At 53.5% G+C, this 56577-nt stretch carries 57 protein-coding genes and 1 pseudogene (2 of these 58 running past the window's edge); 41 read left to right on the forward strand and 17 right to left on the reverse strand.

Translation table 11 applies throughout. From position 1 onward, the window contains the following. The 4 genes in view from motA to cheW are tightly spaced (at most 21 nt apart) and all read left to right on the forward strand, a layout consistent with a single transcriptional unit that may run on beyond the window. On the forward strand, nt 1–437 hold the end of the coding sequence (gene motA, locus ACQE32_RS11175) for a flagellar motor stator protein MotA (RefSeq protein ID WP_427021786.1). The gene continues 451 nt to the left of window position 1, outside the view; 437 of the gene's 888 nt are visible here — the last part of the coding sequence; its start codon lies beyond the left edge, outside the window; its stop codon occupies nt 435–437. Continuing rightward, nucleotides 434–1357, forward strand: a complete 924-nt coding sequence (motB, locus tag ACQE32_RS11180; RefSeq protein WP_426981436.1) for a flagellar motor protein MotB — start codon at nt 434–436, stop codon at nt 1355–1357. Before motA ends, motB begins: the two co-directional genes overlap by 4 nt. 21 nt (nt 1358–1378) lie before the next feature. Further along, nucleotides 1379–3349: a chemotaxis protein CheA gene (gene cheA / locus ACQE32_RS11185; protein ID WP_427021892.1), complete on the forward strand. Its 1971-nt coding sequence runs from the start codon at nt 1379–1381 to the stop codon at nt 3347–3349. 11 nt (nt 3350–3360) lie between these two features. After that, nucleotides 3361–3864, forward strand: a complete 504-nt coding sequence (gene cheW / locus ACQE32_RS11190; protein WP_085069041.1) for a chemotaxis protein CheW — start codon at nt 3361–3363, stop codon at nt 3862–3864. Nucleotides 3865–3945: 81 nt separating this feature from the next. Here the strand turns inward: cheW and ACQE32_RS11195 are convergent, their stop codons facing one another. Both ACQE32_RS11195 and ACQE32_RS11200 read right to left on the reverse strand, forming a co-directional pair. Next, complete coding sequence (locus tag ACQE32_RS11195) at nt 3946–4152, reverse strand: hypothetical protein (RefSeq protein ID WP_427021787.1); 207 nt, start codon at nt 4150–4152, stop codon at nt 3946–3948. Between the two features lie 74 nt (nt 4153–4226). Further along, complete coding sequence (locus tag ACQE32_RS11200; RefSeq protein WP_426973831.1) at nt 4227–5330, reverse strand: FliC/FljB family flagellin; 1104 nt, start codon at nt 5328–5330, stop codon at nt 4227–4229. A 441-nt stretch (nt 5331–5771) separates the two neighbouring features. Here ACQE32_RS11200 and fliD point away from each other — a divergent pair, with 441 nt between their 5' ends. Genes fliD through ACQE32_RS11215 form a run of 3 tightly spaced genes read left to right on the forward strand, consistent with a single transcriptional unit; the run spans nt 5772 to nt 8023 of the window. Beyond that, on the forward strand, nt 5772–7226 hold the full coding sequence (gene fliD / locus ACQE32_RS11205; protein WP_426973832.1) for a flagellar filament capping protein FliD: 1455 nt from the start codon (nt 5772–5774) through the stop codon (nt 7224–7226). Between the two features lie 58 nt (nt 7227–7284). Beyond that, on the forward strand, nt 7285–7671 hold the full coding sequence (gene fliS, locus ACQE32_RS11210; protein ID WP_426973833.1) for a flagellar export chaperone FliS: 387 nt from the start codon (nt 7285–7287) through the stop codon (nt 7669–7671). A gap of 13 nt (nt 7672–7684) precedes the next feature. Then, nucleotides 7685–8023: a flagellar protein FliT gene (locus ACQE32_RS11215; protein ID WP_426973834.1), complete on the forward strand. Its 339-nt coding sequence runs from the start codon at nt 7685–7687 to the stop codon at nt 8021–8023. 53 nt (nt 8024–8076) lie between these two features. On the opposite strand, the gene ACQE32_RS11220 is transcribed toward ACQE32_RS11215, so the two are convergent. From ACQE32_RS11220 to fliE, 8 genes are all read right to left on the reverse strand, one after another. Then, nucleotides 8077–8433: a flagellar protein FlhE gene (locus tag ACQE32_RS11220; protein ID WP_427021788.1), complete on the reverse strand. Its 357-nt coding sequence runs from the start codon at nt 8431–8433 to the stop codon at nt 8077–8079. Nucleotides 8434–8489: 56 nt separating this feature from the next. Then, a complete protein-coding gene (gene flhA, locus ACQE32_RS11225) occupies nt 8490–10598 on the reverse strand; it encodes a flagellar biosynthesis protein FlhA (protein WP_427021789.1) in 2109 nt (702 codons plus the stop codon). Beyond that, a complete protein-coding gene (flhB, locus tag ACQE32_RS11230) occupies nt 10598–11743 on the reverse strand; it encodes a flagellar biosynthesis protein FlhB (protein ID WP_426973837.1) in 1146 nt (381 codons plus the stop codon). Before flhB ends, flhA begins: the two co-directional genes overlap by 1 nt. A gap of 2 nt (nt 11744–11745) precedes the next feature. Further along, nucleotides 11746–12393, reverse strand: coding sequence for a protein phosphatase CheZ (gene cheZ, locus ACQE32_RS11235; RefSeq protein WP_426973838.1), 648 nt, complete (start codon nt 12391–12393; stop codon nt 11746–11748). Between the two features lie 5 nt (nt 12394–12398). Further along, entirely contained in the window at nt 12399–12788 is a 390-nt protein-coding gene (cheY, locus tag ACQE32_RS11240; RefSeq protein WP_426973839.1) for a chemotaxis response regulator CheY, read from the reverse strand. Nucleotides 12789–12847: 59 nt separating this feature from the next. After that, nucleotides 12848–13897 (reverse strand): protein-glutamate methylesterase/protein-glutamine glutaminase, encoded by a 1050-nt coding sequence (locus ACQE32_RS11245; protein WP_426973840.1) that lies wholly within the window; start codon nt 13895–13897, stop codon nt 12848–12850. After that, entirely contained in the window at nt 13894–14799 is a 906-nt protein-coding gene (locus ACQE32_RS11250; RefSeq protein WP_426981429.1) for a CheR family methyltransferase, read from the reverse strand. The genes ACQE32_RS11245 and ACQE32_RS11250 overlap by 4 nt, the downstream gene beginning before the upstream one ends. Before the next feature lie 132 nt (nt 14800–14931). After that, nucleotides 14932–15261: a flagellar hook-basal body complex protein FliE gene (fliE, locus tag ACQE32_RS11255; RefSeq protein ID WP_426973841.1), complete on the reverse strand. Its 330-nt coding sequence runs from the start codon at nt 15259–15261 to the stop codon at nt 14932–14934. Nucleotides 15262–15558: 297 nt separating this feature from the next. On the opposite strand from fliE, the gene fliF reads away from it, so the two are divergent. The 13 genes from fliF (at nt 15559) to fliR (ending at nt 26155) form a co-directional block, all read left to right on the forward strand. Next, a complete protein-coding gene (gene fliF / locus ACQE32_RS11260; RefSeq protein WP_427021790.1) occupies nt 15559–17223 on the forward strand; it encodes a flagellar basal-body MS-ring/collar protein FliF in 1665 nt (554 codons plus the stop codon). Then, a complete protein-coding gene (fliG, locus tag ACQE32_RS11265) occupies nt 17220–18206 on the forward strand; it encodes a flagellar motor switch protein FliG (RefSeq protein ID WP_426973843.1) in 987 nt (328 codons plus the stop codon). The genes fliF and fliG overlap by 4 nt, the downstream gene beginning before the upstream one ends. Beyond that, nucleotides 18199–18900, forward strand: a complete 702-nt coding sequence (locus ACQE32_RS11270) for a flagellar assembly protein FliH (RefSeq protein ID WP_427021791.1) — start codon at nt 18199–18201, stop codon at nt 18898–18900. Before fliG ends, ACQE32_RS11270 begins: the two co-directional genes overlap by 8 nt. Beyond that, entirely contained in the window at nt 18897–20285 is a 1389-nt protein-coding gene (fliI, locus tag ACQE32_RS11275; protein WP_427021792.1) for a flagellar protein export ATPase FliI, read from the forward strand. The genes ACQE32_RS11270 and fliI overlap by 4 nt, the downstream gene beginning before the upstream one ends. Continuing rightward, nucleotides 20282–20731: a flagellar export protein FliJ gene (fliJ, locus tag ACQE32_RS11280; protein ID WP_426973846.1), complete on the forward strand. Its 450-nt coding sequence runs from the start codon at nt 20282–20284 to the stop codon at nt 20729–20731. Before fliI ends, fliJ begins: the two co-directional genes overlap by 4 nt. Then, a complete protein-coding gene (locus tag ACQE32_RS11285; RefSeq protein WP_426973847.1) occupies nt 20728–21876 on the forward strand; it encodes a flagellar hook-length control protein FliK in 1149 nt (382 codons plus the stop codon). Before fliJ ends, ACQE32_RS11285 begins: the two co-directional genes overlap by 4 nt. A 139-nt stretch (nt 21877–22015) precedes the next feature. Beyond that, nucleotides 22016–22525, forward strand: coding sequence for a flagellar basal body-associated protein FliL (fliL, locus tag ACQE32_RS11290; RefSeq protein ID WP_427021793.1), 510 nt, complete (start codon nt 22016–22018; stop codon nt 22523–22525). Nucleotides 22526–22530: 5 nt separating this feature from the next. Continuing rightward, nucleotides 22531–23544, forward strand: a complete 1014-nt coding sequence (gene fliM, locus ACQE32_RS11295) for a flagellar motor switch protein FliM (RefSeq protein WP_426973849.1) — start codon at nt 22531–22533, stop codon at nt 23542–23544. Continuing rightward, a complete protein-coding gene (fliN, locus tag ACQE32_RS11300) occupies nt 23537–23941 on the forward strand; it encodes a flagellar motor switch protein FliN (protein ID WP_427021794.1) in 405 nt (134 codons plus the stop codon). The genes fliM and fliN overlap by 8 nt, the downstream gene beginning before the upstream one ends. A 25-nt stretch (nt 23942–23966) precedes the next feature. After that, nucleotides 23967–24332: a flagellar biosynthetic protein FliO gene (gene fliO / locus ACQE32_RS11305; RefSeq protein ID WP_427021795.1), complete on the forward strand. Its 366-nt coding sequence runs from the start codon at nt 23967–23969 to the stop codon at nt 24330–24332. After that, nucleotides 24329–25087, forward strand: a complete 759-nt coding sequence (fliP, locus tag ACQE32_RS11310) for a flagellar type III secretion system pore protein FliP (protein ID WP_427021796.1) — start codon at nt 24329–24331, stop codon at nt 25085–25087. The genes fliO and fliP overlap by 4 nt, the downstream gene beginning before the upstream one ends. Before the next feature lie 11 nt (nt 25088–25098). Next, the gene (gene fliQ, locus ACQE32_RS11315) at nt 25099–25368 is read left to right on the forward strand and encodes a flagellar biosynthesis protein FliQ (RefSeq protein WP_426973853.1); all 270 of its coding nucleotides are present in this window, start codon (nt 25099–25101) and stop codon (nt 25366–25368) included. A gap of 1 nt (nt 25369) precedes the next feature. Beyond that, a complete protein-coding gene (gene fliR, locus ACQE32_RS11320; RefSeq protein WP_427021797.1) occupies nt 25370–26155 on the forward strand; it encodes a flagellar biosynthetic protein FliR in 786 nt (261 codons plus the stop codon). A 64-nt stretch (nt 26156–26219) separates the two neighbouring features. On the opposite strand, the gene ACQE32_RS11325 is transcribed toward fliR, so the two are convergent. The 3 genes from ACQE32_RS11325 to ACQE32_RS11335 all read right to left on the reverse strand — a co-directional run bounded on the left by ACQE32_RS11325 (nt 26220) and on the right by ACQE32_RS11335 (nt 32022). Next, entirely contained in the window at nt 26220–27482 is a 1263-nt protein-coding gene (locus ACQE32_RS11325; RefSeq protein WP_250651345.1) for an MFS transporter, read from the reverse strand. 68 nt (nt 27483–27550) lie between these two features. Further along, nucleotides 27551–30649, reverse strand: coding sequence for a beta-galactosidase (locus ACQE32_RS11330; RefSeq protein ID WP_426981415.1), 3099 nt, complete (start codon nt 30647–30649; stop codon nt 27551–27553). Nucleotides 30650–30939: 290 nt separating this feature from the next. Beyond that, nucleotides 30940–32022 carry a LacI family DNA-binding transcriptional regulator gene (locus ACQE32_RS11335; RefSeq protein WP_426973856.1) on the reverse strand — a complete coding sequence of 361 codons (1083 nt, stop codon included), beginning with the start codon at nt 32020–32022 and terminating at the stop codon, nt 30940–30942. 649 nt (nt 32023–32671) lie between these two features. Here ACQE32_RS11335 and ACQE32_RS11340 point away from each other — a divergent pair. The 19 genes and pseudogenes from ACQE32_RS11340 (at nt 32672) to acpT (ending at nt 48381) form a co-directional block, all read left to right on the forward strand. Next, nucleotides 32672–33058, forward strand: a complete 387-nt coding sequence (locus tag ACQE32_RS11340; RefSeq protein WP_426973857.1) for a hypothetical protein — start codon at nt 32672–32674, stop codon at nt 33056–33058. Between the two features lie 72 nt (nt 33059–33130). Continuing rightward, nucleotides 33131–34189: a methyltransferase gene (locus ACQE32_RS11345; RefSeq protein WP_426973858.1), complete on the forward strand. Its 1059-nt coding sequence runs from the start codon at nt 33131–33133 to the stop codon at nt 34187–34189. Nucleotides 34190–34255: 66 nt separating this feature from the next. Beyond that, nucleotides 34256–34978, forward strand: coding sequence for a beta-ketoacyl synthase chain length factor (locus ACQE32_RS11350; RefSeq protein WP_426973859.1), 723 nt, complete (start codon nt 34256–34258; stop codon nt 34976–34978). After that, a pseudogene (locus ACQE32_RS11355) lies at nt 34978–35794 on the forward strand (lysophospholipid acyltransferase family protein). The gene ACQE32_RS11350 and the pseudogene ACQE32_RS11355 overlap by 1 nt, the downstream one beginning before the upstream one ends. Next, entirely contained in the window at nt 35769–36026 is a 258-nt protein-coding gene (locus tag ACQE32_RS11360; protein ID WP_426973860.1) for a phosphopantetheine-binding protein, read from the forward strand. Before ACQE32_RS11355 ends, ACQE32_RS11360 begins: the two are co-directional and overlap by 26 nt. A gap of 13 nt (nt 36027–36039) precedes the next feature. Further along, nucleotides 36040–36291, forward strand: coding sequence for an acyl carrier protein (locus ACQE32_RS11365; RefSeq protein ID WP_426973861.1), 252 nt, complete (start codon nt 36040–36042; stop codon nt 36289–36291). A 5-nt stretch (nt 36292–36296) separates the two neighbouring features. After that, a complete protein-coding gene (locus tag ACQE32_RS11370) occupies nt 36297–36878 on the forward strand; it encodes a hypothetical protein (RefSeq protein WP_426973862.1) in 582 nt (193 codons plus the stop codon). Then, on the forward strand, nt 36875–38239 hold the full coding sequence (locus ACQE32_RS11375; RefSeq protein WP_427021798.1) for an AMP-binding protein: 1365 nt from the start codon (nt 36875–36877) through the stop codon (nt 38237–38239). Before ACQE32_RS11370 ends, ACQE32_RS11375 begins: the two co-directional genes overlap by 4 nt. Next, a complete protein-coding gene (locus ACQE32_RS11380) occupies nt 38226–38579 on the forward strand; it encodes a hydroxymyristoyl-ACP dehydratase (RefSeq protein WP_426973864.1) in 354 nt (117 codons plus the stop codon). Before ACQE32_RS11375 ends, ACQE32_RS11380 begins: the two co-directional genes overlap by 14 nt. Next, nucleotides 38570–40261, forward strand: a complete 1692-nt coding sequence (locus ACQE32_RS11385; protein WP_426973865.1) for a glycosyltransferase family 2 protein — start codon at nt 38570–38572, stop codon at nt 40259–40261. The genes ACQE32_RS11380 and ACQE32_RS11385 overlap by 10 nt, the downstream gene beginning before the upstream one ends. Nucleotides 40262–40264: 3 nt before the next feature. Further along, nucleotides 40265–40687 (forward strand): acyl-CoA thioesterase, encoded by a 423-nt coding sequence (locus ACQE32_RS11390; RefSeq protein ID WP_426973866.1) that lies wholly within the window; start codon nt 40265–40267, stop codon nt 40685–40687. Further along, nucleotides 40684–41289: an outer membrane lipoprotein carrier protein LolA gene (locus tag ACQE32_RS11395; RefSeq protein WP_427021799.1), complete on the forward strand. Its 606-nt coding sequence runs from the start codon at nt 40684–40686 to the stop codon at nt 41287–41289. Before ACQE32_RS11390 ends, ACQE32_RS11395 begins: the two co-directional genes overlap by 4 nt. Then, nucleotides 41258–43582, forward strand: coding sequence for an MMPL family transporter (locus tag ACQE32_RS11400; protein ID WP_427021800.1), 2325 nt, complete (start codon nt 41258–41260; stop codon nt 43580–43582). The genes ACQE32_RS11395 and ACQE32_RS11400 overlap by 32 nt, the downstream gene beginning before the upstream one ends. Beyond that, nucleotides 43579–44166 (forward strand): DUF3261 domain-containing protein, encoded by a 588-nt coding sequence (locus ACQE32_RS11405; protein ID WP_426973869.1) that lies wholly within the window; start codon nt 43579–43581, stop codon nt 44164–44166. Before ACQE32_RS11400 ends, ACQE32_RS11405 begins: the two co-directional genes overlap by 4 nt. A gap of 1 nt (nt 44167) precedes the next feature. Further along, nucleotides 44168–45337 carry a beta-ketoacyl-[acyl-carrier-protein] synthase family protein gene (locus ACQE32_RS11410; protein WP_427021801.1) on the forward strand — a complete coding sequence of 390 codons (1170 nt, stop codon included), beginning with the start codon at nt 44168–44170 and terminating at the stop codon, nt 45335–45337. Next, on the forward strand, nt 45334–45810 hold the full coding sequence (locus tag ACQE32_RS11415) for a 3-hydroxy-fatty acyl-ACP dehydratase (RefSeq protein ID WP_427021802.1): 477 nt from the start codon (nt 45334–45336) through the stop codon (nt 45808–45810). The genes ACQE32_RS11410 and ACQE32_RS11415 overlap by 4 nt, the downstream gene beginning before the upstream one ends. Further along, complete coding sequence (locus ACQE32_RS11420; protein ID WP_427021803.1) at nt 45807–46538, forward strand: 3-ketoacyl-ACP reductase FabG2; 732 nt, start codon at nt 45807–45809, stop codon at nt 46536–46538. Before ACQE32_RS11415 ends, ACQE32_RS11420 begins: the two co-directional genes overlap by 4 nt. Then, nucleotides 46535–47764, forward strand: a complete 1230-nt coding sequence (locus ACQE32_RS11425) for a beta-ketoacyl-ACP synthase (RefSeq protein ID WP_427021804.1) — start codon at nt 46535–46537, stop codon at nt 47762–47764. Before ACQE32_RS11420 ends, ACQE32_RS11425 begins: the two co-directional genes overlap by 4 nt. A 2-nt stretch (nt 47765–47766) precedes the next feature. Then, nucleotides 47767–48381 carry a 4'-phosphopantetheinyl transferase AcpT gene (gene acpT, locus ACQE32_RS11430; protein WP_427021805.1) on the forward strand — a complete coding sequence of 205 codons (615 nt, stop codon included), beginning with the start codon at nt 47767–47769 and terminating at the stop codon, nt 48379–48381. 47 nt (nt 48382–48428) lie between these two features. Here the strand turns inward: acpT and xylR are convergent, their stop codons facing one another. The 4 genes from xylR to xylF form a co-directional block, all read right to left on the reverse strand. Then, complete coding sequence (gene xylR, locus ACQE32_RS11435) at nt 48429–49607, reverse strand: D-xylose utilization transcriptional activator XylR (protein WP_426973875.1); 1179 nt, start codon at nt 49605–49607, stop codon at nt 48429–48431. A 91-nt stretch (nt 49608–49698) separates the two neighbouring features. Then, nucleotides 49699–50874, reverse strand: a complete 1176-nt coding sequence (gene xylH, locus ACQE32_RS11440) for a xylose ABC transporter permease XylH (RefSeq protein ID WP_426973876.1) — start codon at nt 50872–50874, stop codon at nt 49699–49701. Next, nucleotides 50867–52399 carry a xylose ABC transporter ATP-binding protein gene (locus ACQE32_RS11445; RefSeq protein ID WP_250651352.1) on the reverse strand — a complete coding sequence of 511 codons (1533 nt, stop codon included), beginning with the start codon at nt 52397–52399 and terminating at the stop codon, nt 50867–50869. The genes xylH and ACQE32_RS11445 overlap by 8 nt, the downstream gene beginning before the upstream one ends. Before the next feature lie 45 nt (nt 52400–52444). Then, the gene (gene xylF / locus ACQE32_RS11450; RefSeq protein WP_427021806.1) at nt 52445–53437 is read right to left on the reverse strand and encodes a D-xylose ABC transporter substrate-binding protein; all 993 of its coding nucleotides are present in this window, start codon (nt 53435–53437) and stop codon (nt 52445–52447) included. 362 nt (nt 53438–53799) lie between these two features. Between xylF and xylA the strand changes: the two genes are divergently transcribed. Then, nucleotides 53800–55119, forward strand: coding sequence for a xylose isomerase (gene xylA, locus ACQE32_RS11455; protein WP_427021807.1), 1320 nt, complete (start codon nt 53800–53802; stop codon nt 55117–55119). Between the two features lie 21 nt (nt 55120–55140). Beyond that, on the forward strand, nt 55141–56577 hold the 5' portion of the coding sequence (gene xylB / locus ACQE32_RS11460) for a xylulokinase (RefSeq protein WP_426973880.1). Its footprint extends 33 nt past the window's final position; the window shows 1437 of its 1470 coding nt (coding positions 1–1437); the start codon lies at nt 55141–55143; its stop codon lies beyond the right edge, outside the window.

The raw sequence follows: 56577 nt of genomic DNA on the forward strand, positions 1-56577 counted from the left end.
TTGAGACCTGTGAGCATGAGCTTGAGGTACCTGCTGGCAGCCTGAACTCGGTGGGTGACGCTTTTCCTGCTTTCGGCATCGTGGCGGCCGTAATGGGGGTAGTTAACGCGCTGGCTGCGGCCGATCGACCCGCCGCTGAGCTGGGCGAACTGATCGCGCACGCCATGGTAGGTACCTTCCTGGGGATTCTGCTGGCGTATGGGTTTATCCTGCCGCTGGCAGCGCTGCTGCGTCAAAAAAGCAGCGAGAAAGTGAAGATGCTGCAATGCATCAAAGTAACGTTGCTTTCCAGCATGAGCGGTTATGCGCCACAGATAGCGATCGAGTTCGGACGTAAAATTCTCTATTCCACTGAACGTCCTACCTTTATTGAGCTTGAAGAGCATGTGCGCCAGGTGAAATCGAATACAGGCAGTGATTCGGGAAGCGTACCATGAGTAAAAATAAGCATCCTGTGATTATCGTCCGCAAGCGGAAAAAGCAGGGCCACGGTCATCATGGAGGCTCATGGAAAATTGCCTACGCCGATTTTATGACGGCGATGATGGCTTTTTTCCTTGTGATGTGGCTGATCACCAGTACTTCTCCGCAGCAGAGACACCAAATTGCAGAATATTTTCAAATGCCCTTAAAGGTTGCGCTCTCACAGGGTAACCAGCCCAGCCTGAGTGAAAGCGTTATACCGGGCGGCGGTAGCGATGTGGTGCATAAGACGGGTGAAGTTAACCGATCCACACCACGCGATAACGCCGATCTGCAACGGTTAAAAAGAGCCCGCGATCGGCTGCAAAACATGATTAAAACCGATCCCCGGCTCAACAACTTTCAATCAAACCTGCGCATGCAGCTCACCGAAAATGGATTGCTCATTCAAATTATTGATAGCCAGGACCGCCCGATGTTTAAGTTGGGCAGCAAAGAACTGGAGGGATATTTAAGGGGCATTTTCGAAACGCTGGTACCGGTTATCAACCAGCTACCCAATCGTATTAGCCTGACGGGACATACTGACTCGCTTCCTTATGCGCATGGCGATACTGGCTACAGCAACTGGGAACTTTCCGCCGATCGCGCAAACGCTTCGCGCCGCGCATTGATAGCCGCCGGCCTGGCGGCCAATAAATTTCTGCGGGTAGTGGGAACGGCAGATTCAATGGTGCTGGACAACACGCAGCCACACAACCCCATCAACCGCCGTATTAGTATTCTGGTTTTAAGCCAGGATAAAGAAAAATCGCTGATCAGGGACGATAGCTTAATCCAGAGTGTTACCGGTCATGAAAATATTGATGCGATAAAAGATGAGTTAAAAATTACGCCGCAAACCAATGAAGATGCCGCCGCGCTTGCGAATTAAATCAGGATAGGGTTGAACAATATGGATGTAAGCGATTTTTATCAGACTTTTTTTGATGAAGCCGATGAGCTGTTAGCTGATATGGAAAAATATCTGCTACAGCTTGATGTCATTTCGCCCGACAAGGAAATGTTAGATGCTATTTTCCGCGCAGCGCATTCCATTAAAGGCGGTGCTGGAACGTTCGGTTTTAAAATATTGCAAGAAACCACCCATTTAATGGAAAACCTTCTGGATGATGCGCGCTGCGGTGTCCTGCGGCTAACCGGCGAAATCATTAATCTGTTTCTGGAGAGCAAGGATATTATGCAAGATCAGCTTGATGCCTATAAATCTTCTCAGGAACCAGACCAAGAAACATTTAACTATATTTGCGAGGCGCTACGGCAAATTGCGCAACAAAGTAAAGATGGCTCGGCAGATCAGGCAACCACGGCCGCAGCAGCGCCGGTAAATGCACCAGCAGAACGCGCTTTCCTGAATATTACCCTGTTAAATGTTAAACAAGATGAGGGGCGTCTGCTGGTTGATGAGCTCTCTAATCTGGGGAAAGTGCTTAGCCAGCAACAGCAAGAAGATCGGCTACAGGTTCAGTTAGAAACCACGTCCAGCGCCGATGAAATCGAGGCTGTGCTCTGCTTTATCGTTGAAGCGGAACAGGTAGCTATTACAGCGGGCAGCGCGCCGGCAGAAACAGACAGCTGCGTAACGTCAGTCGCAGCTGTTGAAAGCCCTCCGGCAGCGGCGAAAAGCGCGCCCGTCAGGCCCGCCGCTCGTGCGCAGGCCGCCGAGTCCAATAGCATTCGCGTTGCGGTAGAAAAGGTTGATCAGATCATTAACCTGGTCGGCGAACTTATTATCACCCAGTCGATGCTGTCACAGCTTTCCGCCACTCTGGAGCCATCAGCAAATGACGTGCTGTTAAACAGCATCGTTCAGCTGGAGCGCAACGCGCGCGATCTACAGGAATCGGTGATGTCCATTCGCATGATGCCGATGGAGTATGTATTTAGCCGCTTCCCACGGCTGGTACATGACTTAGCCGGCAAGTTGGGCAAAGAGGTTGAATTGACGCTGGTAGGCGGGTCCGCCGAACTGGATAAAAGCCTGATTGAACGTATCATCGATCCCCTGACGCATTTGGTTCGTAACAGCCTCGATCACGGTATTGAAAGCCGTGAGGAACGCATCGCGAAAGGCAAATCCCCGATGGGCAACCTGACGCTGTCAGCGGAGCATCAGGGCGGAAATATTGTTATTGAAGTCAGTGATGATGGCGCAGGCCTGAACCGTGAAAAGATCCTTGCGCGTGCGCACGCTCAGGGGATGGCAATTAACGAAAATATCAGTAATGAAGATGTCTGGATGCTGATTTTTGCGGCTGGCTTCTCCACTGCGGAAAAGGTAACCGATGTCTCCGGGCGCGGCGTCGGCATGGATGTGGTGAGACGCAATATTCAGGAAATGGGCGGCCATGTAGAGATTACCTCTGAGCAAAATAAAGGCTCGACGATCCGCATTATTCTGCCGTTAACCCTGGCGATACTTGATGGTATGTCGGTCCGCGTTGCCGATGAAACCTATGTACTGCCGCTTGGCGCTGTTATGGAGTCGCTGAAACTCACCGAAGATTCTCTCTATCGTATGGCAGGCGATGAGCTGATGCTGCAGGTGCGGGGCGAATATATTCCACTCATTACGCTGCACTACATATTTGATATGACAGAGGAGCCTGCCGCGATTAATGACAGCGTTGCGGTGATTTTACAAAGTGCTGGCGTGCGTTACGCCCTGATGGTCGATCAGCTCATTGGCCAGCATCAGGTAGTGGTAAAAAATCTTGAGCTTAACTATCGCAAAGTGCCCGGTATCTCTGCCGCAACCATTTTAGGCGATGGCAGCGTGGCGTTGATTCTTGACGTCGCTGCGCTGGCGAAACTGTGTAAATCCAAGCGCGTCGCGACGAAAGCCGGGCAAGTGCTCCCTGTTTAAGGACAAACAAAATGACAGCTTCCGCAACTGAAAAGAAAACAGCAACCGACAATCACGGCAACGAATACCTGGTCTTTACGCTGGGTAATGAAGAATACGGCATCGAAATATTAAAGGTGCAGGAGATACGTGGCTGCGAACGGGTAACCCGCCTCGCCAATACGCCGGAATTTATTACCGGCGTCACCAACCTGCGCGGCGTGATTGTACCGATCGTTGATTTGCGTATTAAATTCGATTTGGCTGGCACAGAGATTAATGAAAAAACAGTGGTGATTGTATTGAGCCTGGCGCAGCGGGTAGTGGGCATTGTCGTGGATGGCGTTTCTGATGTGCTATCGCTGAATGCTGAAGAGATCAAGCCGGCGCCGGACTTTTCCGTTACGCTCTCCACGGATTATCTGCTGGGCCTGGGCTCAGTGGATGAAAGAATGATTATCCTGGTAGATATCGAGAAATTACTCACCAGCGAAGAGATGGAACTGGTTGAGAAGAGCGTCAACGAGACGCTGTAATTTTTTCTGGGCAGCAGCGGCAACAGATGCGCCGCTGCTGCCCTTTTTTATTTCCGCGTTTTATCCCTCTGTTGTCCCCCTTTATAGTTTTTTCTGGCTCTGGCTCTGGCTCTTTGCCAGCCCGCTTAGCCTGCCATGATGTTGCTGATCTGCTGTTGACGCGATGTTGTCTGCTGCTGACGTGATGCCGTCTGCTGCTGCGTGATGTTGCTTACCTACAGCCGACGCGATGTCGTTTCTACTGCCGACGTGATGGCCGGCTGCAGTCAGGCGGTAAGTCACAGACATAAAAAACGCCCTGCTGATAAAAGCAGGGCGTCAGCTTATTAAGCTAAAGGAGCGTTACGCTCGCCGCGTTAAACTTAGCGCAGCAGGGACAGCACGTTCTGCGGAACCTGGTTAGCCTGGGCCAGCACGGTGGTACCGGCAGACTGCAGGATGTTAGCACGGCTCATGTTGGAAACTTCAGAAGCGAAGTCTGCATCCAGGATACGCGAGCGTGACTCAGACAGGTTGTTTACTGCGCTGTCCAGGTTGCTGATCACTGAAGCAAAACGGTTCTGCGCGGCACCCAGGCTTGAGCGCAGGCTGTCGACCTGTTTCAGGGCCGCATCCACCGTTTCCATCAGCTTGGCGCTCGGATCCTTGACTGCATCGCCTACGGCAAAAGTCGCACTGGTTGTCCCGGTACCGGTAATTGTTGGGGTGAGCTCTACAGCGACTTCAGTCGTCGTGTCGGCTTTAGTGCCTATCGCCCTGATTTTGCCATCACTACCAATATAGATATCACCGGTACCGCCCGTACCGAAGGCCGTCTCTTTCATTTTCTGCAAGTCAGCATCAGTCAGCGTATGCGACTTGGCGGATGTGCCAGTACCGGTGGTAATATCCATACCTTTGGCAGCTTTGGTACCTAAATCAGGACGGTCGGCATAGGCGTTGACGTCGAATTTCGCCATGTTCAGCGTCTCGGAGTTGATCTGCTTCAGGTTCAGGCTAATGGTTTCGCTGTCATTCGCGCCAACCTGAATCGTCAGGCTCTGATCGGTCTTCAGCACTTTTACGCCGTTGAAGTCAGTTTGTTCAGAGATACGGTCGATCTCAGACAGGCGCTGGGTGATTTCGTCCTGAATTGACTGGCGGTCAGAAGCGGAATTGGTGCCGTTGGAAGCCTGTACGGTCAAACGACGAATGTTCTGCAGGTTGTCATTGATTTCGTTCAGCGCGCCTTCTGTGGTCTGAGCCAGAGAAATACCGTCGTTCGCATTACGTGAAGCCTGAGTCAGGCCGGTAATGTTAGAGGTGAAACGGTTACTGATTGCCTGACCTGCCGCGTCATCTTTTGCGCTGTTAATGCGCAGGCCGGAAGAAAGGCGCTGAATAGCAGAACCCAGAGAGTTCTGTGATTTATTCAGGTTATTCTGAGCCATCAAACTCAGGGCGTTAGTATTAATCACCTGTGACATATTGTTCCCTCATATATAGGTTGAGTTCTTTTATTGCAGTTCTCTGCAATTTGTTGATGCGTTAACAAGCGCATATTAAAAATATCGGCCTCAGATAAATTCTCTAAAAAATAAATTCAAAAAAAATGCCTTTTGCGCAAATTTCAGGCAAAGATAAAGATTTGGTAAGAGGAATATTTAAATCCCTGGATTATTTTTTAAATAAACATCAAAGCGTATAAAAGCCAGCAATTCTGGCGGGTTATAGAGGTTTAAAATTTTAAGGTAAGATGTAATAATTAAGGCTTTTATAAGGCGTTAATAATAGAATGTCCGTTGCATAATAACGAAAGCGTTACGCTTATAATGATGGGATTTGAAAATAAAAACTTATCTCCGCGCCGTTTAAACCGATAGCTAAAAGAGAACAGGTTTAAATAATAATCCCTAAAGGAGTAGATAATGCCAACCATGTCTTCCCTCGGTATTGGTTCCGGCCTTGATACGGCCGCCATGCTGGCGCAGATGAAAGTTGCAGAGCAAACCCGTCTGACGCCCTACACCAATTTAAAAAGCGGTTACGAAAACAAAATTTCCGCATGGGGGAAAATCTCCAGCGCGCTCGATGCCTTGCATGGCAGCGTTAAGAAGCTCAGCGGTGAAGCGTTTAATACGCTGAAGGTCAGTGACAACAAGGCCTTTACGGCTACCGCCACGGCGGAGGCCAACGCCGATGCGCATGATGTCACCGTAATGCAGCTGGCGGTTTCCCATAAGCTGCGCACCACGGGTTACGAAGACGCCGCTGAAAACCTGGGTGAAACCACCGGAACAACCCGTACTATTACCATTACGCAAAAAAATGGCAAAGAGCTGAAAGTCAAACTGGCAGATGATGAAACCTCTCTTAACCAGATGGCGAAAGCGATCAATAAGCAAGAGGGCGATGTACGCGCCTCGGTGCAGCGTACCGATGATGGTTATCAGCTGGTGCTCAGTTCACGCACCGCCGGTACCGACGGCGAAATGTCGGTAAGCGTCGAGGGTGACGATACGCTGGGCGCGCTGTTGAATACCCAGGAGGGCGGACGAGAGGCTGAGGACGAGACGAATGGCATGATTGTCGTTTCCAAAGCACAGGATGCACAACTGAAGGTTGATGGCATCACGTACACGCGATCCAGTAATAATATTACCGACATCATCGAAGGCGTTACCCTAAATCTGAAAGCCACCTCTGAAAAGGGAGCGTCGGAGCAGCTCACACTCAGCATAGATAACTCCGCCATCAAAAGTACGCTGCAGGATTTTGTTAAAAACTACAATGCATTGCTAAAGCAAACCACCGCTTCCAGTAAATATGTGCCGAACGACGCCTCTGGCCTGAAAGACGACGAGGTGGCCAAACCCAACAAGGAGAACGGCGCGCTGATGGGCGATGGTACGTTGCGCAGTATGGTGGGTGAACTGCGCGCTGCGGTTAACGGTGTCTATGGCGATAAAAACAGCGACTATAACGCCCTGGCTTCGCTGGGCATCACCTTCGATGCCGGCACGGGTCAGATGACGCTAAGTGAGAAAACGCTGGACGAAGCGATTGCCGATAATCCCGATCAAATTGGCCAGATGTTTAAAGACCATGCCGGAAATCAGGGCCTGGCCTCCACGCTGACTGATATTATTACCAAATATGCCGGTGACGAAGAGAGCAAAACCGACGGCATCATCAAAAACACCACCGATAGCCTTGATGAGCAGGTCAAGCTGGTAAAAGAGCAGATAGATAAAACCCAAAAGCTGATCGATGCGCAGGTAGAGCGCTATCGCGTTCAGTTCCAGAATCTGGACTCGACCATGTCGCAGTTAACTAGCCTGAGTAACCAGCTGATCTCAATGTTATCCAGCCTTAATAAATAATGTGCGCAAACCGCCAAAATAAGCAGGCGTATACCTGCTTATTTTTATGGAGACTAACATGTACGCAAAGCAAGGAACCCAGGCCTACGCGCAGGTCGATCTTCACAGCAAGGTGGCAGGTGCAACGCCGCATCAGTTGATTACTATGCTGTTCGATGGCGCGCACAGCGCCATTGTGCGCGCGCGCCTTTATTTTGAAAACGGCAACATCGCTAAACGCGGTGAAATGATTTCAAAAGCAATTAACATTATTGATAATGGATTACGATCCGCCCTCGATCATGAAAAGGGAAAACAGATCGCAGGCGATCTGGATGCACTTTATCACTATATGTCGCGCACGCTATTACAGGCTAATTTAAATAACGATCCTTCTCAGTTAGCACATGTTGATGAGATATTAACCAATATCGCTGAGGCATGGAAAGAAATCGAACCACGTTGAAAACAGGCAGGCTATGGCTACATTCCTTATTGAAGAACACAATAATATTTATAAAATGAATCAGGCTATGCTGGTTATGGCGCAACAGGGAGAATGGGGTAATTTCGTCACAATGGCGGAGCGCTATATTATTACCCTGCGTGCTGTGCTGGAACAGGTTCCCGATACGCTGTCCAGCGATGAAAAAGAACAATTTTATAATTTTTTAATAACGCTACAAAGTAATGAAGAAGAGATAAACCGGGCACTGGAAGGTCGCATGGCGCTATTAAAAAAAGAGATGTCTTCATTGCATCAAAGTAAAAAGGGTAACAAGGCATATCTTGCACAAGTTATCTCGCCCTTCCGGTAATGCCAGCACATCATTATTGATAATTTTGCCGTCTCCGCGCGCTTACTATCTGACTAACGACCCGCCTGATAATTGATGGTTACCTGATGACTGACCACACGAACGGGCGGCTTCAGCTGCCCGTTCGTGTTAATCACATAGATAAAACATAACGCCTCTCCCGGCGAAAAGGGTAACGGCGTCGCTTTCTGGCCTGTTAACCGATCCAGCAGGATACAGGCCGTCACGCTACAAAGCTTGATCTCCAGCCCTGTCGGCGATGGCGAAAGCAACCTTATGCGCCAGCTAATGCGACGCAGCGCCGCATTAGCGGGTATCGGCACAGCCGGACGCAGCGGCTTTCCCACATAGGTCTGCTTACCCACGCTGAGCAAAGGTCCGGCCGCCGCGCCGCTCCACGAACCATGCATAGCCAAAGCTGGCAGCGATGCAACCGCCAGCAGAAGGGTTAAGACAGATCTTGTCCTCACTTTTTGCCACCAATCACCCAGGTCATGCGTACCGTACAGTTATGGGTCAGCTCAAGGTTAGAAAGCACGGCCAGCTGTGGAAAAACGCGCCGCAGAAAGCGAGATAGCATCAGCCTGAGTGGCTGATTAACCAGCAGGACCAGCGGCGCATCGATCGCTTCCTGCTGCTGAATGGCGCGTTCGGTTTGTGCAATCAGGTTTTCCGCAATGCCGGGCTCAATGGCGCTGCCGTTCTGAATCGCCTGCGTCAGTAAGCGCTCCAGCTCGGTATCCAGCCCAATAACCTGAATCGCCTGATTATTCTGGAACCATTGCTGGGTAATGGCACGGCCAAGTCGAATTCGTACCTGCGCCGTCAGCTCGTCGGCATCATTTTGCCCTGGGGCGAACTCGGCCAGTGTATCGATGATGGTTCGCATATCACGGATAGAGACGCGCTCCGCCAGCAGGTTCTGCAGTACTTTATGAAAGGTGTTCAGCGGCAGCACGGCTGGAATGAAATCTTCCACCAGCTTAGGCATCTCTTTACCGACCTGATCCAACAGCAGCTGCGTTTCCTGGCGGCTGAACAGCTCATCGGTATGCAGACCAATCAGGTGATTAAGGTGCGTGGCGACCACCGAGCTGGGATCAACCACGGTATAGCCCTGAATCGTTGCCTGCTCGCGCAATATCTCATCAATCCATACCGCAGGCAGACCAAACGCGGGTTCCTGGCAAGCTACGCCCGGCAGCTCGCCTTCCGCACAGCCTGGGTCGATCGCCATTGAGCGTTCAGGTTGAATGGTGCCACGGCCAATTTCAACGCCTTTTAACAGAATGCGGTAGTCGCCGGGCGCTAAATCAAGATTATCGCGAATGTGAACCGGCGGCGGCAGAAAGCCCATATCCTGCGCAAATTTCTTGCGGATACCACGAATGCGTGCCAGCAACTGCCCGCTTTGCGCAGTATCCACCAGCGGAATCAGACGATAGCCTACCTCCAGACAGAGTACATCTTCCAGCTGTACGTCCTCCCAGGAAGCCTCTGCCACCTGGGCCGCTTCCGCTTTGCCTTTTGCCGTTTCACGATCCTTGTTGCCTTGCAAAGGCGTACCGCTGAGCGCGGCCTGTTGTTCACGCCCGCGCAGCCACCAGGCGGTGCCGAGTAGAGCAGAGGTAAAAAGTAAAAACACCAGATTAGGCATGCCCGGAATAATACCCAGCAGGCCGATTACGCCGGCGGAGAGCAGCATGACGCGTGGATTCGTCATCAGCTGACTGACCATCTGTTCGCCTACGTCCTGCTCGGTGGCAACCCGCGTCACGATGACGCCAGCAGCGGTAGAGATAATCAACGCGGGGATCTGACCGACCAGCCCGTCGCCAATAGTCAGCAGCGTGTAGGTCTCACCAGCCTGGGCAAATGACATATCGTGTTGCAGCATGCCGATCGTCAGGCCGCCAATGATATTGATGGCCATAATCAGCAGACCGGCAATCGCATCACCGCGCACAAACTTACTGGCACCATCCATAGAACCATAAAAGTCAGATTCCTGGGTCACTTCGTTACGACGGCGTTTTGCTTCATCTTCGCCAATTAACCCGGCATTCAAATCGGCATCAATCGCCATCTGTTTGCCTGGCATGCCGTCCAGCACAAAGCGCGCGCCGACTTCCGCAATACGTCCGGCACCCTTGGTGATGACCATAAAGTTAATAATGATCAGAATGGCGAACACGATTATGCCGATAGCGAAATTACCGCCAACCAGAAAGTGACCAAAAGCTTCGACCACCCGGCCAGCCGCCGCTCCGCCGGTATGACCCTCCAGCAGGATCACACGCGTGGAGGCAATATTCAGTGCCAGCCGCAGCAGCGTTGAAAACAGCAGCACGGTAGGGAAGGCGGAAAATTCCAGTGTTTTCTGTGTAAACATCGCCACCAGCAATATCATCAGCGACAGCACGATATTGAAGGTGAACAACATATCCAGTAAGAACGCCGGCAGCGGCAAAATCATCATAGCCAGAATCAGCATGATCAATACCGGGCCGGCCAGAATTTGCCACTGCGTCTGTTTAAACTGCGGCAAGCGTAGTTTGCTCGCTAAATTTGACATCACTCTTGGCTCTTAGGTTTGAAATCCAGCGCTTCAGGCACCGGAAGATTGACGGGTTTTTTCGGACGTATGCCGCCTGCGTTACGCCAGCGGCGCAGGCCATAAACCCAGGCGAGAACTTCCGCCACTGCGCTATACAGGGTGGTGGGAATCGGCGCATTCAGTTCGCAGTGGCGATACAGCGCACGCGCCAGCGGCGCTGCCTGCAGCATTGGAATATTGTGCTCTTCAGCCACGGCGCGAATACGCATTGCCGTTTCACCTGCGCCTTTAGCGATTAAAACAGGCGCAGCCATCGCGCCCTCTTTGTAACGCAACGCAACGGAGTAGTGCGTGGGGTTATTGATGACCACGTCGGCCGTTGGCAGCTCCGCCATCATGCGGCGCGTTGCCGCAGCACGCTGTAGCTGCTTGATACGCGCTTTAATATGGGGATCGCCTTCATGCTGCTTATGCTCGTCACGTATTTCCTGTCGGCTCATACGCAGCTTTTTCATATTGCTGAAGAGCTGGTAGAAAACGTCATAACCCACCATTGGGATCAGCGCCAGGATCACCATCAGCAGACAGTCCATAATCAACTGGCCAAAATGACGCAGCGCATCGTTCAGCGGCTGATTCATCAGATGAATCAGTTGCTGCTTATGCATAAACAGGTAAAAACCGCAAACGCAGCCGACCAGCGTGACCTTCAGCAAACCCTTTAACAGTTCAGAGACGAACTGCGCGGAAAGCATGCGCTTAAGACCGGAGAGCAGTGAAAGCCGCTTCAGATCCAGCTTAAAAGATTTACCGCCGAGCTGCAGACCACCCAGCAGCATGGGCGTCATTAACCCGGTCAGGAACAGCCCCGGCAGCAGCAGCAGCAGCGCACTTATGGCGAGATCGCCCAGATTGCGCAGATGAAGCCAGAGTTGTGCCGGATCGCGTGCCAGCAGCGCGTCGAATGTCAGCCCGCCTTTTAACAGATGGGTAAGGTGGCCGACCACATTCTCACCGCCTGCCAGCATCAGCGACCATCCCACCAGTAGCATCATCAAAGAGGTCAGCTCTTTGGATCGTGGGATCTGTCCCTCTTCCCGTGCCTTTTGTCGTCTGTGGGGCGTGGGGTCTTCCGTTTTTTCTACATCACTTTCTTCAGACATCGCTAAAAGCCAAGGCTTTCCAGCAGATCATCAACCTGATCCTGCGAGGCGACGACGCCTGCTTTGGTATGATCAAGCTGCGGGCCATTTTTCAGGTTACCCGGGTGGTCGGCGGCGACGGCGGCCTGTGGTTTCTCCGGCATATTGTCCACCAGCATCTGTATCAGACCCTGCTCAATATGGGCGATCATATCCATCATTTTCTTGATCACCTGACCGGTAAGATCCTGAAAATCCTGCGCCATCATGATTTCCATTAGCTGCTGATTGGTCTGCTGAGCAACGTCCGGCGTCTGTTTTAAAAACTGCCGTGTGTCGATCACCAGCGCACGAGCGGTGGTCAACTCAATCGGATTTTCAAACCACTCATCCCAGCGCGCCGCCAGGCTGTCCGCCGTGCTGTTAAGGTTGTCCTGTAAAGGACGGGCGATTTCCACGCAGGTGAGTACGCGATCGGCGGCCTGAGAGGTTTTATTGACCACATAATTCAGGCGATCACGGGCGTCTGGCATGACCTCTGCCACATCCATAATGGCGCGATCGAGGCTCAAATTATTCAGGCTGTCACGTAGCTGACGCGTCAGATGTCCAATTTGTGAAAAAATAATCCTTAGATTTTCAGCGGATTGCGCATTCTGCTCTGCTTCCATGCTTCCTACCATCCCAGTTTTTCGAAGATTTTCGTCAGTTTTTCTTCCAGTATGGCGGCGGTAAAAGGCTTAACCACGTAACCGCTGGCACCCGCCTGCGCCGCCGCAATGATGTTTTCTTTTTTGGCTTCCGCCGTCACCATCAGCACCGGTAAGGTTTTGAGGCGTTCGTCTTTGCGGATTTCATTGAGCAGTTCCAGGCCATCCATATTGGGCATATTCCAGTCGCTGATGACAAAATCGAACGGCGAAAGCTGTAGCTTGCCCATCGCATCGTTGCCGTCTTCTGCTTCTTCTACGTTGTGGTAGCCCAAATCTTTTAGAAGATTACGCACAATACGACGCATGGTTGCGAAATCGTCTACCACTAAAAAACGTAAATTCTTGTCTGCCATTTTTATTATCTGTCCATAGTGAAAGTGAAATAACAGGGGTTGGTCATGCTGATAAACCGCTATATACGGCGCGCCTGCCCGACCACATTGCTCAGGATGTGCTGACACATCTGATCGATATCGACAATCTCATCCACACAGCCGAGCGCGACGGCTTCGCGCGGCATGCCGTACACCACGCAGGTTCTCTCGCTTTGCGCCAGGGTACGGGCGCCTGCCTGGTGCATCGCCTGCATTCCCTGCGCACCGTCATGACCCATACCGGTTAAAATCGCGCCGACCGCATTCTTCCCGGCATATTTCGCGACAGAATGAAAAAGCAGATCCACGGAAGGACAGTGGCGGTTTACCGGCGGGAGATCCTGCAGTTGGGCGTGATAGTTCGCCCCGCTACGGGTCAGTCCAAGATGAATGCCGCCAGGAGCCAGATAAGCATGACCGGGCAAAATCCGGTCACCGTTTTCCGCCTCTTTCACCGTAATACGGCATAACTTATTTAGCCGTTCAGCAAAGGAGCGGGTAAAACCGGCAGGCATATGCTGAGTGATCATGATCCCGGGGCAGTTAAGCGGCATGGCGGTTAATACCTGGCGCAATGCTTCCGTACCGCCGGTCGATGAGCCGATCGCAATGATTTTCTCACTGCCGATTAAGGGGCCGGTTGGCAGGCGTGCCGGCGCAGAAGTTTCGCTATAGCGCTGAAAATTACGTACCCGGGCAGCCACGCGAATTTTATCGGCGATCAGTTCGCTATATTTCAGCATACCGTCCTGCAGCCCCATCTGAGGCTTGGTAACAAAATCAATGGCGCCCAGCTCCAGCGCATTGAGGGTAATTTCTGACCCTTTCTGCGTCAGGGATGAGACCATGATCACCGGCATCGGACGCAGGCGCATCAGGCGTTCCAGAAAGTCCAGGCCATCCATGCGCGGCATCTCTACATCCAGCGTGAGGACGTCAGGCGAATGGCGCTTGATCAGATCGCGGGCGATAAGCGGGTCGGGGGCCGTTGCCACCATTTCCATATCGGGCTGTTCGTTGACGATTTTGCTCATAATGCTGCGTATTAGCGCCGAGTCATCAACGCAAAGTACCTTGATTTTATTCATGTTCGCTCCTGAGCCAGGCAGTAAACCGACTGTCCGCGCAGACGAAACGGCCCGTTTATATTGCTGAAGTTTTCTGAATGTCCGACAAACAGCAGGCCGCCCGGCTTTAGCATGTTCTCAAAGCGTTGCAGAATGCGAAGTTGGGTTGGTTTATCAAAATAGATCATGACATTACGGCAAAATATGGCGTCGAAGCGGGTATCAAAGGGGGCGGGGACCCGCCACTCAGGCGACAATAAATTGAGCTGCTGATAATGAATGTTAGAGAGCAGCGCGGGCTTCACTTTAACCTGCTCCCGCTGCGCGCCGGTACCGCGTAAAAACCAGGTGCGCTTTTGTTCCGGCGTCAGATTTTGAATATCCGCATGTCGGTAAACGCCGGTTTCAGCCTTTGCCAGCACTTCGGTATCAATATCCGTTGCCCAGATACGCGGACCATTGAGATGGGGACCCAGCGCTTCATGCAGCGTCATAGCGATAGAGCAGGGCTCTTCGCCTGTCGCAGCGGCGGTACACCAAACGCTATAGTTGCTTTGCCTTGAGCGAGCATGTTCAGCCAGAATGGGAAAATGGTAGGCCTCCCGGAAAAAGGAGGTCAGATTGGTTGTCAGGGCATTAATAAACTGTTGCCATTCATCGCTGAATGGATCTGACTCCAGTGAATTTAAGTAAGCGGTAAAGGTTTTCATGCCCAGCTGACGTAAGCGGCGCGTAAGGCGGTTATAAACCATGTCATGTTTTTGATGCGTCAATACGATGCCCGCACGCTGATAAATCAGCGCAGTGATTTTTTGCAGTTCCGCTCCGGTTAAAACAAAGTCGCTCTGGATATTCACAGTTGTATTATTCAATGGGATGATTTCACTTTTCTTACCGCACTGATTTCTATAAAGAGCAGCCATATCCGAAACCAACGCGTAGCCTGTGGCAGCAAGTAACCTTCTGATGACAGATAATAAATACCGCAGGGAAGGCTGCCGATTGCGATGTCAGTTAGATAAGAAATACCTGAAATAAATAATGAACCTTTCTCGTTACACGGACATGTTCATTATTTCCTGATAAGCACTGACTAATTTGTTACGAACCTGGATGCCCAGGTTGAGCGCAATAGAAGATTTTTGCATGGAAACCATGACGTCATTGAGACCAATGCCCGGGGTGCCAGTCATGTAATTCTCTGACAGGCTTTTGGAATGGTTTTGTAACTGGCTAATATTGTTAAGGCTGTTAAGTAAAAGGCCGGAAAAAGATACTGGTTCGCTATTTTTTGTATCATGAACAGACAGGCTATTTCCTGACATTGAAATCTTATTCGCCAGAAATTGAATCTGTTCCAGCACACCTGTAGATTGGATTGACATAGCATTCCCTTATAAATAAACGCTGACAGACGCAAACGTCATGCCAGCTTTTTTCCTTTTATTAACTTCTGATTAATAGTGAGAATAACATGTTTCTGAATGTGGTAGATAATGCAAATAGCCGACATAAGCTCGCATTTATTAGCGCTTAATATTTTTATCAAATGGAGGATAATCCTTAAAGGCGCGTTGCCGGTAAAAGGCATTCCGCCTGTTAATATTGGTATCGGAACTGGCGCGCAGACTAATGGCTTATGGTGCAGATTGCATCATCTTTTATTCAGGTAGGATGACCGCATGGATGCCAGTGATAACAGTAGTAAACCTAACACCCAATTAAACTTTACCTCGATGGTAGAGCGATTTCGTGCGAATCCTCGCTTTCTGTTTATTATTCTTGCCGCTGCATTTATATCAGTGATTATTGCGCTGTTATTTTGGGCGAAATCTCCCGATTACCGTGTTCTGTATAGCAATATCAGCGATGAAGATGGCGGAGCCATTGTCGCGCAGCTGACACAGATGAACGTGCCCTACCGTTTTCAGGAGCATGGCGGTGCCATTATGGTGCCCGCCGATCGGGTATATGAGGCCCGCCTGAAACTGGCCCAGCAGGGATTGCCAAAAGGCGGACAGGTGGGTTTCGAGCTGCTCGACCAGGAAAAATTTGGTCTTAGCCAGTTTAACGAGCAGATTAACTACCAGCGCGCGCTTGAAGGCGAACTGGCGCGCACTATTGAGAAACTGGGCCCGGTACGCAGCGCGCGCGTGCACCTGGCGATCCCTAAGCAAACGCTGTTTGTACGCGAGCAAAAGTTACCTTCCGCCTCGGTAACGCTGGATTTAAATGCGGGCCGCTCACTGGGTGCAGGGCAGGTTAATGCGATTAGCTGGCTTATCTCCAGTGCGGTGCCCGGCCTGAATGTCGATAATGTCACGCTGGTCGATCAGCGTGGTAATTTGCTGACTCAGCGCGGCGATCAGGCGCTCCAGACCAATCAGCTTAAATATATCAATGAGATCGAAGCGGATTATCGCCAACGTATTCAGGCTATTTTGGCTCCGGTGGTAGGCGCGGCCAATGTCAAAACACAGGTCACCGCGCAGATCGATTTCACTACGCATGAGCAAACGGCAGAGCAATATCAGCCGAACAGCGCGCCGGAAAACATGGCCGTACGTAGCCGCCAAATCAACAGCAGCGAGCAGGGGAATAAAGCAGGGCCGGGCGGCGTGCCGGGCGCGCTAAGCAATCAGCCCTCCGCTCCCACCACCGCGCCGATTGAGCAACCCGCTACGGCAAATAATTCACAGAAGGGCGCTAATAGCGAGGCCGTATCAACTCAGCCTTATAGCCGCCAAAAAGATGAAACCACCAACTACGAACTGAACCGTACGCTTACCCATACCAAACGCAGCCCCGGCACGATCGAACGCCTCTCGGTGGCGGTCGTGGTGAACTATCAGCTGGATAAGGAAGGCAAGCCGGTCGCGTTGGATAAAGAACAAATGGAGAAGATCCAGGCGCTGGTTAAAGAGGCGATGGGCTACTCCAGCGAGCGCGGCGATAGCTTAAACGTAGTCAACTCCCTGTTTACTGATGAGCCGGCCGAGCCTGAAACGCCGTTCTGGCTGCGTCCTGTCTTTATCGATTCGATGTTGATGGCGGGTCGCTATTTGCTGGTGCTGCTGGTGGCATTGGTGCTATGGCGCAAGATGCTGCAGCCTTTCTGGATTAAGCATCAGGAGCTGGCGCTACAGCGTCTCGAACTGGAAAAGGAAGCGCGTCAGGCCAAGCTGGATGCACAGCTACGTAAAGCAGAAATGCGTGAGCAGGCGAAAGCGCAGCAGCGTGTGGAAACTGAAGTCAACGTGCAGCAGTTGCGCAGTATGGCTGAGCAGGACCCGCAGGTTATCGCTCTGGTACTCCGTCAGTGGATGAATAAGGAACAGTCATCATGAATGCATGCGACAAAAGCGCGATCATCATGCTAACGCTCGGCGAAGAGCGTGCTGCGGAGGTCTTTCGTCATCTCAATACCCATGAAGTAACGCAAATCAGTAGCGCGATGGTCAGCATGAGTGGCTTTACCCATGAGCAACTGGCTGAAGTGCTAAAAGAGTTCCAGCAAGATGCGGGCGATTTCGCCGCGCTTACCGTTAATACCAATGATTATCTGCGCAATGTGCTGATACAGGCGCTGGGTGAAGAGCGCGCTTCCAGCCTGCTGGAAGATCTGCTGGATACCCAGGGCAATAATAGCGGCATTGAAACGCTGAACTTCATGGAGCCGCTGGCGGTATTTGAACTGATTCATGAAGAACATCCGCAAATCATCGCCACCATTCTTGTGCATCTGAAACGTGCCCAGGCGGCGGACGTGCTGACGCGCTTTGATGAGCGCGATCGTAACGACATCATGCTGCGTATTGCCACCTTCGGCGGCGTACAGCCTGCGGCGCTGCAGGAACTGACAGAAGTACTGAATAATTTGCTACATGGCCAGAACCTCAAACGCAGCAAAATGGGTGGTATTCGTCCGGCTGCCGAAATTCTTAACCTGATGAAATCGCAGCAGGAAGAGGCAGCGATTGAGGCGGTACGTGAATTTGACCATGAGCTGGCACAGAAAATTATCGACGAGATGTTCCTGTTCGAAAATCTGCTGGATACCGACGATCGCAGTATTCAGCGCATCCTGCAGGATGTGGATAACGAAACGTTGATTATTGCCCTGAAAGGCGCAGAGGCGCCGCTGCGCGATAAGTTCTTCCGCAATATGTCGAAGCGTCAGGCCGATATTATGCGCGAGGATCTCAGTGCACGCGGGCCGGTACGTATGTCGCAGGTGGAAGCCGAACAGAAAACCATTCTGCAGATTGTGCGCCGCTTAGCGGAAAGCGGTGAAATTAACATTGGCGGCAGTGAGGATGTCTATGTCTGATCTTCAGCAGTTAACCGGCTGGCAGATCTGGCAGCCGGAAGATCTTTGTAAAGCAGATATGCTGTCTGACGATGTGCAGATCATGAACAGCGAATCGACGCCAGAGCAGCAGCAGGCAGAGCTGCAACGGCTGCGACGCCAGGCAGAACAAAAAGGTCTGGCGCAGGGGCTGGCGCAGGGCATTGAAGAAGGTCGTAAACAGGGGCACCAGGAGGGTTTTCAACAGGGGCATCAGGCCGGTATTGAGCAGGGCCTGGCAGAAGCCAGAGAACGCCAGCAACAAACCACGGCGCAATTTACCGAGCTGTTGCACTCGCTCCAGGCGGCGATTGATAACCTTGAGAAGGTCATTCCGTCGCGTCTGGTGCAGCTGGCGCTGACAGCAGCCCGTGCCACCCTGGGTAAAAACCTGGCTTTCGACAACAATTTGCTGCTGGAGAAAATCCAGTCGCTGTTGCAGCAGGAGCCGCTGTTCCAGGGGCCTGTTCAGCTCTGGGTAAATGCCGACGAGTTTTCCACGGTGCAGGAGCAGCTGGGTACTGTACTGGCGCAACAGGGCTGGGAGCTGCGCGCCGATGACGCTATGTTGCCCGGCGGCTGCCGCATCACCTCGGCAGAATGCGAACTGGATGCCACCGTTTCCAGCAGCTGGCAGGCGCTGTGTCAGCTCAGCCGTGAGGATTATGGCGCATGAGTCAGCGACTTGCACGATGGCTGCAAGCCATTGATGACAAAGAACAGCGGATAATGAGCTTATCCGGCATACGCCGCTACGGCAGATTAACGCGAGCTACCGGCCTGATATTAGAAGCCGTGGGCTTAACGCTGCCGATCGGCACATTGTGTCGGGTAGAGCGTGACAGCGCGCACGGCGGCGACAGCGTGGAAAGCGAAGTTGTCGGCTTTAACGGACAGTTGCTTTATCTGATGCCGCTGGAGAATACGGATGGCATTCTGCCGGGCGCGCGAATTTATGCCCCGGATACCGGTACGACTAAAGGCAAAATGTTACCGCTGGGACAGGCATTACTGGGTCGGGTGCTGGATGCGCGCGCCCGACCGCTGGACAACCTGCCTGCCCCCGAAACGCGCCAGCGCGGCGCGCTTTTTTCCACGCCTTTTAACCCTTTGCTGCGTGAGCCGATCAAGTCTGTGCTGGACGTGGGCGTATGCGCTATTAATGGCCTGTTAACCGTCGGGCGTGGGCAGCGAATGGGGCTTTTTGCCGGCTCCGGCGTGGGGAAATCGGTGCTGCTCGGCATGATGGCGCGCTATACCAAAGCGGATGTTATTGTGGTTGGGCTGATTGGCGAGCGTGGCCGCGAAGTTAAAGATTTTATTGAGAATATCCTGGGAAAAGAAGGGCTAAGCCGCGCTGTCGTGATCGCCGCACCGGCCGACGTTTCACCTATCTTGCGGATGCAGGGCGCCGACTACGCGACGCGCATCGCGGAAGACTTCCGTGACCAGGGGTTAAACGTCTTGCTGATTATGGACTCGTTAACCCGCTATGCGATGGCGCAGCGTGAAATTGCGCTGGCAATTGGCGAACCTCCGGCCACCAAAGGCTATCCGCCTTCGGTTTTTGCTCGTTTGCCTGCGCTGGTGGAGCGCGCCGGCAATGGCGTGCAGGGAGGCGGCTCGATTACCGCATTTTATACCGTACTTACCGAAGGGGACGATCAGCAGGACCCGATTGCCGACTCGGCGCGTGCGATTCTGGATGGTCACGTGGTGCTGTCGCGTCGACTGGCGGAGGCGGGACACTATCCCGCCATCGATATTGAAGCCTCTATCAGCCGCGCCATGACCGAGCTGATCCCACCCCAACACTACAAAAAAGTACAGCGTTTCAAACAGCTGCTTTCTGCCTGGCAGCGCAACCGCGATTTGATTAGCGTCGGCGCCTACGCTGCCGGCAGCGACCCCTTGCTGGATCGGGCGATTGAGCTCTATCCACAAATGGAGCGTTTTTTGCAGCAGGGAATCTATGACCGCAGCGAATATGAAGCCTCGTTCGCCGCGCTCTCTGCGCTGTTTCCCGATTTACCTGATCACCACAAGGAGAGTAGCGAATGACACAGCGTTCCCCAATGAAGGTGTTGTGCGAGCTGGCGGAACAGACTTTAAGCGATACCACGAGCCAGCTTGGCAAGGTGCGCCAGGTTCACGCCAATGCCGCCGCACAGCTTGAGCAGCTAACCCGCTATGAGCAGGAATATGGACAACAGTTACAGACGACGATGTCAGCTACCGGCATGCCGGTGATCAACCTGCTCAGCCATCAATTTTTTATCTCGTCGCTTGGTCGGGTTGTTAAACAGCATGCCGGTCATGTTGCTGCTTGCCAGCAATCGGTCGATCAGGCACTGGATCGCTGGAAAAAAGACAAGCGACGGCTGAACGCCTTTGAAACCCTGGTTAGCCGGGCCGATAGTGTAAAGCAGGCGAAAGAAAATCGCCTGGATCAGAAGTTAATGGATGAATTCGCGCAGCGCGCAAGCTTAAGGAACAGCGGTTTATGATGATTAATACCATCGCCTCCCTGCCGGGCGTGGCCCCCGCAGCGGCGGCAGGCAATAGTATCGATACCGGTTTCGCCAGTGTGCTGGATAGTGAACTCGCCGCTGTTACGGACAGGTGTATGCCTCTTATACAGGGAAAAGAGCAACGACCAGCCAGCGACAAACTGAACGAAGAGGATCTTGATGCGGTTGCGGCCTGGCTGCTGCCGGCTGTTCTGCCTGATGCCATATGTGCCTCGCTGCCGTCTGCGGCCGTGGCAGAAACCACTGCCGCTGCGCAACCTGCTATGGCCAGCCTGGCTAAAGCTGTCGCTGCGCCGCAAATCGGGCAGCCTGGCAATGCGCTACATGCATTAATCAATGACACCGATGCGCTTCAGGCCACAACAGAAAAAGGCACGTTGCAAACGGCACATCAAAATTCCGCCGATGAGATGCTGCGCATGATCGCCAGCCCGCGGGCCGCTCATCACAGCGGAAAGCCTGCCGAGCCGAACACGCAGCAAAGCCCCGCTCCTGACGCCTTAATTAAGCAAGCTATCGGCGTAGCGCAGGGTCTGGAAGGTGAAGGTGACAATGCTGTTCTGTCCGTTGATAATCGCGCGCAGACAATGCCTCTTACCGCCGCACCCGCTACCTCCCCGGCATCGCTGGCGACACCCGCTGCTACATCCTCAACGTCCAGCACCCTGCTACCGGTCGCGTATGGCGTGCTGGAACCGGAAGTAGGATCGCCAGCCTGGCAGCAGGCGCTTAGCCAGAAACTTAGCGCCTTTACCCGTAATGGCGTTCATCATGCCGAGCTGCGTTTACATCCGGAACATTTAGGGCCGTTACAGATCAAGCTGCGTCTGGATCAGGATCAGGTTCAGTTGCACTTCGTTACCGATCATCAGCCGGTGCGCGCTGCGCTGGAGGCCGCTATGTCTCATCTGCGTACCTCGCTGGCCGAAGCGGGAATTCAGCTGGGTCAGGGTAGCGTTGGCCATGATGGCGCTGCAGCATGGGGTTCTTCAGCTGATGCTGATTCAGGGCAATCTTCGCTTTCTCAAAAAGAGACCGGTGCAGAACCGCTAATTGATGTGGAAGAGGAAATTACGCCTCAGCGAATTTATTCTCCCACGGGCATAAGCATTTTTGCATGAAGAATAGAGTCAATGATTTACCATCAGTAATTTCTTCTTTTTGACGAATTGTTCAGGGGCTTGCTTGTAATAGAATTGGCTATTCAATGGATCTGTATAATTGAACGTCAGGTAGTTTATAACAGGAATTGTTAATTCGATGTCAAATAAAAAAAAGTCGACGAAGACAGGGAAAAGTAAAGCAAGATCGTTATTTATTTTCGTCATTTTACTTTTGGCGATAGCTGCCTGCGCCATTGCCGCCTGGACTATGTACGAAATGAAAAACATGCAGGCGCGCCTGCTGTCAGATGATACACCTCATGAGGTCATTGAAGTTGTCGAGCCGATAGCGCCCATTTATGTCCCGCTGGATACCTTTACCGTTAGCCTGAAGCCTGGCGGTGAAGAGTACGATCGCGTTCTTTATATTGGCTTAACGCTGCGCGTAAGTAATGAAGAAGATAAAACCAAGATAGAAAAATATTTGCCGGAAGTACGCAGCCGTTTATTAGTGCTATTTTCCGGACGCAGCGCGGAAGAGTTATCGGTTAACGAAGGCAAGTCGCAATTAATCCAGGATATTAAAAAAATATTAAACATGCCTCTTGATGAAACCCCAGGAGTGACTGTTACGGATGTTTTGTTTAACGCCTTTATATTACGGTAACGCTTATGTCTGACAGCATATTATCGCAGGCTGAAATTGATCGCTTGCTCAACGGCGGCGGCAGTAGTGAACCTGAACAGGTCGAGAAAGAGCTGATTGGCGATGAAAACATCAAGCCTTACGATCCCAACACTCAGCGCCGCGTGGTACGTGAACGTCTGCACTCGCTTGAGATTATTAATGAACGCTTTGCCCGGCAGTTTCGGATGGGGCTGTTTAATCTGTTACGACGCAGTCCGGATATCACCGCTGGCAATATAAAAATCCAGCCCTACCATGACTTTGCCCGTAATCTCCCGGTGCCGACCAACCTCAATTTAGTGCATATGAATCCGCTACGCGGAACGGCACTGTTTGTTTTCTCGCCCAGCCTGGTTTTTATGGCGGTTGATAACCTGTTTGGCGGCGACGGGCGTTTTCTCACCAAAGCGGAAGGACGTGAATTCACGCCAACCGAGCAGCGTATTATCAAGCGTATGCTGTCGATGGCGCTGGAGGCGTATGATTACGCCTGGAGCTCTATTTTCAAATTAGAAACTGAATATGTGCGCGCTGAGATCCAGGTTAAATTCACTAATATCACCTCGTCGCCTAACGATATTGTGGTGACCACGCCCTTCTATGTGGAAATAGGTTCGCAAAGCGGCGAATTTGATATCTGTATTCCCTTCAGCATCATTGAACCGCTACGTGAGCTGTTAAGTAATCCGCCACTGGAAAATTCGCAACAGGAAGATGCTCAGTGGCGCACAGTACTGGCTTCGCAGGTAAAAGATACCGAACTGGAGCTGGTGGCGAACTTCACCGACATGCAAACACGCCTGTCAAAAATTCTCGCGCTGCAAAAGGGCGATGTTATTCCGTTGGACAAGCCGGAATACATTGAAGCATGTGTTGATGGTTTCCCGGTTCTTTCGGGCAGCTATGGCTGTGTTAACGGTCAATATGCTCTCAAAATTGAGAAATTATTAAAACCTAATTTACCGTCATTAAATAAGGAGCAATATCCCCATGAGTGACGCAAAACAACCGTCTGAGACTGAGGATCAGTCTACAGACAACCTTTGGGGGGAAGCGTTAGCCGAGCAGCAGACTACGGAAAGTCAGGCTAACGCACCGGTTATAACGAAAGACACACAGGTTGCTGCATTTAGCGAAGATCTCAAGCTTATCCTTGATATCCCGGTAAAAATGACCGTGGAACTGGGCCGTACCAAAATGACAATCAAAGAGTTGTTGCGTCTGAGCCAGGGCTCAGTGGTCACACTCGATGGGTTGGCTGGTGAACCGCTGGATATTCTGATTAACGGCTATCTTATCGCCCAGGGCGAAGTGGTCGTGGTTTCCGATAAATTCGGTATTCGTATCACCGATATTATTACGCCTTCTGAACGTATGCAGCGTTTAAGCAGGTGACGGTTAACCAGAATGCAGATCTGTTATGAATGATGCTTCTACCACCCTCTCGCTGATCACTCAGGTGAGCGGCGCGTTGGCGATTGTCGTCCTGCTAATTATTTTCTGCGCCTGGCTGGCGCGTCGCTGTGGCTTTGTCAGCCATGGCCGCGCGCAGGGGGCAGCGATTGTGGTGAAAAGCAGCCATTCGCTCGGCCAGCGCGAGCGTCTGGTGGTGGTAGAGGTGGATGGTCAACGATTGCTGCTGGGCGTTACGCCGGGCGCGATTACCCGCCTTAGCCGCCTTAGCCGCCTTGCTCACCCTGCTGAGGCACAGGCTGCGGCGGCGGCAGATTTTCAGCTTACCCTGAGGCGCTTGCTGAAACGCGGCAAAGCGGAACCTGAACAATGAGTTCTTTAATCTCTACCGTAAAGCGTTGCCGGCTGGCGCTGGCGTTGTTGTCTTTACTGCTGCTGCCGCATGCGGCCCTGGCCGCCAACGGCGATATTCTGCTGACGCGGGGCGGCGGCGGCGAAAGCTGGTCTTTGCCGATCCAGACGCTGGTTCTGCTCACTTCTCTGACGTTTTTACCTGCCATCCTGCTGATGATGACGGGGTTTACCCGCATCATTATTGTGCTGGGCCTGCTGCGTAATGCGTTGGGTACGCCCTCCACGCCGCCTAATCAGGTGCTGCTGGGGCTGGCGTTGTTTATTACCTTTTTTGTGATGTCGCCGGTGTTTAATCAGGTGTATGAGAATGCCTGGCTGCCGCTGTCGCAGGATAAGATCACCATGGAAGAGGCGCTGCCGCGCGCGGCGAAGCCGATGCGTGAATTTATGCTGAGCCATACGCGCGAAGCCGATCTGGCGCTTTATACCCGCATGGCGAAGGTAGATAACTACGCCAGTCAGGATGAGGTGCCGCTGCGTATTTTGCTGCCCGCTTTTGTTACCAGCGAACTAAAAACCGGTTTCCAAATCGGCTTCGCGGTATTCATTCCATTTCTGATTATCGATCTGGTGATCGCCAGCGTGCTGATGGCGCTGGGGATGATGATGTTGCCGCCCGCCACCATTTCTCTGCCGTTCAAGCTGATTCTGTTTGTGCTGGTGGATGGCTGGCAGCTCATTATGGGCTCGCTGGCTCAGACTTTTATCAACTGACGGGATAACAGATGACGCCAGAAAGCGTAATGGCGATGGGGTTTCAGGCCATCCGGGTAGGACTCATGCTGGCCGCGCCGCTGCTGCTGGCGGCACTGGTCACCGGCCTGATCGTCAGTATTTTACAGGCTTCCACGCAAATCAATGAAATGACGCTGAGTTTTATTCCCAAAATTCTGATGATTGTCGCGGTGGTGGTCGCGCTTGGACCGAGCATGCTCTCAACGATGCTGGACTATATGCGGGCGCTCTATACTACTCTTCCTCAGATGATTGGCTGATATGCAGAGTCTGTCGCTGGATGCGCTGCCACTGCTGGTGAGCCACTACTTTTGGCCGCTGATGCGTGTGCTGGCGCTGTTTAGCACCGCGCCGGTATTTAATGACAAGTCGATCAGCGCTCGGGTTAAGGTGGGGCTGGCGGCGATTATCGCTCTGCTTCTGGGGCAAAATCTGCCTGATAACGCCATTCCACTGATCTCCATTATGGGGCTTTGGGTCGGCTGCCAGCAGTTGCTGATCGGGGCGGCGATGGGCCTGACTATCCAGTTACTGTTTGTTGCCGTACGCTATGCCGGTGAGATTATCGGGCTGCAAATGGGCCTCTCTTTCGCCATGTTTTACGATCCTAACGGCGGCGATAATATGCCGGTGGTTTCCCGCCTGCTGAACCTGCTGGCCATCCTGCTGTTTCTGCTGTTTAACGGCCATTTGCTGATGCTGGAAGTACTGGCGGAAAGTTTTCAGTTGCTGCCGGTAAGCACCGCGCCGCTGAACCGCGACGCATTTAGTGCGATCGCGTCTTCCGGCAGCCTGATTTTTCAGTTCGGCATTGCGCTGGGACTGCCGGTGATCACGCTGTTGCTGGCAATCAACCTGACGCTTGGCTTACTGAACCGCCTGACGCCGCAGCTATCCATTTTTGTGGTGGGGTTTCCGCTGACGCTCGGCATAGGAATGCTGGTGATGTTGCCGTTAATGAATCATTTCGCGCCTTACTTTTATCATCTAATGGAAATGGTGTTTACCCGGCTCTCGCAGATTATGCTGCTGTTCAGATTGGGCTAAAAAAAGGCCGCAGCCCGATCGCTGCGGCACGGATAATGCATTTACTCACCTTCAGCCAGTGCCATCAGGCGGGTTTCGCCTCTTTTTTGCCGCGTGCGCGTAGCGCTGTGAGCGGGCCTTCTCCGCTCAGGGTGAAAACAGAGATCAGGGTAAAGGTGAGCGCCACCAGACCCAGCACCAGATAAGCGCCGTGGAAGCCCAGGCTGTCGTACATATAGCCCGCAAACAGCGACATAAAAATCATCGACAGCTGCTTAAAGAAGCAGAAGCAGACCAGATAGATAGTGGCAGAGAAACGCACCTCAAACTGGCTGGTAATATATTTAAAGCAGCCGACAATCAGGAACGGCACCTCAAACATATGCAGAGTTTTCAGGATCACCACCTCCAGCGCTGAAGTGGCAAAAGAGGAGCCGATAATGCGTACTGACATAATGGTGCCCGCCAGCAGCAGCGCATTCTTCCCGCCAATGCGGTTCACAATCAACGGCGCAAAGAACATGATGCTGGCATTCAGCAGCTCGCCCATCGTGGTGACGTAGCCGAAGACGCGCGTGCCCTGTTCGCCGGAGGCAAAAAACGAAGTAAAGAAATTGGCGAACTGCTGGTCGAACACATCATAGGTACAGGAAACGCCGACAACATACAGCGACAGGTACCAGAGCTTAGGATTTTTAAACAGCTCCAGCGCCAGACGCAGATTAAAGGGCGAGGGGTTAGCGCCCAGCGAGTCGGCAACCGTGGCGGAAGGCTGCGCCTGCGGTTTAGCGATAAACAGCAGGATCGCCAGAATCACCGCACAGCCCGATCCAAGCCAGAACACAAACTGGTTATTGATGGTGAACATAATGCCGACAATCGAGGCGCACAGCGCCCAACCCACGCAGCCGAACATACGCGCGCGACCAAATTCAAACTGGCTACGGCGGCTGACTTTTTCAATATAGGCTTCAATAGCGGGCGCGCCGCCGTTGTAAATAAAGCCAAGGTAGATGCCGCCGACAATCGCGCCGAGCAGAATGTGGGTCTGCAATAGCGGGCCAAGCACGTAGATAAAGAAGGGCGCAAACATCACCAGCATGCCGGTAATAATCCACAGCAGATGTTTTCTTAATCCCAGCTTATCGGAAAGCAGGCCGAACACAGGTTGAAACAGCAGGGAGAACAGCGAGATGCAGGCGAAAACAATACCGGTATCGCTTTTACTGAGGTGGTTGATGTCATGCAACCAGATCGGGAAAAACGGAAAATAGGCTCCCATGATGAAAAAGTAAAAGAAGAAGAACAGCCCGAACATCCAGAAGTTGGTATTTTTCAGGTAATACATAACGTTTTTCCTTAAGGTTATCGCGGGGCAGAGAGGCCAAACCTGCCCCGGCTAACGCTCAGCGCGTGTTAAACACGCACCCAGCTCACTTCATAGTGATAATGGTTATCCTGTAGCAGATATTCCGGCGAGACGCTGGGACTCCAGGAGTCATCGCCGCCTACGCCCATATGGAACCCATCCAGATTCAGCCAGCTTCCCGGCTCCTCCTGTAACAGATGGCGGTGCGTAACGTCGCGCAACTGTGCCTGGCTGTAGCGGCTGAGATTAAAGTGGAAACGACCACGCCATTCGTTGTCGCCATACTGCAACCATTCGCTGTCGCAGCGCAGGCCGTTTTCGCTGGGGAAAACATACGGGGTATAGAGCGCCGCCAGCGGCAGCTGCCAGCGATCGTAGCGGGCAGACTGTTTGCGATCCGGATAGTTTTCATGCGGGCCAAGGCCGAGCCAACTTACCTGCGGCTGCACCTGCGCCAGCTGGCAGGTGAGTCCAATACGTGCTGGCGCCGGGATGCCTGGCGCGACATCCACATCCACGCTGATATGCAGTTCACCGGTGTGGTCGATGCGATACGTTTTACGGCTGATAAACAGGATTTGGTTCTGATAGCGCCAGCTGTGCACCGTATGCAGTTGTACTTCACGGCTAAGACGCTCTGCTTCGCACCGTTCCAGCTGCGGCTCCATCTCATAGAAGCCTGCCGCTTTCCAGCGCTCTACCCAGGCGTTGGGATCGATGCGTGCGGCTTCGCTAACGCCGATATCATTATCCAGTGGCGCACGCGTAAACTGATCCTGTAATGGCTGTAGCAACGCCGCTTCCCCGCCTTTCCACCACTGAGTCAGCAGGCCACTTTTCCTGCTGAACTGCCAGCGCTGTGCACCAAGCTGAATATCAAAGGCGTGCTCGCTGACGCGAAGCTCAGGAGCTTCGCCTGTACCGTGCGGCGCGGCGGGCAATGTTAATGGCGAGGCCAACGGCCACTGCTGCCAGGCGCAGATATGTCCTGCCTCAGACCAGGCGGTGGCGGCAATTTGCTGCACCTGCACCGTCAGCCATACCTGACCGCTGGCGGTAATCGCAGGCAGATCGCTGAGGGTAATCAGCTGCGTGCCTTCAGGCGCGATATCCAGATGAACCGTGCCGCTGGCCAGAGTGCAGCCTTCCTGCGCCAGCGTCCAGATCAGCTGTTCGTTATCGCAGCGGCGGAACAGATATTCGCTGGCGATCTCCAGCTCAACCGGCTGCGTGCTGTTCAGCGTAAAGCGGAAAAATTGCTGCGCCTGCTGCGCTTCAAATAGCGCCGGGTGCGGCGTGCGATCGGCAAAGACCAGGCCATTCATACAAAACTGACGATCGTTCGGCTTATCGCCGAAGTCGCCGCCGTAAGCGGCATAGGGTTTGCCGTTATCGTCATAGCGGGTCAGCGATTGATCGACCCAGTCCCAGACAAAACCGCCCTGCAAACGCGGATACTGACGAAACGCCTGCCAGTATTTATGAAAGCCGCCAAAGCTGTTGCCCATGGCGTGTGCGTATTCGCACAGAATCAGCGGACGATGCTCATCCGGCATGCCGATCCATTTTTTTATCGACCACTTTGGCACCTGCGGGAAAGGCTGATCCTGATCGACGCGCGCATACATCGGGCAAATAATATCGGTGGCCGCGCTGTTAGCGCCGCCGCCTTCGTACTGCACCGGTCGCGTCGGGTCGTTAGATTTAATCCAGCGGTAAAGCGCGTCATGATTGTCGCCGTGTCCCGACTCATTGCCCAGCGACCAGATGATGATTGAGGGATGATTGCGGTCGCGTTGCACCATGCGCGTCACGCGCTCGCTCATCGCGGGCAGCCAGACGGGATCGCTGGAGAGGCGGTTCATCGGCTCCATGCCGTGCGTTTCGATATTGGCTTCGTCTACCACATACAGTCCGTAGCGATCGCACAGTCGGTACCAGAGCGGATGATTCGGATAATGCGAGCAGCGCACCGCATTAAAATTATGCTGTTTCATCAACAGAATATCGCGGCGCATGGTCTCTTCATCCATCACCTGACCGTTCTCTGGATGATGCTCATGGCGGTTGGTGCCGCGGATCAGCAGGGGTTTGCCGTTCAGCTTCAGCAGACCCTGCGAGATTTCTACCTTACGGAAGCCAACATCACAGGCCTCCGCCTCCAGTAACATACCGCTACGGTCATGCAGCAGCACCACCAGACGATAAAGCGTGGGCGTTTCGGCGCTCCAGAGCTGCGGCGCGGCAACCGGCAGGCGCAGCGTGGTGCGATCTTTCCAGGCGCCGCGCTCATCAACGATCTCGCTGCCGAGCGGTTGCTGACGCTCGCCCAGCATCTCTTCGCCGAACCAGAGCTGCATCGTAACCTGCACGTCCGACAGCGACGCGCCGTTAACCACTACCTGCGCCTTAAGCTCGGCATGGCTAAAACTTTCATTAAGCTGGGTTACCACCTGCAGATCGCTAATGCGGGTGTGGGGCTTATGCAGCAGTGAGACATCGCGGAAGATGCCGCTCATGCGCCACATATCCTGATCTTCCAGATAGCTGCCGTCGCTCCAGCGCAGCACCATAACTGCCAGACGATTAGCGCCCGGCTGCAGCACTGCGCTCAGATCAAACTCGGAGGGCAGACGACTATCCTGGGCATAGCCGATCCAGTGGCCGTTGCACCATAAATGAAAGGCGGAATTCACGCCGTCAAAAACAATACGTGTCTGACCAGAGGCGAGCCAGCTTTCATCCACATGAAATGTGAGCGAGTAACAACCTGTTGGATTATCTGCCGGAACAAAAGGTGGGTTAACCGGAATCGGGTAGGTCACATTGGTATAAACTGGCGCATCGTAACCCAGCATCTGCCAGTTTGAGGGCACCTTGATATCATCCGCGTCAGTCAGATCCTGTTGCAGCCAGCTTTCCGGCACCGCTTCCGGTCGGGAAAAATAGCTGAATGCCCAGTGCCCGTTCAGGCTCTGCAGGCTGGTGGAAGGCGTATCATTTCGCGCCGCCTCCGGCGATCGCCAGCTGCAGAAGGGCGGATGGGCAGGGAGCTGATTGAGTTGGGTTACCGCCGGATTTTCCCAGTCGCGACGTGCCAGGATGGCGCTTAGCGTGGCGGCTGATGTGCCTGCTGTTACAGTCATGTGCTTTTCCTTATGCTTTTGTGATGCGCTCACATTTAATAGCAATATGGTTTTGACTCACAGGGATGTAAAGGCGCGTAGCCGGAATCGGTGATGGGATTCACAAATAATCTGGGAAGGAGTAGCCGAAAAGGGGGTGGTGGGCGGCTTTGCTGGCATCAGCCTGCCGCAAACGGGCGAGGCCGTGGCCTGACCCGCAAGTAAATGTATAATGGGGACGGCTTGTCTAACCTTCTGAAATATTTAATGGTGCGCTTCTGATTCGTCGGGAAAGCAACGCCTCGGGGCGACTATTTCAGACGTGCCGCCTGACGCGCCAGCTGCATCAGCGCATCTGACAGCGCCTGCGGAGAAAGCGTCTCACTTCCCGGCGCTGCGGTGGTTTTACGTATTACCAGGCTAACCGGCAGCAGCTCAGAACGCGTCGGCGCATCGGGCTGACAGATCATCTCCACCAGCCGCTCCACGCTGTTTTTCCCTAACATTCTGAAATCCTGCTTGATGGTGGTCAGCGGTGGAATAAAGCAGGCGCTGTCAGCGGTATCGTCATAACCGATAACCGAGATGTCACCGGGCACTTTCAGGCCCGCTTCAGTAATGGCCCGTAGCGCGCCTAATGCCATCTGATCGTTCGCTACCAGAATCGCACCAGGCTGTGGGCCTTCATTCAACAGCCGCGTCACCTGCTGATAGCCGGAAAGCGCGCTCCAGTCACCTTCCATGATCGCCGTTGCCTGTAGCTGATGCTGCGCCAGCGTCTGCTGCCAGCCTTCAAAGCGCAGACGCGCCGAAACTGAACTTTGCGGCCCGGCTAACAGCGCAATTTCCCGATGACCCAGTTCCAGCAGATGCGCCACGCCCAAACGTGCGCCCTGGTCAGGATCGAAAATGACGCTGTTGGCGTCCAGCTGCGGCGAGACATCCAGAAACAGCACCGGCACCTCCCGACATAGCGCCACCAGGCTTTGCGCCTCTTCATCCTGTAGCGGAATATTCACGATAAGGCCGTCCACGCGCTGTGCCAGCAGATTATTAATTGCCGCTCTGGCCGCTGCCGCGCCGCTCTGCTCGGTCATTGAAATCACCACGTTAAAACGTTTTTCCCCAGCCCGGGATTTAATGGCGGCGGCAATTTGCGAAGGCGCGTGCAGTGAAAGATCAGAGGTCGCAAGCCCGATAGTGTGACCAATTTTGCCCGCCAGCTGCTGTGCCACGCGGTTAGGCACATAGTTCAGCGCCAGCATCGCTGCTTCAACTTTTTGTCGGGTCTTCTCTGATACGTTTTCCGCCTGGTTTATTACCCGCGAAACGGTCTGGTAAGAGACGCCGGCATACTGTGCCACATCATAAAGGGTTGTCGACTTCGCTTTCATCCCAGCTTCCTTAATGCATCCGCGTGGACCGAACGGTCACTCATGGCGTAGATAGTATGTCGGGCGACAAGTAAAGTAAAAACAGGAGCTAAACAGACGGCCTTTTGGTAGAACAAAGCGTGGCGGAACCCATTATAATGGCTGACGCTCTTTCCTGATTGCTGATTGCTGATTGCTGACGGGCGTTAGGGTGAGCTGTTTGTATAAGGTCTCTTTTTCTGGATGAAATTAATACAAATATGACGGCGATCAGAAGGGCTTACGCCAAAATGCAATAAATTGTTGTGGCTTAAAAAAGACCTTTATCGTAATGAGCTGATTCTCAATACTGACAGATAAACAGTGTAACCTGAAAACTTAAGCCAAATAAGAAGAGTCATCTATTTCAGTGAGGAAAAGTCTCGCGGGAAAAGCTAATTTTTTATTGTTGCAAGTTTTTTGTCGTTAATTAAACGACCTCAGGGGCTGACACAGATAACGATAAACCTTGTTAAAGCCCTATCAGCGATCAAATAGATTTATTAAGATAGGCAGGGCGTTTCCACTGTTCTGTCTGGTATCAGACTAACAGTGATATCGTCTTCATTGAAACAATGAAATCAGGCTGGAAATTTCACTTTATTAGTGCACTACTTTGAATGGAGTTCTTATGAAAAGTTTAGTTAAGTTATTAACCGTTTTCGCGGTTATAGGGGCTTTGGCAGGCTGCGCACGTACTGCGCCAGTTGATAATATTCACACCACAATTAACGCTGGCCATACGCAAACGCAGGTCAAAAATGCGATTTTGAAAGCAGGTGCTCAGCGTAAGTGGATTATGAGCGAAGCGGGTCCGAACGTTATCAAAGCGCGCCAGCAGTCACGTGACCATATGGCCGAAGTATTGATTAATTACTCGGCTACCGGCTACGCCATCAACTATGAGAACAGCCTTAATTTATTGGCGTCCGGTGGTAAAATTCACAAAAATTATAATCGCTGGGTCCGCAATTTAGACAAAGACATCCAGATCAATCTCGCCACCAGCGCTATGTAATAAATATTTACCCTAAAGTCGGACCAGTAATGGTCCGATAACCTCATTTTCCCCAGGACAGGATTGCTCTTCATGTACGAAAAGGACACGCTCAGCGCACTGGATGCTATTACCGAAGCGCAACGAATTGCTTTTGCGCCAATGTTATTTCAGACGGCATTATGCTTACGTAACGCCGGTGTGCTGGAATATCTCGACAGGATCGGAAAGGAAGGCGCTACTCTGGAAGAGATCGTTGCCCACTGTGATTTGAGCGAATATGCTATTAGCGTCCTGCTGGATATGGGGTTAAGCGGTCGCATTGTGACTTGCCAGGATAAATACTATCGTCTGGCGAAAGTAGGGCATTTTTTGCTGCACGACACCATGACGCGTGTAAATATGGATTTCACTCAGGATGTCTGTTATCAGGGGTTATTCTTTTTAGAACAGGCATTAGAAGAAACAAAACCTGCCGGATTAAAAGTATTTAGCGATGCGGAAACGATCTACCCGGTACTGTCACAGCTACCTTCGCCCGCTCGCGAAAGCTGGTTCGCATTTGATCATTTCTATTCTGATGCTGCTTTTAACGCGGCACTACCTTATATTTTCGCCAGCGGGCCAAAAAAATTATATGATATTGGCGGCAATACCGGGAAATGGGCGTTGAAATGTTGTCAGTACGACGAAAATATCGTAGTTACTCTGCTTGATCTGCCACAACAAATTGAACTTGCCCGCCAGAATATTGAAAATGCAGGTCTGTCGCATCGTATCGGTTTTCATGCGGTAGATATGCTGGGTGACGCGCCGTTGCCTGAAGAGGCCGACATCTGGTGGATGAGTCAATTCCTCGACTGTTTTTCTCCCGATCAAATTATCGCAATGCTCAAGCGCATTGCAGATAAGATGAAGCCGGGCGCTCGGCTGTGTGTAATGGAATTGTTCTGGGATGCGCAGAAATTCGACGCTGCATCATTCAGCCTGAATGCTACATCGCTCTATTTTACCTGTATGGCCAACGGTAATAGTCGCTTTTACAGCGTAGAGAAGTTTTATCACTATCTGGAAATGGCTGGCTTCCGGGTGGAGCAACGCATCGATAATCTCGGCGTTGGTCATTCTTTATTGCTATGTGAGAAATTTTAATATTCCAGCAGGTTGTGGCGTTGATTAATGCGCCACAGAGTGGCTGATCGATTGCGGATGCCGTTGATGAAATTTACCTTAAACCTTATCGATTGGCAGGCCAGAGCGCCTGGACTCAGTGACGCTTCGCAATGGGGAGATTGGGCGCGTCAGCCTTATGCCATCAACCCTGACGAGCCACAGGCAAAATTGACAGAACTCCCGATGATGACCGCCAGACGGCTGTGTTCCGGCAGCAAATTAGCTGTGGACTGCGGGTTGGCAATGTTACGTCGCCACCGTATTGACGCGGTGCTTTTCAGTAGTCGCCACGGCGAACTGGAGCGCAACTATCGCCTTCTTCAGGCTCTGGCGTATGGCGAAGATATGTCGCCGACTGACTTCGCCATGTCGGTACATAACTCTGCGGTAGGGAATCTGACGATCGCTGCAAAGCAGCCGATAGTTTCTTCCTCATTATCGGCAGGTATGGATACTTTTCAGCAAGGGCTATGTGAGGTCATTTGTCTGTTGCAGGCGGGTTATCAACGCGTATTGATGGTGGATTTCGACGGTCTGTTACCTGCTTTTTATCATCCAACTCTGCCGCCACACATGCCAACCTGGGCATGGGCTGTAGCGATGGTGTTTGAAACGGGCACTATGCTGCGCTGCACAACCCAGAGTGGAAGCGAAGGGGCGGAGCCGCCATTGCCGCAGAGCCTGCAATTTTTGCAACATTACCTGAACGATACCGCTGAGTTCACCGTTGCCGGAGAGAAGGTTCAGTGGAACTGGAGCCGCAAATGATGCGACAGTTCGCCTGGTTGAATCGGCTCTGGCGTTTGTTAATGACGGGCTTTTGTTTCGCGCTGTTCGGCATCGGCGGGCTTTTGTTGTCGCTGATCTGGTTTAATCTCCTGTTACTTATTGTTCGCGATAAAAAACGACGGCGGCGTGTTGCCCGCCGCTCTATTTCAGCCAGCTTCCGTTTTTTCCTGATGGTGGCGAAGGGGGTTGGCGTATTGGCGTACCGCATTCACGGCGCTGAGATTTTGCGTAGCGAGCGTGGTTGTCTGGTCGTGGCAAACCATCCAACGTTAATTGACTATGTGCTCATTGCTTCCGTCATGCCAGAAACGGATTGCCTGGTAAAGGAGGCGCTGCTGAAAAATCCGTTTGTTAGCGGCGTAATCCGCGCGGCGGATTATCTGGTCAACAGCCAGGCCGATCGATTATTGGCACAAAGCCAGGCGCGGCTGGCCCATGGCGACACGCTATTAATCTTTCCGGAAGGCACGCGTACCCGGCCTGGGGAAGAGATGATCCTACAACGCGGCGCGGCCAATATCGCAGTACGCTGCTGTAGCGATCTTCGTGTAGTGACTATTCGTTGCAGCGAACATCTGCTCGACAAACAGAGCAAATGGTATAACGTGCCCCCGGCAAAACCTCTGTTCGAGGTTACCGCAGGTCAGCGGGTACAGATTGAATATTTTTATCATGCTAATACACAAGAACCGGCGCTGGCGGCAAGGCAGCTGAACCGGCATCTTTTAGCGCAATTACAATCAGTTGAGAACACTTCCAGGACTTAATAATGCAAGCGCTTTATTTAGAAATTAAACAACTCATTATCAACACATTGAATCTGGATGAGCTGACAGCAGACGATATTGACACTGATGCGGCGCTGTTCGGGGAGGGCTTAGGGCTGGACTCTATTGATGCTCTGGAGTTGGGACTGGCAGTAAAAAACCAGTATGGCATCGTACTTTCTGCTGAAAGTGAAGAAACGCGCCAGCACTTTTTCTCTGTGGCTACATTGGCCTCTTTTATCCATTCACAACGCGTTTGATAACGAGCCTGCTATGACAGAACAAAAAGCAATCTATCAGGAAGTTTCTGCGCTTCTGACCAAACTGTTTGAAATCGATCCTGACGATATCAAACCCGACGCCCGCCTGTATGAAGATCTCGAGCTGGATAGTATTGATGCTGTCGATATGATTGTGCAGCTACAGAAAAAAACCGGCAAGAAGATCAAACCGGAAGAATTTAAAGCCGTACGCACGGTGCAGGATGTTGTCGACGCGGTAGAGCGTCTGTTACGCGAAGCCTGATTATCGTGTGTGGTTTCAGAAAGCTACCGGGTGTTCAGGTAGTAACAGGAATGACGCTGCTGGCCTGGCCGTTTGTGGTCTGGTTCGGCCTGTCGCATAACAGTCTGCACTGGTTGCTGCCCTTAATAATAGCGTTGTTGGTGTTACGCTTATGGCAGGCAAAACGGAAAGCGGGGCCGATGCGCTTTATGATGCAAAGCGCATCGTTGGTGGGTATTGTCCTGTGCGTTGCCAGTACCCTGCTTAAAACGCATCAGTTGTTGCTGTTTTATCCGGTGGTCGTCAACCTGTTAATGCTTATCTTGTTTGGCGGTTCGTTATGGACGGCAATGCCGCTGGTCGAACGCCTGGCGCGCCTGCGTGAGCCTCAGCTTCCCCCGGAAGGCGTTCGTTACACCCGGCGTGTCACCCAGGTATGGTGCCTCTTTTTCATTATCAATGGCAGTATCGCTCTGTTTACTGCGCTACAGGGCGATATGCATCTGTGGACCGCATGGAACGGTATCATCGCTTATGTGCTGATGGGGACGCTGATGGCGACCGAATGGCTGGTGCGGCGTCAGGTAATAAAGCGGAAAACATCATGAATCACATTCTCCCTTTATCGCAGTGGCTTAGTAAATCTCGTCCGGATGATACCGTCATCGCCTGGCTTGGCGATCATACCTGGACGCTAGGGCAGTTGCGTTATGATGTCGCCCTGTTGGTTGATGATCTGCAAGGTCAACAAGACGAAGAGCGCTGGGCGCTCTGTTTCGAGAACAGCTACCTGTTTATTGTCGCGTTACTGGCAACGCTAAGCGCGGGTAAAACGCCGGTGATACCCGGACACTGTCGGGTTTCCCTGCTGGAAGAGCAGCGTTCGTTGTTTCACGGTGTGTTGAGCGACCAGGCGCTGGACTGGCACGGTGTGCTACGCGTGGTTTCCTCAGCAAACACGAGCGCACCGGAAGCCACGGTGTTGCCCACTATCACGCCCAGCCGTTGCATTGAACTCTACACGTCCGGTTCTACAGGCCAGCCCAAACGGGTAATAAAAAGCATCGCTGCGCTTGATAAAGAAGCTGCCCTGCTGGCCGACCGCTTTGGCGGGCAGCTGTCAGGCTGCCGGGTTGTTGCATCTGTGGTTCCCCAGCACCTCTATGGTTTGACTTTCCGCATCTTCTTGCCCTTAGCGCTTGGAATGCCGCTGCACGCTGCGATGCTCTATTATGCTGAACAGCTGGCCGCGCTTGATCATCAGCACCGTTATCTCTTCGTCAGCAGTCCGGCTTTTCTTAAGCGTCTGGATCATAAGCTGACGCCGCCGCCCGTGAAGGTGATCCTTTCCGCTGGCGGTATGCTCTCATGGCAGCACGTCCTCGATACGCAGCGTTGGTTTGGCGTCTGGCCTGATGAAATCTATGGCAGCACTGAAACCGGCATTCTCGGCTGGCGGCACCGCCATCAAGATATGATTCCGTGGCTTCCCTTTCCGGGCGTACGTATTACGCCTGAGGATGACGCTTTTCGCGTCTTCTCACCGTTGATTGCCCAGCAAGAAGGATTGCTGTTGGATGATATTTTACAGCTTGAAGATAACGGGTTATTTCACCTGGTCGGACGACATGGACGCGTCGTGAAAATTGAAGAAAAGCGCATCTCACTAAGCGAAGTGGAACGCCGCCTGATGGCACTGGAGGGTATCCGTGATGCAGCGGCGTTACCGGTCACGCGGGGCGGACGACAGGGAATTGGCGCTGTGCTGGTACTGGAAGAGCCACTACGCAGGATGTGGCAGCAGACAAGCGGTAAGAAGCTGGAACTGTCATGGCGACGCGCGCTACTTCCCTGGCTGGAACCGGTCGCCATTCCCCGCTATTGGCGGATAGTGGATGAGATCCCCGTTAATAGTATGAATAAGCGTGTCTATGCACAATTACAGGAGACATTTCATGAAAGCCCGTGAAGTTGAAATCTATCAGATGGCACCCGGGCAGGCTGCGATTGTCCTGTATCTCGATCCGACGCTGTTTTGGTTCCAGGGGCATTTTGCTGTTCAGCCGTTGTTGCCCGGTGTGGCACAGCTTGACTGGGTGATGCACTACGCTGGGATGCTGCTGGCCCCCGACTTTCGTTTTCACAGCATGCAGAATGTGAAATTTCAGGCGCCGCTGCTGCCGGGTAATACCGTTACGTTAACGTTGAGCTGGCAAGAGGAGCGGCAGATCCTGACGTTCAGCTTTCAGCGTCATGAGGGGGATGTGCGTCATACGGCCAGCAGCGGGAAGCTTCGCTTATGCCGTTAAAATATACGCCCTGTGCCGTAATCCCCTGCTACAACCACGGCACAATGATGGCGCAAGTGCTTGCACGCCTCGCTCCGTTCCAGCTACCAATAATTATTGTCGATGACGGTAGCAATGAAGGAACACGGCAGACGCTTGAAGAGCTCGCCGTCCTTTACCCGCAGCTGACGCTTATCCGTCTTGCACAAAATTCAGGCAAAGGTGCGGCGGTGATCCGTGGCCTGGAGGTGGCGTCTCAGGCAGGGTTTACGCATGCGGTACAGGTGGATGCCGACGGGCAACATGCCATTGAAGATATTCCGGCAATGCTGGCGCTTTCGGCGCAGCACCCCGACGCGCTGATTTCCGGCCAGCCTGTTTATGATGACTCGATTCCGCGCTCGCGCCTGTACGGGCGTTGGGTCACACATATTTGGGTATGGATCGAAACGCTTTCATTGCAGTTGAAAGACAGTATGTGTGGCTTTCGCGTTTACCCGATCGCTCCGACACTGCAACTGGCACAACGCATCACGTTGGGTCAACGTATGGATTTTGATACTGAAGTGATGGTGCGTCTCTACTGGCAGGGCAATACCAGCTACTTTGTGCCAACCCGTGTCACTTATCCGCAGGATGGGCTGTCGCATTTTGATGCGCTAAAAGACAACATACGGATATCGCTGATGCATACCCGTCTGTTCTTCGGCATGCTCCCACGTATTCCTTCACTGTTAATGCGACGGCGTACACATCACTGGGCGAAACAACGCGAAGTGAAAGGATTGTGGGGAATGCGCATCATGCTGGCAGTCTGGCGATTGTTGGGACGTCGAGCCTTCTCACTTCTGCTTTGGCCGGTCGTTGGCGTTTACTGGCTAACGGCTAATTCTGCCCGCCGGGCATCGCAGTCATGGCTTGCGCGCGTGCGTCGTGAATTGCAGGCACGTCATGGGATTACGCCGCCACATCTCAACAGCTATCGTCATTTCCTGCGTTTCGGTGACGCCATGCTGGATAAAGTGGCCAGCTGGCGCGGTGAGCTACAGGTAGGACGCGATGTGGTATTGGCCCCTGGCGTGGAAGCGGTGCTTAACCTGCATCAACCCCAGGGTAAGTTGCTGCTGGCGTCCCATTTAGGCGATGTTGAAGCCTGCCGTGCGCTGGCACAGTTGCAGGGTGGGAAAGTCATTAATGCGTTGGTGTTTAGCGAAAATGCGCAACGTTTTAAACAGATCATGGCTGAGAACGTGCCGCAGGCTGGGCTGAATCTGATACCGGTCACCAACATTGGCCCGGATACGGCCATTATGTTGAAAGAAAAACTGGATCGCGGTGAATGGGTAGCGATAGTCGGCGATCGCCTTGCGGTTAATCGCCAGCGAGGCGGCGACTGGCGGGTGGTCTGGAGTCCATTTATGGGCCAACCTGCACCTTTCCCCCAGGGGCCGTTTGTGCTCGCTGCCGTGCTGCGTTGTCCGGTACTGCTGATTTTTGCCCTTAAGCAACAGAATAAACTCCATATCTACTGCGAGCCGTTTGCCGATCCGCTACTGCTGCCTCGCGCAGAACGCCAGACAGCGCTGGAACATACAGTCAACCGCTATGCTGCCCGCCTTGAGCACTACGCACTGCTGGCGCCGCTGGACTGGTTTAACTTTTTTGATTTCTGGCATTTACCTGACGCCGACGATAAGGAATAGAGAGTGCTTGACGATCCCCGCTTTACGACCGAGCTAGAGCTTACCGTGCCGTTTCACGATGTTGACGTTATGGGCGTGGTATGGCATGGCAACTATTTTCGTTATTTTGAAATTGCCCGTGAAAAACTATTGAACCAGTTTAACTACGGCTACCGCCAGATGAAGGCATCAGGTTACGTTTGGCCGATAGTCGATACGCGTGTCAAATATCGCAACGCCCTGACCTTTGAGCAGCGCATTCGCGTTCGTGCGCAACTGGAGGAGTATGAGAACCGCCTGCGTATCGGCTACCAGATTTTCGATGCAGCTACAGGCAAGCGCACGACAACTGGCTACACCATACAGGTTGCCGTGGAAGAAAGTAGCCGGGAGATGTGTTTCGTCAGTCCGCCTGTGCTGTTTGAATGTCTTGGAGCCGCCCAATGAAATACTGGCCCTTACTTATTTTGCTGCTCAGCCCATGGGCCAGCGCTGTTACCCTGGATGAACTTCAGCAGCGCTTTACTGAACAACCTGTCATCCGTGCTCATTTTACGCAAACGCGCGCCATTAAAAATTTACCGCAGCCGCTGCGTTCGCAGGGGGATATGCTGATCGCCCGTGACACCGGGCTGCTTTGGGAGCAAAAAAGCCCATTCCCGATGATGATGCTGCTGGATGATTCACGTATGGTTCAGGTGATCAACGGCCAGGCACCACAGGTACTCACCGCAGAAAACAATCCGCAAATGTTCCAGTTTAATCACCTGCTGCGTGCGTTATTTCAGGCGGATCGTAAAGTGCTGGCGCAAAATTTCCGTATCAATTTTCAGGACAACGGTGAAGGTCGTTGGTCGCTGCGTTTAACGCCTGTTACCACGCCGCTGGATAAAATATTCGCCACCATAGATCTTGCCGGGCAGACATACCTTGAGACGATTCAACTCAATGATAAACAAGGCGATCGCACCGATATTACGCTTTCCCAACACCAACTGTCGCCTACCCGGTTAACTGATGAAGAACGCCAACACTTTGCCGCCTATTAGCGCTCGGCGCTCGGCGCTATTGTGGGGCATCGTATGTCTGGCGCTGCTGAGCCTGTTACTGCTATTGCTGCCGCAATCCAGAATGAACAGCAGCGTGCTGGCAATGCTGCCAAAGCAGGCGCTGGGAGCGATACCTCCCGCGTTAAATGATGGCTTTATACAGCGTCTTGATCGCCAGATGGTTTGGCTGGTCAGCCCCGGAAAAACCGCCGATCCTACAGTCGCTCAGGCATGGTACGCACAGCTTAAAGATTCGCGTGCGCTCGCCGATGTAAAAGGGCAGATGGATGTAGCCAGTCAACAGGCCTGGGGAGCGTTTTTCTGGCAACATCGTAACGGATTGATTGATAGCGCGACGCGCACGCGCTTGCAGAATGGTGGTGAAGCACAGGCGCAATGGATCCTGTCGCAGCTTTATTCCGCTTTTGCCGGCGTCAGTAGCAAAGAACTGCAAAACGACCCGCTGATGTTGATGCGTGGCTCGCAGTTGGCACTGGCGCAAAACAGCCAGCGTCTGCGTCTAATGGATGGCTGGCTGGTTACGCAAGATGAGGAAGGCAATTATTGGTACTTTCTGCACGGTGAACTGGCGAATAACGCGTTTGATATGCAACAAACCCGGCAACTGGTCACTACGCTGGACGCGATGCAGCAAAAGCTCAGAGAGCAATATCCACAGGCGCGGCTGCTATCACGCGGCACGGTGTTTTACAGCGACTATGCCAGTCAGCAGGCGAAACGGGATATTTCAACCCTCGGCGTGGCGACCCTTCTTGGCGTAGTTCTGCTGATTATTGTGACGTTTCGATCGCTGCGCCCTCTGCTGTTATGCCTGATCTCTATAGCCATCGGTGCGCTGGCGGGGGCTGTCGTCACTCTGCTTATTTTTGGCGAGCTTCATTTGATGACGCTGGTCATGAGCATGAGCATTATCGGTATTTCAGCAGACTATACGCTTTATTTTCTGACAGAACGTATGGTGCATGGTGCAGAGACCACGCCGTGGCAAAGCCTGGCGAAAGTACGTAACGCACTGCTGCTGGCGCTACTGACTACCGTAGCGGCTTATCTGATCATGATGATTGCGCCTTTCCCCGGCATTCGGCAGATGGCGATCTTTGCGGCGGTAGGGCTAAGCGCTTCCTGTTTAACCGTGCTTTTTTGGCATCCATGGTTGTGTCGTGGCCTGCCGGTGCGCCCGGTACCGTTAATGACCTGGATGCTGCGCTGGCTGGCTGCATGGCGACGTAAAAAAGCGCTTTCCTGGGGGCTGGTGGCGGCACTGGCGCTGTTTTCTCTGGCCGGACTCGCGACGCTGCGTATCGATGACGATATCTCGCAGTTACAGGCGTTACCGCCAACGCTGCTGGCACAGGAAAAAACCATCACGCGTCTGACCGGACAAAGCGTTGATCAAAAATGGTTTGTGGTTTACGGCAAAACGCCAGAGCAAACGCTGACGCGGATGGAAACTTTTGCGTCAACCCTGGAGCAGGCGAGACGCGCAGGTATGATAAGCCACTACCGTACCATCCCGCTTAATTCACTGGCACGGCAGCAGCAGGATTTACAGCTATTGCGCGCAGCTATGCCCGCCGTAACGCGGTTGCTACAACATGCCGGGCTGGGCACGGTTAACCCTGATCTCAGCGCCATGCCTGTATCGGTAGATGCCTGGCTTGCCAGCCCCGTCAGTGAAGGCTGGCGTCTGATGTGGCTGACATTGCCTGATGGCACAAGTGGTGTGCTGCTCCCGGTCGACGGCGTAAAAAATAGCGCGGCGTTGAGCCGACTGGCGGATAAACAGCCAGGGGTGGCATGGATCGATCGCAAGCAGGCGTTTGATACGTTATTTGCACTTTACCGCACGGTGCTGAGCGGTCTGCTGGGCGTGGCCTTGCTGGTGTTTGCCTGCGGCGCTATAGCGCGTCTCGGCTGGCGCAAAGGGCTGGTAAGCCTGCTGCCCTCCGTGCTGTCGTTAGGGTGCGGGCTGGCGGTGCTTTCATTCAGCGGGCATTCGGTGAATCTATTTTCGTTGCTGGCCCTGGTGCTGGTGCTGGGTATCGGCATCAACTACACGCTGTTTTTTAGCAACCCGTGCGGCACACCGTTAACTTCGCTCCTGGCGATTACGCTGGCGATGATGACAACTTTACTCACGCTGGGGATGCTGGTTTTTAGCGCCACGCAAGCGATCAGCAGTTTTGGCATTGTTCTGGTCAGCGGCATCTTTACTGCCTGGCTGCTCTCGCCATTGGCGATGCCTGATAGAAAAAGAGAAAAGAAAAAATGAAGTTACATAACATTTGGCGTGGCGTTAGCCTGCTCGCCGTAGTGCTGCTGACCGGTTGTAGCCATGATTTACAGCATAATAGCAGTAGCCGACCACAGGCCTGGCTGGAGCCAGGCACACGCGTTACGCTCCCTGCGCCAGGCATTTCCTCTGCGGTCAATTCTCAGCAACTGCTGACTGGGACGTTTAATGGCCAGACGCAATCGTTGCTGGTGATGCTAAATGCCGATAATAAAAAAATCACTCTGGCAGGCTTGTCATCCATCGGGATCCGCCTGTTTTTAGTGACCTATGACGAAAAAGGGTTGCATACCGAGCAGTCTGTTATCGTACCGCAGCTTCCCCCAGCCAGCCAGGTGCTGGCAGACGTTATGCTCAGCCATTGGCCGATTGTCGTCTGGCAACAGCAACTACCCGCGGGCTGGACGTTGAACGATAAAGGCGACAGGCGTGAATTACGCAATGCTAACGGTAAGCTGGTCACCGCGATCGTTTATATGCGGCGAAAAGGCCAGCGTATGCCTGTCAGCATTGAGCAATACGTCTTTAAATACCACATCACCATTCAATATCTGGGTGACTGACATGATTTATATTTCTGCCTTCGGCCTGCTTAACGCATTAGGGAATGATACCGCAGAGATTGCTGCCAACCTGGTGCGAGGGGTTGCTCCTGGCATGCGTGCGCGTGCCGGTTGGTTACATAATCATCCCGAGGCAGTGTTGGGTGGGGTGGACGGCGAATTGCCCGCTATACCCGACGCGCTGTCTGCGCACCGCAGCCGTAACAACCAGTTGCTGCTGGCGGCGCTGGCGCAAATTCAGCCTCAGGTAGAGAGCGCTATTACGCAATTTGGCCGTGATCGCATCGCTGTTGTGATGGGTACCAGCACCTCAGGGCTGAATGAAGGAGACGAACATGTTCGTCTGACGCTTAATAATGAGCCAAGCCTGTGCTGGCAGTATCCGCAGCAGGAACTGGGCGATCCCTCGCGCTTTCTCAGGAACTGGCTGGGTCTGGAAGGGCCGGCTTTTACGCTATCTACCGCCTGTTCATCCAGCGCCCGGGCTATCATCAGCGGTCGGCGTCTGATCGAGGCCGGTCTGGCTGATGTGGCCCTTGTCGGCGGCGCGGATACGCTGAGCCGTATGCCGATCGGCGGCTTTCATAGCCTGGAATCGTTATCGCCCAGTCTGTGCCAACCGTTTGGCCGCGACCGTTGTGGCATAACTATCGGTGAAGGCGCAGCGCTGATGTTGCTAACGCGTGAACCGCAGCCTATTGCGATATTGGGCGTCGGTGAATCCAGCGATGCCTGGCATATCTCCGCACCGCATCCGGAGGGCGAAGGAGCCATTCGCGCTATTCGTCAGGCGCTGGCAGAGGCTAACATGCAGCCTGATGATGTGGGTTACATCAATCTGCACGGTACCGCCACCACGCTTAACGATCAAATTGAATCGAAAGTAGTACATGACCTGTTCGGTGAGCGCGTGCCCTGTAGCTCAACCAAGCATCTGACCGGTCACACGTTAGGCGCGGCGGGCATTACCGAAGCGGCTATCAGTGCCCTGATTTTGCAGAAGAACCTGCCGCTGCCACCACAGGATTTTAGTCTGTCCCCCATCGATCCTACGCTGCCTGCCTGCGCTATTCTGCGACAGGCACAGCCGCTGGTTCGTCCGGTGATCCTGTCGAATTCTTTTGCCTTTGGCGGTAATAATGCCAGCATTTTGCTGGGGAGAAGCGTATGAGTCACTATTTGCCGCCGGTAGCGTATCTGCCGCACGATGCGCCAATGTTGTTATTAGACGATGTTGTTTGCGTGACGGACAGTGGCGCTCATTGCCGGGTGGCAGTGAACCGTGACGGTGTGCTGGCACCATTCCTTGATGCACAAGGCAACTTACCCGGCTGGTTTGCGCTGGAGCTAATGGCGCAAACCGTGGGCGTCTGGTCCGGCTGGCATCGCCAACGGCGTGGTCAACAGAGCATCGCGCTTGGCATGGTTCTGGGAGCGCGTGAGCTGGTTTGCGCGGTGGGGCATTTACCTGGCGGCGTCACGCTGGATATTAACGTCAGCTTGCTGATGCAAGATGAGCGTTTCGGCAGTTTTGACTGTGCGATTCGTATCGACGAAGAGACAGCGGCGACAGGCCGCGTAAATACTTTCCAGCCGACGGCGGAAGAGTTGAATTCGCTTTTTAATCAGGGGAATAAAGGATGAATCGTTCAGTGCTGGTCACCGGCGCCAGTAAAGGAATCGGACGCGCTACCGCTTGTCAGCTTGCCGCTGATGGTTTCATCATTGGCGTGCATTACCATCGCGATGAGGCGGGTGCCAGAGAAACGCTACAGGCGATAGAACGGGCTGGCGGTCAGGGTCGTCTACTCTGCTTTGATGTTGGTAATCGTCAACAGTGCCGTGACATTCTTGAGCAGGAGATTGCTACACATGGTGCATGGTATGGTGTGGTAAACAATGCCGGTATTGCCCGGGACGGAGCCTTCCCGGCGCTCAGTGAAAATGACTGGGATGATGTAATACACACCAACCTTGACAGCTTTTATAACGTCATTCATCCCTGCATTATGCCAATGATTAGCGCACGACGCGGCGGACGCATTATTACGCTTTCGTCGGTCTCAGGCGTCATGGGCAATCGTGGCCAGGTAAACTACAGCGCAGCTAAAGCAGGGATTATCGGCGCGACTAAAGCGCTGGCGATTGAGCTGGCAAAGCGCAAAATTACCGTTAACTGCATCGCACCCGGGCTGATTGATACCGGTATGATCGAGATGGAAGAGGCGGCGTTAAAAGAGGCAATGGCGCTTATCCCCATGAAGCGCATGGGACAGGCAGAAGAAGTTGCCGGACTGGCCCGTTATTTAATGTCTGACGTTGCGGGATATATCACTCGACAGGTCATTTCTGTGAACGGAGGGATGCTATGATTCGCCGTGTCGTTATTACGGGTATGGGTGGCGTTACCGCTTTAGGCGAAACCTGGCAGGATGTTTCTCGCCGTCTGCTGACTTATCAAAACGCGGTACGTAAAATGCCGGAGTGGCAGATCTATGAGGGTCTGCATACGCTGCTGGGCGCGCCGATCGATCATTTCAGCTTGCCCGATCACTATACCCGCAAGCGTATCCGCGCTATGGGGCGGGTTTCGCTGCTTTCTACCCGCGCAACTGAGCTGGCGCTGGAACAGGCTGGTCTGATCGGCGATCCGGTGCTGATAAATGGTCAGACAGGTATCGCTTACGGTTCATCCACTGGCAGCACCGGTCCGGTAAGCGAATTTGCCACCATGCTCACTGAGAAACACACCAATAACATCAGTGGCACAACGTATGTGCAAATGATGCCGCACACCACGGCGGTAAATACCGGGTTGTTTTTTGGTCTTCGTGGTCGGGTTATTCCAACCTCCAGCGCCTGTACCTCCGGCAGTCAGGCGATCGGCTATGCCTGGGAAGCCATTCGCCACGGTTATCAAACGGTGATGGTTGCAGGGGGCGCAGAGGAACTTTGCCCCTCTGAAGCTGCCGTATTCGACACATTGTTTGCTACCAGCCAGCGCAACGATACGCCTGAAATCACGCCGTCGCCGTTCGATCAGCAACGCGACGGACTGGTCATCGGTGAAGGTGCCGGGACGCTAATCCTTGAAGAGCTTGAGCATGCCAGAGCACGCGGCGCAACCATTTACGGTGAAATCGTCGCGTTTGCGACCAATTGTGATGCTGCGCATATTACCCAACCGCAGCGGGAGACGATGCAGATATGCATGGAACAGTCGCTGCGTATGGCTGGATTAACGCCGCGAGAGATTGGTTATATTTCGGCGCATGGTACGGCCACTGAGCGGGGAGATATTGCAGAAAGCCAGGCGACAGCGATGATTTACGGCGACAAAACGCCAATCTCTTCATTAAAAAGTTATTTTGGCCATACGCTGGGCGCATGCGGTGCGCTGGAAGCATGGATGTGCCTGCAAATGATGCGTGAAGGCTGGTTTGCGCCAACGATAAATCTGACGCAGCCGGATGAGCAATGCGGCGCGCTGGATTACATCATGAGCGAGGCCCGCCATATTGATTGCGAATACCTGCAAAGCAATAACTTCGCCTTCGGCGGCATCAATACTTCCATTATTATCAAACGCTGGGCTTAAAGATGTACCAGGTTGCGCTGGGCAAAATTTCTGATTTGCAACAGCAGCCGCTTTCGCCAGGCCTGCGTCAGTTAGCTCCCACAGGGCCACGGCGTGCGGCGTGGCTGGCCGGACGCGTGCTGCTTAGCCGCATGCTTTTCCCGCTGCCGTTGCCTGAAATTATCTATAGCGATAATGGCAAACCCGCTTTTCATGCCAGTGTGCCGCTGTGGTTTAACCTCAGCCATAGCGGAAATAATATTGCGCTGATAGTCAGCGATGAAGGAGAAGTCGGCTGTGATATTGAGATTATCCGACCTCGTGAAAACTGGCCACGGCTCGCTGATGCAGTATTCAGTGCAGGCGAGCGCCAGTTAATAGCAGCAGAACCAGAACCTCTTCAGCTTGCTGCATTCTGGCGCATCTGGACATGTAAAGAGGCGATTTTGAAGCAATCTGGCGGCCATGTATGGCAAATGGCGCAGATTGATAGCACGGCACTGGCGCACTCCTTCGTGAGCCAAACTTTTATCGCCGGTTCTCTTAGTCTGGCGCTCTGTACTCCGACACCGTATCTATTAAACATTAACGATATTAGCGGGCAACGCAGCTTATGGGATCTGGTTGAACTACGTTGATAAAACCGCCGTCGCTAACGTTGTAAAATCCAGAACGCTGCTCCTCGCTAGCTAATCACCTCCGCATTTTGCTGCCGGTACTCTTTCGGCGTGCTGGCGTAGCTTTTCTTAAACACCGAATAAAAATATTGCAGTGAAGGGTAGCCGCACATCTGTGAAATCTCATTAATCGGCACGGAAGAGGAGACCAGCAGCGCCCGTGCCCGTTCCAGCTTCTCGCTGTGGATGATGGTGTGAATGGTCTCGCCGGTTTCATCTTTAAAGCGTTTTTCAAGGTTGGAACGCGACATGCCTACTGCATCCAGCACCTGCTCAACCTTGATCCCTTTACAGGCGTTAAAGCGGATATAGTGCATCGCCTGAATCACTGCCGGATCGTGCAGCGAGCGAAAATCTGTTGAGCGCCGGGCGATAACCTTCACCGGCGGCACCAGAATGCGTTGTAACGGCAAGGTTTGCCGATCCAGCAGCCGATGCAACAGCTTGGCCGCCTGATAGCCCATCTGTCGGGTACCCTGCGCCACTGAGGAGAGCGCCACGCGCGACAGATAGCGCGTCAGCTCTTCGTTATCAATGCCAATCACGCACAGCTTTTCCGGAACCGGAATTTTCAGATGCTCACATACCTGCAACAGATGGCGGGCACGCGCATCGGTAACGGCGATAATACCGGTTTGCTGCGGCAGCGTTTGCAGCCAGTCGGCAAGCCGGTTTTGCGCGTGCTGCCAGTAGGCGGGTGCGGTCTCCATGCCCTGATAAACCACGCCCTGATAGCGCTCTTTCGCTACCAGCCGCCGAAAGGCATATTCCCGCTCCTGCGCCCAGCGTTTGCCACAGGAGGCGGGCAGGCCATAAAAAGCAAAGCGGTTAATGCCTTTCTCTTTCAGATGCAAAAAAGCGCTCTCTACCAGCGCGGCGTTATCGGTCGCGATATAGTGCACGGGCGGATAATCTTCTGGCCGATGATAAGAGCCGCCCACGCCCACGATCGGCACATCCACATTCTGCAGCAGCGCCTCGATATCTTTATCGTCATAGTCCGCGATCACGCCGTCGCCGAGGCACTCATGCATGTTATCGATACGGCAGCGAAAATCCTCTTCAATAAAAATATCCCAGTCGGTTTGCGAGGCTTGCAGATATTCACCGACACCTTCCACTACCTGGCGGTCATAGATTTTATTGGCATTAAACAGCAGGCTGATGCGAAAACGTTTCTCAAACATGATCACTCCTGGTTTTTATTCTGCATCTTGATTACCACAGTGAAACCAGCCGCAGAAAAAAATTGGTGAGCCCTGTGATCTGCTTCGACGATTACACGCGCCGCCGGGTGGCGGAGTCCATCCATACCGCTAACAGCAGGATGGCGCCCTTAACGATGTACTGCCAAAACGCCGGCACATCCATCATGCTCATGCCGTTGTCCAGCGAGGCCATAATAAACGCGCCCATCACCGCGCCCGCTACCGAGCCGATGCCGCCCGCCAGGCTGGTGCCGCCGATAACGCAGGCGGCGATAGCATCCAGTTCTGCAATATTACCGGCGGAAGGTGAACCCGCGCCCAGACGTGAACTCAGGATCAATCCCGCCACGGCTACCAGCAGGCCGTTAATCGCGAAAACCGCCATTTTGTTGCGCGCAACGTTGATGCCAGAAAGGCGGGCCGCATCAAGGTTGCCGCCAATCGCATAAATACGGCGACCAAAAGCGGTGCGGGTCGCCATAAACATCCCGGCCAGCATCAGCAATGCCAGAATCAGCACCGGCGTAGGCACGCCGCGATAGTCGTTCAGCAGCCAAATCGCGCCCAGCACCAGCAGCGCGGTCATCGTCTGACGCGTCACTGCGTTGCGGGCTGGCGATTGCTCCAGCCCCATCTGCTGACGCCGCAGCCGCAGCCGCCACTGCCAGGCGATAAACAGACCAAGGCCGATAACGCCGAAACCGAAGCCAATGCCGTCCGGCAGATAGCTTTGCCCGATTTGCGACATCGCCGGGCTGGTGGGCGCGACGGTAGTGCCGTTAGTGATCCCGACCAGCACGCCGCGAAAGGCCAGCATCCCGGCCAGCGTGACGATAAACGAGGGGACTTTACGATAGGCGACCCACCAGCCGTTCCAGGCGCCCAGCAGCAGGCCGAGCGCCAGCGTAACCACAATGGTCAACGGCAGCGGCCAGCCCAGCCAGACATCAAAAATCGCCGCCGCGCCGCCCAGCAGCCCCATCATTGAGCCAACCGACAGGTCGATTTCCGCAGAGATAATCACAAACACCATCCCCACCGCGAGAATGCCGGTGATCGCTGTCTGGCGCAGCAGGTTAGAGACGTTGCGCGCGCTGAGATAAGCGCCGTCGGTCATCCAGGTAAAAAACAGCATAATCACAATAATCGCGGCCAGCATTACCAGCACCTGCAGATTAAGCAGGCGCAGCTTGCCTGGCGCGCCGCCGCCGCTGGTGGGCAGCATAGCGGTATGGGTTTTAAGCATAATGTTCACTCCGCAGGGCCGCTTCCATCACCTGTTCCTGCGTCAGGTTATGGTTCGGCAAGTCAGCTTTGATTTGTCCTTCGTGCATTACCAGTACGCGATCGCTTAATCCCAGCACTTCCGGCAGCTCGGATGAGATCACAATAATGGCGATGCCCTGTTGCACCAGCTGATGGATCAGCTTGTAAATTTCGACGCGGGCACCGATATCGATGCCGCGCGTGGGTTCGTCGAGGATCAAAATTTGCGGGTTAAGCAGCAGGCATTTCGCGATCACCGCCTTCTGCTGATTGCCGCCGCTCAGGCGACCTACCGCCAGCTCTGCGGAAGAGGTTTTCACCCGTAGCTGGCGAATAGACGTATTAATAGCAACCTGCTCGCGCGCCTCATCCAGAACAGAGAATGCGTTGCTGAACTGCCCCAGCGCCGCCAGGGTGATGTTTTTCCCTACGCCCAGCAGCGGCACGATGCCATCTTTTTTACGATCTTCCGGCACCATGGCGATGCCGTGCTGAATGGCCTGCTGGCAGTCCCAGCGGCGCGGATTAACCCGATGTTCTTTGATGGTGATCTGGCCTTCCCAGCGCCCAGGCCAGAGACCGGTCAGACACTGAACGGTCTCTGTGCGTCCGGCCCCGACCAGCCCGGCGATACCGAGGATCTCCCCGCGTCGCAGCGTAAAGGAGACATTATTTACCCGCCGCAGATGACGGTTAACCGGATGCCAGGCGGTAAGATTTTCCACGCGCAGGATCGCCTCGCCCTGTTCATGCGGCTCACGTGGATAGAGCGCCGTCAGCTCGCGCCCGACCATCATGGTAATAATATCGTCCTCGCTCAGGCCCTCTGCCGCACAGGTGGCGATATGCTTGCCGTCGCGAATCACGCAGATGGTGTCGGATATCGCCTTAACCTCGTTGAGCTTGTGCGAGATATAAACGCAGGCGATGCCGTGATCGCGCAGATCCTTAACGATCCCCAGCAGTACGCTGGTCTCCTGTTCAGTAAGAGAAGAGGTTGGCTCATCCAGAATCAGCAGGCGCACCTGTTTGTTCAACGCGCGGGCGATTTCCACCAGCTGCTGTTGACCAATCCCTAAATCGCCGACGCGCGTATGCGGCGAGATATCCAGCTTTACCTGCTTTAGCAGCCGCTGACAGCGTAGCGCCATGGTTTCGTCATCCACCACGCCGCCCCGGCCGATCTCGCTGCCGAGAAAGATGTTTTCCAGCACGGTAAGCTGCCGGACCAGCGCCAGCTCCTGATGAATAATCACGATGCCCTTGCGTTCGGTATCGCGAATATTGGCAGGGCGCAGCGGTTCGCCAGAAAACAAAATCTCCCCTTCGTAGTCGCCCGCCGGATAGAGGCCGCACAGCACCTTCATCAGCGTCGATTTACCGGAGCCGTTTTCGCCACACAGCGACACCACTTCGCCCGGCTCAAGGCGCAAAGAAATATCGTCCACGGCCTTTACGGCACCGAAGCGCTTGGTAATGTTTTTCATTTCCAGTAGCGTGGTCATGACTTTCTCCAGCAATGGAATAGCCACCGGGCGGCGGCAGCGGGCTTAGAGATCGCTCTTTTTATGGAAGCCGTCAGCGACGATGGTGCTGTCAATATTGCTTTTATCAACCGGGATCGGCGTTAACAGCCAGGCGGGAACCGCTTTCTTGCCGTTATTGAGCGTGGCGTTGGCCTGTGGTTGTTTATCATTCCCCAGCTCAACGGCGATTTTTGCCGCTTCATCGGCCAGTTTGCTGATCGGTTTATATACCGTCATGGTTTGCGTGCCGTTCATAATGCGTTTGATCGCCGCCAAATCCGCATCCTGACCGGAGATAGCCACTTTCCCCGCCAGCCCCTGCGCGGAAAGCGCCTGAATTGCGCCGCCAGCGGTAGCATCATTAGAGGCAACCACCGCATCGATCTGGTTATTATTGGCGGTTAGGGCGTTCTCCATGATTTTCAGCGCATTTTCCGGTAGCCAGGCGTCCACCCACTGATCGCCGACGACTTTTATTTTGCCCTCATCAATCAGCGGCTTAAGCACTTTCATTTGGCCTGCGCGGAACAGACGGGCATTATTATCCACCGGCGAGCCGCCCATTAAGAAATAATTCCCCTGCGGCACCTGCTTAACAATACTCTGCGCCTGAAGTTCGCCTACTTTTTCATTATCAAAAGAGATATAGAAATCGATATCGGCATTATTAATCATGCGATCGTAAGCCAGTACTTTAATGCCTTCCTGCTTCGCTTCGGCAATCACATTGCTTAATACCTGGCCGTTGTAAGGAATAATCACCAGCACATCAACGCCGCGATTAATCATATTTTCAATTTGCGCCATCTGGGTTTCTTCATTGCCGTTGGCTGACTGGACAAATACGCTGGCGCCCAGTGCTTCAGCCTTTTTGACGAAAATATCGCGATCTTTTTGCCAGCGTTCAAGGCGCAGATCGTCAATAGCCATGCCGATCTTGACCTCTTTCGCGTTGCCGGCCTGGCTAAACAGAGCCAGCGCGGCGCAAACGGCCAGTAAAGTCTGTTTCATTTTCATCATCATTACCCTGTAGGTTGAGGTGTTTTTTATCAGAAGGTTCCTGAACAGGCTGTTGGATTCTTGACCTGACCGCATGCTTTCTTCAATTACAGATTTTTATCCCGGCATTACGTTTTTTGGTTTATTGCTGGTTTTATGATGGCGATCGATGTTTTAGCGTGAAACAGATTCGGTAACGTTATTTTTTGCGCGCCGACGCGAAGTAAAAGCCGCCGCCAGCCCTATTTTGCGACGTGACGCACAGTTAATAATTATCTTAATTGCGGTGTGAAATAACGTAATTGAGAGAGAGGCTGACGCTTACCAAAATAGAGCCATCTTCGCTGACCATTTCCGGTCAACTTGTTAAGGAGTAAACGATGCAGGCTTATTTCGATCAGATTGAACGCGTTAGCTATCAGGGGCCGGACAGCAGCGATCCGCTGGCGTTTCGTCACTATAATCCTGGGGAGATCCTGCTGGGTAAAACCATGGCGGAACATCTGCGCTTTGCCGCCTGCTACTGGCACACCTTCTGCTGGACAGGCGTAGATATGTTCGGCGTCGGCGCGTTCGATCGCCCATGGCAAAAATCGGGCGATGCGCTGGAGATGGCGAAGCGTAAGGCAGAGGTCGCCTTTGAGTTTTTTCATAAGCTGAATGTCCCTTTTTACTGTTTTCATGATGTGGATGTCTCGCCGGAAGGTGATTCGCTGAAAAGCTATCAGCATAATCTGGCGCTGATGACCGACGTGCTACAGGAAAAACAGCAGCAAACCGGCGTTAAGCTGCTGTGGGGCACCGCCAACTGCTTTACCCATCCGCGCTACGGTGCGGGCGCCGCATCAAATCCTGACCCGGAAGTGTTCGCCTGGGCCGCCAGCCAGGTGTGCAGCGCCATGCAGGCGACGCACCAGCTCGGCGGAGAGAACTACGTGCTGTGGGGCGGACGCGAAGGTTATGAAACCCTGCTGAATACCGATTTGCGTCAGGAGCGCGAACAGCTGGGCCGCTTTATGCAGATGGTGGTGGAGCACAAGCATAAAACTGGCTTCCAGGGCACGCTGCTGATCGAACCGAAACCGCAGGAGCCGACCAAACACCAGTATGACTACGATGTAGGCACGGTTTATGGTTTCCTGAAGCAGTTTGGCCTGGAGAAAGAGATTAAAGTCAACGTGGAAGCGAACCACGCTACGCTGGCCGGGCACAGTTTTCATCATGAAATCGCCACCGCGATTGCGCTGGGCATTTTCGGTTCGGTAGATGCCAACCGTGGCGATCCGCAGCTGGGTTGGGATACCGACCAGTTTCCTAACAGCGTCGAAGAAAATGCGCTGGTAATGTATGAAATTATCAAGGCGGGCGGTTTCTCTACTGGCGGGCTGAACTTTGATGCCAAAGTGCGGCGTCAAAGCACCGACAAGTACGATCTTTTTTACGGTCATATTGGTGCGATGGATACCATGGCGCTGGCGTTAAAAGTGGCGGTGCGCATGATTGAAGCGGGCGAGCTTGATCGCCGTGTGGCACAGCGCTACAGCGGCTGGAATGGCGAACTGGGCCAGCAGATTTTGCAGGGCGAAATGTCGCTGGCGGCGCTGGCCTCGCATGCGTTAGCGCAGCAGTTTAATCCACAGCATCAGAGCGGCCGCCAGGAGCAACTGGAAAACCTGGTGAACGGCTGGCTCTACCGTTAATCAATCAAAGGGAATCGCAGCATGGTTATCGGCATCGATTTAGGCACCTCCGGCGTGAAGGTAGTATTGCTGAACGACGCGGGCGAGGTGGTTGCAAGCCAGACGGAAAAGCTAACGGTTTCTCGTCCGCAGCCGCTGTGGAGCGAGCAGGATGCCGATAGCTGGTGGCAGGCGACCGATAAGGCGATGCGGGCACTGGCTCAGCAGCACCCGCTGAGCCAGGTTCGGGCCATTGGTCTGAGCGGGCAGATGCATGGCGCAACGTTGCTGGATGCGCAGCATCAACCGCTGCGTCCGGCGATTTTATGGAACGATGGCCGCAGCCTGGCACAGTGCCAGCAGCTGGAAGAGGCGCTGCCTGAAGCGCGCAGGATCACCGGTAACCTGATGATGCCGGGCTTTACCGCGCCCAAACTGCTGTGGATAAAGCAGCATGAGCCAGAGATTTTTACGCGTATCGCTAAGGTACTGCTGCCGAAAGATTATCTGCGCTGGCGGCTGACCGGTGTTTTCGCCAGCGATATGTCCGATGCGGCAGGCACCATGTGGCTGGATGTGGCGCAGCGCTGCTGGAGCGAAACGCTGCTTAACGCCTGCGGGCTGACCCTGACGCAAATGCCGACGCTGTTTGAAGGCAACCAGATCACCGGCTATTTGCATGCGCAGCTGGCGCAGCAATGGGGAATGGAAAGCGTACCGGTAGTGGCGGGCGGCGGCGATAATGCCGCAGGCGCCATCGGTAGCGGGATGATTAACGCCGGGCAGGGCATGTTGTCGCTGGGCACCTCCGGCGTTTACTTTGTGGTAAGCGAGGGTTTTCTGGCGAATCCGGAAAGCGCGGTACACAGCTTCTGTCATGCGCTGCCGGATCGTTGGCATTTAATGTCAGTGATGCTCAGCGCCGCCGCCTGTCTGGAGTGGACTGCCGCGCTGACCGGCTGCGCCGATGTGCCGACATTGCTGGCGGAAGCCGAACGGGCGCGATCCGATGTGCCGCCGCTGTTTTTCCTGCCTTATCTTTCAGGCGAGCGCACGCCACACAATAATCCGCAGGCGAAAGGCGTGTTTTTTGGGATGACCCATCAGCATGGCAGGCCGGAGCTGGCGCAGGCGGTGCTGGAAGGCGTGGGCTATGCGCTGGCGGAGGGGATGGATGCGGTACATGCCTGCGGCATCAAGCCATCCAGCATTATGCTGATCGGTGGCGGCGCGCGCAGCGCTTACTGGCGACAGATGCTGGCGGATATCTGCGGACAGACGCTGGATTATTGCCAGGGCGGCGATGTTGGTCCGGCGCTGGGGGCCGCGCGTCTGGCGCAGCTGGCGCTGCATCCGCAGCAGCCGCCAGAAACGCTGTTACCCATGCTGCCTTTAGCGCAGCGTCATCAGCCCGATGCGCAACGCCATCAACGTTATCAGGCGCGGCGTGCGCATTTTGCCAAAATTTATCAGCAGCTT

It is taken from the genome of Pantoea sp. FN0302 (genome assembly GCF_050113775.1).
In the GTDB taxonomy this organism is placed as follows: domain Bacteria; phylum Pseudomonadota; class Gammaproteobacteria; order Enterobacterales; family Enterobacteriaceae; genus Mixta; species Mixta alhagi.

Excerpts from the sequence above, each read along its gene's own strand:
- fliG (WP_426973843.1), top strand. The coding sequence starts at position 17,220 with ATGAATGCATGCGACAAAAGCGCGATCATCATGCTAACGCTCGGCGAA.
- ACQE32_RS11395 (WP_427021799.1), top strand. The coding sequence starts at position 40,684 with ATGAAATACTGGCCCTTACTTATTTTGCTGCTCAGCCCATGGGCCAGC.
- fliL (WP_427021793.1), top strand. The coding sequence starts at position 22,016 with ATGTCAAATAAAAAAAAGTCGACGAAGACAGGGAAAAGTAAAGCAAGA.
- ACQE32_RS11415 (WP_427021802.1), top strand. The coding sequence starts at position 45,334 with ATGAGTCACTATTTGCCGCCGGTAGCGTATCTGCCGCACGATGCGCCA.
- ACQE32_RS11325 (WP_250651345.1), bottom strand. The coding sequence starts at position 27,482 with ATGTATTACCTGAAAAATACCAACTTCTGGATGTTCGGGCTGTTCTTC.
- fliJ (WP_426973846.1), top strand. The coding sequence starts at position 20,282 with ATGACACAGCGTTCCCCAATGAAGGTGTTGTGCGAGCTGGCGGAACAG.
- xylR (WP_426973875.1), bottom strand. The coding sequence starts at position 49,607 with ATGTTTGAGAAACGTTTTCGCATCAGCCTGCTGTTTAATGCCAATAAA.
- ACQE32_RS11250 (WP_426981429.1), bottom strand. The coding sequence starts at position 14,799 with ATGGCTGCTCTTTATAGAAATCAGTGCGGTAAGAAAAGTGAAATCATC.
- motB (WP_426981436.1), top strand. The coding sequence starts at position 434 with ATGAGTAAAAATAAGCATCCTGTGATTATCGTCCGCAAGCGGAAAAAG.
- acpT (WP_427021805.1), top strand. The coding sequence starts at position 47,767 with ATGTACCAGGTTGCGCTGGGCAAAATTTCTGATTTGCAACAGCAGCCG.
- xylA (WP_427021807.1), top strand. The coding sequence starts at position 53,800 with ATGCAGGCTTATTTCGATCAGATTGAACGCGTTAGCTATCAGGGGCCG.
- ACQE32_RS11380 (WP_426973864.1), top strand. The coding sequence starts at position 38,226 with ATGAAAGCCCGTGAAGTTGAAATCTATCAGATGGCACCCGGGCAGGCT.
- ACQE32_RS11425 (WP_427021804.1), top strand. The coding sequence starts at position 46,535 with ATGATTCGCCGTGTCGTTATTACGGGTATGGGTGGCGTTACCGCTTTA.
- fliN (WP_427021794.1), top strand. The coding sequence starts at position 23,537 with ATGAGTGACGCAAAACAACCGTCTGAGACTGAGGATCAGTCTACAGAC.
- fliR (WP_427021797.1), top strand. The coding sequence starts at position 25,370 with ATGCAGAGTCTGTCGCTGGATGCGCTGCCACTGCTGGTGAGCCACTAC.
- cheA (WP_427021892.1), top strand. The coding sequence starts at position 1,379 with ATGGATGTAAGCGATTTTTATCAGACTTTTTTTGATGAAGCCGATGAG.
- xylH (WP_426973876.1), bottom strand. The coding sequence starts at position 50,874 with ATGCTTAAAACCCATACCGCTATGCTGCCCACCAGCGGCGGCGGCGCG.
- fliF (WP_427021790.1), top strand. The coding sequence starts at position 15,559 with ATGGATGCCAGTGATAACAGTAGTAAACCTAACACCCAATTAAACTTT.
- flhA (WP_427021789.1), bottom strand. The coding sequence starts at position 10,598 with ATGTCAAATTTAGCGAGCAAACTACGCTTGCCGCAGTTTAAACAGACG.
- xylF (WP_427021806.1), bottom strand. The coding sequence starts at position 53,437 with ATGAAAATGAAACAGACTTTACTGGCCGTTTGCGCCGCGCTGGCTCTG.
- ACQE32_RS11410 (WP_427021801.1), top strand. The coding sequence starts at position 44,168 with ATGATTTATATTTCTGCCTTCGGCCTGCTTAACGCATTAGGGAATGAT.
- cheZ (WP_426973838.1), bottom strand. The coding sequence starts at position 12,393 with ATGGAAGCAGAGCAGAATGCGCAATCCGCTGAAAATCTAAGGATTATT.
- cheY (WP_426973839.1), bottom strand. The coding sequence starts at position 12,788 with ATGGCAGACAAGAATTTACGTTTTTTAGTGGTAGACGATTTCGCAACC.
- ACQE32_RS11285 (WP_426973847.1), top strand. The coding sequence starts at position 20,728 with ATGATGATTAATACCATCGCCTCCCTGCCGGGCGTGGCCCCCGCAGCG.
- ACQE32_RS11220 (WP_427021788.1), bottom strand. The coding sequence starts at position 8,433 with ATGCATGGTTCGTGGAGCGGCGCGGCGGCCGGACCTTTGCTCAGCGTG.
- fliQ (WP_426973853.1), top strand. The coding sequence starts at position 25,099 with ATGACGCCAGAAAGCGTAATGGCGATGGGGTTTCAGGCCATCCGGGTA.
- ACQE32_RS11350 (WP_426973859.1), top strand. The coding sequence starts at position 34,256 with ATGAAATTTACCTTAAACCTTATCGATTGGCAGGCCAGAGCGCCTGGA.
- ACQE32_RS11360 (WP_426973860.1), top strand. The coding sequence starts at position 35,769 with ATGCAAGCGCTTTATTTAGAAATTAAACAACTCATTATCAACACATTG.
- ACQE32_RS11375 (WP_427021798.1), top strand. The coding sequence starts at position 36,875 with ATGAATCACATTCTCCCTTTATCGCAGTGGCTTAGTAAATCTCGTCCG.
- ACQE32_RS11445 (WP_250651352.1), bottom strand. The coding sequence starts at position 52,399 with ATGACCACGCTACTGGAAATGAAAAACATTACCAAGCGCTTCGGTGCC.
- fliI (WP_427021792.1), top strand. The coding sequence starts at position 18,897 with ATGAGTCAGCGACTTGCACGATGGCTGCAAGCCATTGATGACAAAGAA.
- ACQE32_RS11340 (WP_426973857.1), top strand. The coding sequence starts at position 32,672 with ATGAAAAGTTTAGTTAAGTTATTAACCGTTTTCGCGGTTATAGGGGCT.
- flhB (WP_426973837.1), bottom strand. The coding sequence starts at position 11,743 with ATGTCTGAAGAAAGTGATGTAGAAAAAACGGAAGACCCCACGCCCCAC.
- ACQE32_RS11195 (WP_427021787.1), bottom strand. The coding sequence starts at position 4,152 with ATGTCTGTGACTTACCGCCTGACTGCAGCCGGCCATCACGTCGGCAGT.
- fliO (WP_427021795.1), top strand. The coding sequence starts at position 23,967 with ATGAATGATGCTTCTACCACCCTCTCGCTGATCACTCAGGTGAGCGGC.
- ACQE32_RS11385 (WP_426973865.1), top strand. The coding sequence starts at position 38,570 with ATGCCGTTAAAATATACGCCCTGTGCCGTAATCCCCTGCTACAACCAC.
- cheW (WP_085069041.1), top strand. The coding sequence starts at position 3,361 with ATGACAGCTTCCGCAACTGAAAAGAAAACAGCAACCGACAATCACGGC.
- fliP (WP_427021796.1), top strand. The coding sequence starts at position 24,329 with ATGAGTTCTTTAATCTCTACCGTAAAGCGTTGCCGGCTGGCGCTGGCG.
- fliD (WP_426973832.1), top strand. The coding sequence starts at position 5,772 with ATGCCAACCATGTCTTCCCTCGGTATTGGTTCCGGCCTTGATACGGCC.
- ACQE32_RS11405 (WP_426973869.1), top strand. The coding sequence starts at position 43,579 with ATGAAGTTACATAACATTTGGCGTGGCGTTAGCCTGCTCGCCGTAGTG.
- ACQE32_RS11245 (WP_426973840.1), bottom strand. The coding sequence starts at position 13,897 with ATGAATAAAATCAAGGTACTTTGCGTTGATGACTCGGCGCTAATACGC.
- ACQE32_RS11420 (WP_427021803.1), top strand. The coding sequence starts at position 45,807 with ATGAATCGTTCAGTGCTGGTCACCGGCGCCAGTAAAGGAATCGGACGC.
- fliE (WP_426973841.1), bottom strand. The coding sequence starts at position 15,261 with ATGTCAATCCAATCTACAGGTGTGCTGGAACAGATTCAATTTCTGGCG.
- ACQE32_RS11400 (WP_427021800.1), top strand. The coding sequence starts at position 41,258 with ATGAAGAACGCCAACACTTTGCCGCCTATTAGCGCTCGGCGCTCGGCG.
- ACQE32_RS11365 (WP_426973861.1), top strand. The coding sequence starts at position 36,040 with ATGACAGAACAAAAAGCAATCTATCAGGAAGTTTCTGCGCTTCTGACC.
- ACQE32_RS11270 (WP_427021791.1), top strand. The coding sequence starts at position 18,199 with ATGTCTGATCTTCAGCAGTTAACCGGCTGGCAGATCTGGCAGCCGGAA.
- ACQE32_RS11345 (WP_426973858.1), top strand. The coding sequence starts at position 33,131 with ATGTACGAAAAGGACACGCTCAGCGCACTGGATGCTATTACCGAAGCG.
- ACQE32_RS11330 (WP_426981415.1), bottom strand. The coding sequence starts at position 30,649 with ATGACTGTAACAGCAGGCACATCAGCCGCCACGCTAAGCGCCATCCTG.
- ACQE32_RS11200 (WP_426973831.1), bottom strand. The coding sequence starts at position 5,330 with ATGTCACAGGTGATTAATACTAACGCCCTGAGTTTGATGGCTCAGAAT.
- fliS (WP_426973833.1), top strand. The coding sequence starts at position 7,285 with ATGTACGCAAAGCAAGGAACCCAGGCCTACGCGCAGGTCGATCTTCAC.
- fliM (WP_426973849.1), top strand. The coding sequence starts at position 22,531 with ATGTCTGACAGCATATTATCGCAGGCTGAAATTGATCGCTTGCTCAAC.
- ACQE32_RS11335 (WP_426973856.1), bottom strand. The coding sequence starts at position 32,022 with ATGAAAGCGAAGTCGACAACCCTTTATGATGTGGCACAGTATGCCGGC.
- ACQE32_RS11215 (WP_426973834.1), top strand. The coding sequence starts at position 7,685 with ATGGCTACATTCCTTATTGAAGAACACAATAATATTTATAAAATGAAT.